General features: G+C 34.5%; 46 protein-coding genes and 1 pseudogene (1 of these 47 running past the window's edge). 28 read left to right on the forward strand and 19 right to left on the reverse strand.

The genetic code is table 11. The annotated features are described in order from the left end of the window. The 6 genes and pseudogenes from F6K18_RS25545 to F6K18_RS25570 all read left to right on the forward strand — a co-directional run. Positions 1-281 (forward strand): annotated as a pseudogene (locus F6K18_RS25545) (photosystem II D2 protein (photosystem q(a) protein)); the annotation flags it as partial. 828 nt (positions 282-1,109) lie between these two features. Beyond that, the gene (locus F6K18_RS25550) at positions 1,110-1,391 is read left to right on the forward strand and encodes a 4a-hydroxytetrahydrobiopterin dehydratase (protein WP_287525112.1); all 282 of its coding nucleotides are present in this window, start codon (positions 1,110-1,112) and stop codon (positions 1,389-1,391) included. Positions 1,392-1,747: 356 nt separating this feature from the next. Continuing rightward, complete coding sequence (locus F6K18_RS25555) at positions 1,748-3,382, forward strand: HD domain-containing phosphohydrolase (protein WP_287525113.1); 1,635 nt, start codon at positions 1,748-1,750, stop codon at positions 3,380-3,382. An 808-nt stretch (positions 3,383-4,190) separates the two neighbouring features. Beyond that, on the forward strand, positions 4,191-6,086 hold the full coding sequence (locus F6K18_RS25560; protein ID WP_287525114.1) for an iron uptake porin: 1,896 nt from the start codon (positions 4,191-4,193) through the stop codon (positions 6,084-6,086). A 1,445-nt stretch (positions 6,087-7,531) separates the two neighbouring features. Further along, entirely contained in the window at positions 7,532-8,494 is a 963-nt protein-coding gene (gene cysK, locus F6K18_RS25565; protein ID WP_287525115.1) for a cysteine synthase A, read from the forward strand. A gap of 615 nt (positions 8,495-9,109) precedes the next feature. Then, complete coding sequence (locus tag F6K18_RS25570; RefSeq protein ID WP_287525116.1) at positions 9,110-9,784, forward strand: J domain-containing protein; 675 nt, start codon at positions 9,110-9,112, stop codon at positions 9,782-9,784. A gap of 792 nt (positions 9,785-10,576) precedes the next feature. On the opposite strand, the gene F6K18_RS25575 is transcribed toward F6K18_RS25570, so the two are convergent. The 4 genes from F6K18_RS25575 to F6K18_RS37375 all read right to left on the reverse strand — a co-directional run bounded on the left by F6K18_RS25575 (position 10,577) and on the right by F6K18_RS37375 (position 15,241). Next, the gene (locus F6K18_RS25575; RefSeq protein ID WP_287525117.1) at positions 10,577-12,073 is read right to left on the reverse strand and encodes a cyclic nucleotide-binding domain-containing protein; all 1,497 of its coding nucleotides are present in this window, start codon (positions 12,071-12,073) and stop codon (positions 10,577-10,579) included. Positions 12,074-12,711: 638 nt separating this feature from the next. Further along, a complete protein-coding gene (locus tag F6K18_RS25580; RefSeq protein ID WP_287279491.1) occupies positions 12,712-13,950 on the reverse strand; it encodes a VWA domain-containing protein in 1,239 nt (412 codons plus the stop codon). Between the two features lie 166 nt (positions 13,951-14,116). Next, positions 14,117-14,644: an RNA-guided endonuclease InsQ/TnpB family protein gene (locus tag F6K18_RS37370; protein ID WP_375341350.1), complete on the reverse strand. Its 528-nt coding sequence runs from the start codon at positions 14,642-14,644 to the stop codon at positions 14,117-14,119. Between the two features lie 240 nt (positions 14,645-14,884). Continuing rightward, positions 14,885-15,241 carry a helix-turn-helix domain-containing protein gene (locus F6K18_RS37375; protein WP_287525118.1) on the reverse strand — a complete coding sequence of 119 codons (357 nt, stop codon included), beginning with the start codon at positions 15,239-15,241 and terminating at the stop codon, positions 14,885-14,887. Between the two features lie 446 nt (positions 15,242-15,687). Between F6K18_RS37375 and F6K18_RS25595 the strand changes: the two genes are divergently transcribed. From F6K18_RS25595 to F6K18_RS25615, 5 genes are all read left to right on the forward strand, one after another. Further along, complete coding sequence (locus tag F6K18_RS25595; RefSeq protein ID WP_202218960.1) at positions 15,688-16,377, forward strand: ATP-dependent Clp protease proteolytic subunit; 690 nt, start codon at positions 15,688-15,690, stop codon at positions 16,375-16,377. Positions 16,378-16,415: 38 nt separating this feature from the next. After that, positions 16,416-17,012, forward strand: a complete 597-nt coding sequence (locus F6K18_RS25600) for an ATP-dependent Clp protease proteolytic subunit (RefSeq protein ID WP_287525119.1) — start codon at positions 16,416-16,418, stop codon at positions 17,010-17,012. A gap of 526 nt (positions 17,013-17,538) precedes the next feature. After that, positions 17,539-18,174 carry a DnaJ domain-containing protein gene (locus tag F6K18_RS25605; RefSeq protein ID WP_287525154.1) on the forward strand — a complete coding sequence of 212 codons (636 nt, stop codon included), beginning with the start codon at positions 17,539-17,541 and terminating at the stop codon, positions 18,172-18,174. Positions 18,175-18,953: 779 nt separating this feature from the next. Continuing rightward, the gene (locus F6K18_RS25610) at positions 18,954-20,201 is read left to right on the forward strand and encodes an FkbM family methyltransferase (RefSeq protein ID WP_287525120.1); all 1,248 of its coding nucleotides are present in this window, start codon (positions 18,954-18,956) and stop codon (positions 20,199-20,201) included. 58 nt (positions 20,202-20,259) lie between these two features. Further along, positions 20,260-21,210 carry a calcium/sodium antiporter gene (locus tag F6K18_RS25615; RefSeq protein WP_287525121.1) on the forward strand — a complete coding sequence of 317 codons (951 nt, stop codon included), beginning with the start codon at positions 20,260-20,262 and terminating at the stop codon, positions 21,208-21,210. Between the two features lie 1,434 nt (positions 21,211-22,644). Here the strand turns inward: F6K18_RS25615 and F6K18_RS25620 are convergent. Continuing rightward, positions 22,645-23,751 (reverse strand): glycosyltransferase family 4 protein, encoded by a 1,107-nt coding sequence (locus F6K18_RS25620; protein ID WP_287525122.1) that lies wholly within the window; start codon positions 23,749-23,751, stop codon positions 22,645-22,647. A gap of 234 nt (positions 23,752-23,985) precedes the next feature. Here F6K18_RS25620 and F6K18_RS25625 point away from each other — a divergent pair, with 234 nt between their 5' ends. From F6K18_RS25625 to F6K18_RS25635, 3 genes are all read left to right on the forward strand, one after another. After that, positions 23,986-24,183: a hypothetical protein gene (locus tag F6K18_RS25625; protein ID WP_287525123.1), complete on the forward strand. Its 198-nt coding sequence runs from the start codon at positions 23,986-23,988 to the stop codon at positions 24,181-24,183. Positions 24,184-24,278: 95 nt separating this feature from the next. Beyond that, positions 24,279-24,458, forward strand: a complete 180-nt coding sequence (locus F6K18_RS25630; protein ID WP_287525124.1) for a hypothetical protein — start codon at positions 24,279-24,281, stop codon at positions 24,456-24,458. 441 nt (positions 24,459-24,899) lie between these two features. Next, positions 24,900-25,103 carry a hypothetical protein gene (locus tag F6K18_RS25635; RefSeq protein WP_287525125.1) on the forward strand — a complete coding sequence of 68 codons (204 nt, stop codon included), beginning with the start codon at positions 24,900-24,902 and terminating at the stop codon, positions 25,101-25,103. 147 nt (positions 25,104-25,250) lie between these two features. On the opposite strand, the gene adhE is transcribed toward F6K18_RS25635, so the two are convergent. The 3 genes from adhE to F6K18_RS25650 form a co-directional block, all read right to left on the reverse strand. Continuing rightward, the gene (gene adhE, locus F6K18_RS25640; protein WP_287525126.1) at positions 25,251-27,914 is read right to left on the reverse strand and encodes a bifunctional acetaldehyde-CoA/alcohol dehydrogenase; all 2,664 of its coding nucleotides are present in this window, start codon (positions 27,912-27,914) and stop codon (positions 25,251-25,253) included. 1,393 nt (positions 27,915-29,307) lie between these two features. Beyond that, positions 29,308-30,162, reverse strand: a complete 855-nt coding sequence (locus F6K18_RS25645) for a mechanosensitive ion channel family protein (RefSeq protein ID WP_287525127.1) — start codon at positions 30,160-30,162, stop codon at positions 29,308-29,310. A 421-nt stretch (positions 30,163-30,583) separates the two neighbouring features. After that, positions 30,584-31,714: a hypothetical protein gene (locus F6K18_RS25650; protein ID WP_287525128.1), complete on the reverse strand. Its 1,131-nt coding sequence runs from the start codon at positions 31,712-31,714 to the stop codon at positions 30,584-30,586. 1,558 nt (positions 31,715-33,272) lie between these two features. Between F6K18_RS25650 and F6K18_RS25655 the strand changes: the two genes are divergently transcribed. After that, the gene (locus F6K18_RS25655; RefSeq protein WP_287525129.1) at positions 33,273-34,175 is read left to right on the forward strand and encodes a bestrophin family protein; all 903 of its coding nucleotides are present in this window, start codon (positions 33,273-33,275) and stop codon (positions 34,173-34,175) included. A 1,716-nt stretch (positions 34,176-35,891) separates the two neighbouring features. Next, complete coding sequence (gene malQ / locus F6K18_RS25660) at positions 35,892-37,406, forward strand: 4-alpha-glucanotransferase (RefSeq protein ID WP_287525130.1); 1,515 nt, start codon at positions 35,892-35,894, stop codon at positions 37,404-37,406. Positions 37,407-37,409: 3 nt separating this feature from the next. Here the strand turns inward: malQ and F6K18_RS25665 are convergent, their stop codons facing one another. Both F6K18_RS25665 and F6K18_RS25670 read right to left on the reverse strand, forming a co-directional pair. Beyond that, positions 37,410-38,309 (reverse strand): RodZ domain-containing protein, encoded by a 900-nt coding sequence (locus F6K18_RS25665; RefSeq protein WP_287525131.1) that lies wholly within the window; start codon positions 38,307-38,309, stop codon positions 37,410-37,412. 298 nt (positions 38,310-38,607) lie between these two features. Beyond that, a complete protein-coding gene (locus F6K18_RS25670) occupies positions 38,608-39,366 on the reverse strand; it encodes a pseudouridine synthase (RefSeq protein WP_287525132.1) in 759 nt (252 codons plus the stop codon). Between the two features lie 849 nt (positions 39,367-40,215). On the opposite strand from F6K18_RS25670, the gene F6K18_RS25675 reads away from it, so the two are divergent. Together F6K18_RS25675 and F6K18_RS25680 are read left to right on the forward strand one after the other, a co-directional pair. Then, on the forward strand, positions 40,216-40,509 hold the full coding sequence (locus tag F6K18_RS25675; RefSeq protein WP_287525133.1) for a hypothetical protein: 294 nt from the start codon (positions 40,216-40,218) through the stop codon (positions 40,507-40,509). Positions 40,510-40,989: 480 nt separating this feature from the next. Further along, positions 40,990-41,838: a DUF2993 domain-containing protein gene (locus tag F6K18_RS25680; RefSeq protein ID WP_287525134.1), complete on the forward strand. Its 849-nt coding sequence runs from the start codon at positions 40,990-40,992 to the stop codon at positions 41,836-41,838. A 303-nt stretch (positions 41,839-42,141) separates the two neighbouring features. Here the strand turns inward: F6K18_RS25680 and F6K18_RS25685 are convergent, their stop codons facing one another. The 9 genes from F6K18_RS25685 to F6K18_RS25715 all read right to left on the reverse strand — a co-directional run bounded on the left by F6K18_RS25685 (position 42,142) and on the right by F6K18_RS25715 (position 50,713). Next, entirely contained in the window at positions 42,142-43,020 is an 879-nt protein-coding gene (locus tag F6K18_RS25685) for a phosphatidate cytidylyltransferase (protein WP_287525135.1), read from the reverse strand. Positions 43,021-43,274: 254 nt separating this feature from the next. Next, positions 43,275-43,505: a transposase gene (locus F6K18_RS36860; protein ID WP_353735169.1), complete on the reverse strand. Its 231-nt coding sequence runs from the start codon at positions 43,503-43,505 to the stop codon at positions 43,275-43,277. 9 nt (positions 43,506-43,514) lie between these two features. Continuing rightward, positions 43,515-43,841, reverse strand: coding sequence for a transposase (locus F6K18_RS36865; protein ID WP_353735166.1), 327 nt, complete (start codon positions 43,839-43,841; stop codon positions 43,515-43,517). Positions 43,842-44,306: 465 nt separating this feature from the next. Beyond that, entirely contained in the window at positions 44,307-44,468 is a 162-nt protein-coding gene (locus F6K18_RS36870; RefSeq protein ID WP_353735167.1) for a helix-turn-helix domain-containing protein, read from the reverse strand. A 673-nt stretch (positions 44,469-45,141) separates the two neighbouring features. Continuing rightward, positions 45,142-45,744 (reverse strand): precorrin-6Y C5,15-methyltransferase subunit CbiT, encoded by a 603-nt coding sequence (gene cbiT / locus F6K18_RS25695; RefSeq protein WP_287525136.1) that lies wholly within the window; start codon positions 45,742-45,744, stop codon positions 45,142-45,144. 323 nt (positions 45,745-46,067) lie between these two features. Then, complete coding sequence (locus tag F6K18_RS25700) at positions 46,068-47,636, reverse strand: aminotransferase class I/II-fold pyridoxal phosphate-dependent enzyme (RefSeq protein ID WP_287525137.1); 1,569 nt, start codon at positions 47,634-47,636, stop codon at positions 46,068-46,070. Positions 47,637-47,760: 124 nt separating this feature from the next. After that, on the reverse strand, positions 47,761-48,543 hold the full coding sequence (locus tag F6K18_RS25705) for a Rho termination factor (RefSeq protein WP_287525138.1): 783 nt from the start codon (positions 48,541-48,543) through the stop codon (positions 47,761-47,763). Positions 48,544-48,796: 253 nt separating this feature from the next. Continuing rightward, entirely contained in the window at positions 48,797-50,131 is a 1,335-nt protein-coding gene (locus tag F6K18_RS25710) for an AAA family ATPase (RefSeq protein WP_287525139.1), read from the reverse strand. 87 nt (positions 50,132-50,218) lie between these two features. Further along, a complete protein-coding gene (locus F6K18_RS25715; protein ID WP_287525140.1) occupies positions 50,219-50,713 on the reverse strand; it encodes a hypothetical protein in 495 nt (164 codons plus the stop codon). A 400-nt stretch (positions 50,714-51,113) separates the two neighbouring features. On the opposite strand from F6K18_RS25715, the gene ychF reads away from it, so the two are divergent. From ychF to F6K18_RS25765, 10 genes are all read left to right on the forward strand, one after another. Further along, entirely contained in the window at positions 51,114-52,205 is a 1,092-nt protein-coding gene (gene ychF / locus F6K18_RS25720) for a redox-regulated ATPase YchF (protein ID WP_287525141.1), read from the forward strand. A gap of 25 nt (positions 52,206-52,230) precedes the next feature. Then, positions 52,231-52,602: a phage holin family protein gene (locus F6K18_RS25725; protein WP_287525142.1), complete on the forward strand. Its 372-nt coding sequence runs from the start codon at positions 52,231-52,233 to the stop codon at positions 52,600-52,602. 445 nt (positions 52,603-53,047) lie between these two features. Then, positions 53,048-53,314, forward strand: a complete 267-nt coding sequence (locus F6K18_RS25730; protein ID WP_353735168.1) for an adenylate/guanylate cyclase domain-containing protein — start codon at positions 53,048-53,050, stop codon at positions 53,312-53,314. Positions 53,315-53,361: 47 nt separating this feature from the next. Beyond that, positions 53,362-53,565, forward strand: a complete 204-nt coding sequence (locus F6K18_RS25735; RefSeq protein ID WP_124146267.1) for a hypothetical protein — start codon at positions 53,362-53,364, stop codon at positions 53,563-53,565. Positions 53,566-54,347: 782 nt separating this feature from the next. Then, positions 54,348-55,184: a mechanosensitive ion channel family protein gene (locus F6K18_RS25740; protein ID WP_287525143.1), complete on the forward strand. Its 837-nt coding sequence runs from the start codon at positions 54,348-54,350 to the stop codon at positions 55,182-55,184. 135 nt (positions 55,185-55,319) lie between these two features. Further along, a complete protein-coding gene (locus F6K18_RS25745) occupies positions 55,320-55,454 on the forward strand; it encodes a hypothetical protein (RefSeq protein WP_287525144.1) in 135 nt (44 codons plus the stop codon). A gap of 54 nt (positions 55,455-55,508) precedes the next feature. After that, positions 55,509-56,192: a mechanosensitive ion channel family protein gene (locus F6K18_RS25750; RefSeq protein ID WP_287525145.1), complete on the forward strand. Its 684-nt coding sequence runs from the start codon at positions 55,509-55,511 to the stop codon at positions 56,190-56,192. Positions 56,193-56,256: 64 nt separating this feature from the next. Then, on the forward strand, positions 56,257-56,583 hold the full coding sequence (locus tag F6K18_RS25755) for a hypothetical protein (protein ID WP_287525146.1): 327 nt from the start codon (positions 56,257-56,259) through the stop codon (positions 56,581-56,583). A 43-nt stretch (positions 56,584-56,626) separates the two neighbouring features. After that, a complete protein-coding gene (locus F6K18_RS25760; protein ID WP_287525147.1) occupies positions 56,627-57,127 on the forward strand; it encodes a 6-carboxytetrahydropterin synthase in 501 nt (166 codons plus the stop codon). Next, on the forward strand, positions 57,124-57,671 hold the 5' portion of the coding sequence (locus tag F6K18_RS25765; RefSeq protein WP_287525148.1) for an SDR family oxidoreductase. 160 nt of this gene lie beyond the right edge of the window; 548 of the gene's 708 nt are visible here — the first part of the coding sequence; it begins with the start codon at positions 57,124-57,126; its stop codon lies beyond the right edge, outside the window. The genes F6K18_RS25760 and F6K18_RS25765 overlap by 4 nt, the downstream gene beginning before the upstream one ends.

The raw sequence follows: 57,671 nt of genomic DNA on the forward strand, positions 1-57,671 counted from the left end.
CATTTTCCAACAAACGTTGGCTTCACTTCTTCATGTTATTTGTACCAGTAACAGGATTGTGGATGAGTTCCATCGGTATAGTAGGTTTAGGATTAAACCTACGAGCTTATGACTTCGTATCCCAAGAATTACGGGCAGCAGAAGACCCAGAGTTTGAAACATTTTATACCAAAAACATTTTGTTGAACGAGGGTATCCGAGCATGGATGGCACCTCAAGATCAACCACATCAAAACTTTATATTCCCTGAAGAAGTATTACCTCGTGGTAACGCTCTGTAATAATTTATGAAGGGATAAATTTTAAATCCTTTCATGGCTCCTACATTGTTAGTTTGTAGGAGCCATTATTTTTGGAAGATTAGGCACTTTTTTCAATCCAGCGTATATACAGAACTTTTCAAGTTATAGCAATGAGCGCTGGTATATTTACAAATTGCAGGAGGGGCCAAATAGCTAAAATTCTTATATTATCAGCAATTTATTCCCCCTTCCGGAGCTGTTGCCTGTTGCGTGTTGCCTGCGCACAGCGCTATAAGTGATGAACAGTAGCGGAATAATAATATTCACTCATTAAATGATTGGATAGTCTCTACCTGATAAACCAGCAATGTACTTTATATTTTTGTTTTTTTTAACTAGCATATTTGTTATTTTAATAGAGATAATCTCTTAACCTTTTTTTGGTTATTACTCTGTATCTAAAACTCTTAATTTTTGCTTATTAAGTTATTGAAGTCCTGAACTGAGAAAAAAAAAATTAACAAGACAATTGCATTCTCAAATTTTTGTGCTACTATTATTAATAGTAAAGATTATTAAAAACCGCTTAGGGATATAAGGAGGTGATGCCCATGCAAGATAGTAGTAAACGCTTGGGTCACCAGATTGGAAAATACCAGCTGTGTGCTGGGGCTTGACTCTAGTAGCTAGCTTGTTTCCCCTTCTAGGGGAGTTAAAATTTATTTTAACTAAGCTGATCTGGGGTTTCTCTCAGCAGTTAGGTTTCAATCAAGGTGACCCGCTAGACCGCTCTTATAATAAAGTAGTACTAAAGCATTTGCTAACATACTACTTTATTATAAGAGCGGATAGTTTTTGGAGAATTTTATGAGTAAATTGCTGAGTGCAGAAGAAATTAGTCAACGTATTAGTCAATTATCAGACTGGAAGCTAGAAGGAAATAAACTTCAGTGCGTAAAAATATTTAAAAATTTTGTCGAAGCAATTAGTTTTGTTAATCAATTAGTAGATCCAGCCGAGGCATCACAGCATCATCCTGATATAGAGATATCTTATAATAAAGTAATAATTAATTTAACGACCCATGATGTAGGCAGTTTAACAGAAAAAGATTTTAGCATGGCTAAACAAATATCTGCTTTAGACTAAGCTAGTTTTCATAGTTCGATATAAATTTAAGGTAACAGCTCAATAATCCGGGGTGAATCGGTAAAAGATAAACCTCAAATTACGTAAAATATTTTCTCAACTGGTAGTCTACCCCCATTTATTGAGCGGATACAATTTAAGTTAGTCTAGTACGGATTAGCTGACCAAGTATTTATAATAGAGTTATTAGTTAATAAATTTTCTCATTAAAACTGAAATTAAGCAAGCAAAAACTAGAATTTTGATGCCTTTAAATTCAAAATAATTTTCTTTAACTATATTACTACCCGAAAGTTAAGTGTATTAATTAGTAATTAAGTTTGCTCAGGATAAAGGCTAGTTAATAGCCCTAAATTATGTTCCAACTAAATATTCTCAAGTGGATGCAAGAATCCGCTACCGAGAGCACAGAATTATTGATAGAGCAGCTACTACATATTGGTGCTGCCCTTTCAGATACTTACGATTTGGGCGATATTTTACATTTAATTTTATCCAAAAGTCGGGAGATAACTTGTAGTGATGCAGGTAGCGTCTATCTAGTAGAAAAAAAAGGAAATCAACCTACTAGGTTATTGTTCAAGGTAGCCCAAAACGATTCCTTGCCAGACTTTTCTTTCCACGAACTGGCCATCAATATGACACCGAAAAGCTTGGCTGGATATGTTGCTCTTACAGGTGAAAGTTTAAACTTATCAGATGCCTATAATTTACCTTTAAGTGTACCTTATAAATTTGACAAAAGCTTCGACAAAAATACTGGTTATCGTACCTGTTCTGTGTTAGTTTTACCTATGCAAAATAGGTCTCAGGAAATAATTGGAGTGCTCCAGTTAATTAATCGCAAGATTAACTCAAATGCAGTATTAACAGCGAAGAATTTTCAAGAATTAATTCAGCCGTACTCACAATGGGAAGAACGAATAGTAAGTTCTCTTGCTTCTCAAGCAGCTATATCAATAGAAAGAAATCATTTACAAGAAAATATTGAAAATCTATTTGAGGGCCTTGTCAAAGCATCAGTACAAGCAATAGAAGCTAGAGATCAATGTACATCAGGTCATTCAGAACGAGTAGCAAAATTAACAGTAAGCTTGTGTGAAGAGGTTAATACTATTACTAGCGGGCCTTTATGGGCAGTGTCCTTTAACGAGCAGCAAATTAAAGAAGTTCGGTATGCTGCTTTGCTGCATGATTTCGGTAAAATTGGAGTCCCAGAAGCAATATTAACAAAACGCAAAAAACTTTATAAAGAACAATTAGAGCTGATTCAGCAAAGGTTTTCTGTTGCTCAACGTACATTGGAGATGGAGCATACTCAAACCAAGTATAAACAGTTACTCGGACATTTATCTGACATATCTCAACAACATACTCAAGAAAATTGTCCTCTATGCCAAAAAATTGAAAATTTGGATTTAGAACTAGAAACAGCGATCACCAAGCTTAATAACTATTGGCAAATAGTATTAACCGCTAACGAGCCAACTATAACAACAGAAGAACCACTGAAACAACTGAAGCAATTATTACTTTACACTTACAAAGACATAGACGGTCAAGTTAAATCACTAATTACACCGGAGGAAATGGCTCAACTAGCAGTTCCTAGAGGTAACTTGACTTTTGAAGAAAGAAAAGCTATAGAGTCTCATGTAACTCATTCTTACGAATTTTTGAAGCGGATTCCCTGGACAAATAACTTACAGCAAATTCCAGAAATTGCTTATGGACACCATGAAAAATTGGACGGCAGTGGTTATCCCAGGGGACTAAAGCAAAAAGATATTCCTATTCAAGCCCAGATTATGGTTATTGCAGATATATATGATGCTTTAACAGCAGGAGATCGCCCCTACAAACAAGGTTTGCCTGTAGAAGTTGCTCTCAGAATTATGCGTCATGAAGCAGCACAGAATAAAATTAATAGCAACTTCTTGGAACTATTTGAACAACGAGAAGTCTTCTCCATACTAGGACACAGCAAATAAGGTACACTCAAAAAAGCAAAAATTTATACTAGAGATACAAAGATCAAAAATTAATTAGGCCATGGTTAACAGAATAAAAAAATTCTGTATAGAGGTTGTTGATAAAAAAAAATTGTGATAACCTGTCACTCAACTACCGAATCTATTTATCAAAAAATCTTGAAAGAGGACTCCCGCTATAATCGCGAGATTTAGCGGTGAGAGGGGGCGTAAAAATTGCACGGGAAACCAACGCACACAGCCCCTCATAGATTTCAAAGTTATAAATTAATTAAGTGGTGGTGAATCAATAGTAGAGGGTTAATAGCGGTGGGGCACACCGTTAAATAAAAGCGCACCGCCTGCGCTGAGGTTTCCTCAGCGTAAAGACGGAGCAAGAAAAGCTTGTGGAGACGGTCTGGCAGGGGTACAGCTCAACTTGTTTGATTTGTTATCTAGTTAAGAGTTTGTGAAGCAAGAATCCCCCGTTATAATCGAGCGATTTAACGGTGGGAGTGTCAAGTAAAAATCTTAGGGTTAAAAATTAAATTTTTAGTAAAACTCACAGAAAGCTCTGTTTGTGCTGTAGATAAAGTTGAACAAACCTCAAAATTTGTTCTAAGGTTGAAAGTATTTTTAAGATTGCTTGTAAGTCTAATCCTTCCAAGAGCTACCTAGACTCTGAAAAAAAATTAGACTATTTGCACCTTTGCAACTCCTTCTTAATAATCAAGAAGTTGCAAAGCTAAAACTATGCTAACCAATCAAAATTAACTGATAAATATAGCCAAATGGTCTCTCTGCGATCGGTGTGAGGATGAGAGGGAAAATGTCAAAAAAATTCTGGAATTGTCTACTATTTAGTCCAGCAGTCTTGGGAGCAACCCTTGTTGCATCCTCAGCCGCTGTAGCGACTGAAAGTAAATCAGCAAATCTGGTTGTTCAGTCCCAAGATACAAGCATAGAAACACAGGAAACTGAACTATTAGCTCAAGTCCCTGGAACAAATTCAGCTAATTCCGTTGCTAATGCACCAGCAACGACCATAAGACAAATAAACCGCTACGGAAGAGAAGGTCGTAACCTTCGTCAACCAAGTCTTCGTAATCTTAACAGAGGAAATAGAAGAAAAACAAAAGGTCAAGTTACTTCTGTATCTCAACTTTCTGATGTTCAACCTACAGACTGGGCCTTTCAAGCACTACAATCCTTAGTTGAGCGTTATGGATGTATTGTTGGATATCCGGATGGTACTTATAGAGGTAACCGTGCTTTAACCCGTTTTGAATTTGCGGCTGGTGTTAATGCTTGCTTAGATAGAATTACAGAACTATTACAAGCTGCTATAGCAGATACAGTAACTAGAGAAGACCTGGCAATTCTACAAAGATTACAAGAAGAATTTTCTGCTGAATTAGCTATTTTGCGGGGTCGTGTTGATGCTCTAGAAGCTCGTGCTGCTGAATTAGAGGCCAATCAATTTTCGACAACTACCAAACTTAGAGGTGAGGTAATTTTTGCCTTTGTTGATAACTTTGAAGACCAAGGGCGATACGGAACCTTCAACGATAATACACAAGACGAAGACCAAACAGTATTTCAATACAGGGTACGTTTGAATTTCAACACTAGCTTTTCTGGTGAGGACTTATTATTTACAAGGTTACAAGCAGGTAATGCTCAAGCATTTAACCAGAAGATAGCTGAGGCTGAGGGACAGCAAACTTTTAATGTTCTTAACCTCACAGATGATACGGTTGAGCTAGATAAACTTTTCTATAAGTTCCCTGTCAGGGATAACATTAGAGTAACTATTGCTGCTAATAAAGTAAGTTGGTACGATTTTGTTCCTACTCTCAACCCTTACATGGAAGATTATGATGGAGGAAGTGGTTCTTTAAGTGCTTTTGGTCAAAGGAGTCCGATCTATCGTTTAGGGGGAGGTAAAGGACTTGGCGTTGAGTATGATTTTGGTTGCAAAGACCAATATGCTTGTGTCTATAGTCCATTTTCTGTATCTTTTGGTTACTTAGCAGCGGAAGGTGAAGATCCTCGGGAAGGAAGAGGTTTATTTAATGGAGATTATGCTGCATTAGCACAACTAACTTTTACTCCAATCAAAAATTTCCAAATTGGACTTACCTACAACAAAGGCTATTTTGGACCAGGAAATTTTGGATATGATGATGGTGCAGCTACAGGTCTAGGGGATAATGGCAGTTTAAACAGTGGCTTTGTGGGGACTGGTGTTGCCAATACTATCTTTGGTTTAAATGCAGAACTTAATGACCGCCGACCAGGTTCAGTTAATATTGCTCAACCAGTTTCGACTAATGCTTATGGTGTACAAATGTCCTGGCGAGCAGCTGATTGGGTAACGATTAATGGCTTTGGTATGTATCTTGATGGGAAACTAATTGGCTTAGGTGATTTTGAACAATGGAGTTATGGAGCAAATATAGCTTTCCCCGATCTGTTTAAGGAAGGTAGTTTAGGTGGTATTGTTGTAGGCCGGGAACCCTATATGAATGAATTACAACTTCCTAATGGGTTGGCATCGGGATTACGACAAGATATGTCATGGCACATAGAAGCATTTTACAAATATCAAGTTACAGATAATATCTCGATTACTCCTGGTGTAACTGTAATTACAAATGCTAACCAAGATGATGATAATGATGAATTAATTATCGGTACTATCAGGACTACATTCCAGTTCTAGTGATTAGCTGAAGTTATTAGGGTGGAATTCCACCCTATACACCTTAAAAGTTTTAAAAGTTTATTTATTGCAATTTATCTAGGATTACTCAAACTACATACATATAATTCTGAGAGTTAAAAATTCTATACTTGAATTATCAAATTATCCTGATAGATATAGCAGAAAAAAGAAGCAAGGAGGAAAAAGTTAGTTATCTAGGAGAGAAGGCGTTTAGTTATTTAGGCGATTAGTTATCTAGAAGAAAAAAATCTTGTGTTGCCTGAATTTTAATCTTTTGATATGTCCACCCTCTTGGCTTCGACTGCTATAATAATTAATGACTTATTTGAAAACAGATTCCTCTACATTTCTGTTCCCTGTTTCTTATTTTGGTAATTAACATCAGTAAACTAAATTTATTTTTAACTATTTTTATTGACAGATATTAAATGAGATTTGATGTTGGCTTGAATTCAAAATTTATAAATATATAAATTAGCAAGTAGTTATATACTATCTTCTTAAGGGCTACTCAAAAAGGGGCATTGCACAGTGACGAATGATTTGAGATTTTTGATGAACAAGATTTTGGATTAATCAATTGCTATAATTAATAATTAATATTAGGTTTTTTTTAGTCAAAGTCTAAACTATTTTTTGGCAATATAATTCCATAATGTGCAACCCCCAAAAAGGTTGTATAATTAGAATTTTTGTCTTGAAAATTTGGTAAATTATTTAAATAAGTATATGTGAAAACTAATTTATAGCAGTCGCCAAGGTGCTTAGGACATAAAGGAGAAATATAGGGTTGGTGGAGCCTAGCGGCAGCTATATCGCCTCTATGAAATGGTCTAATAACTTTGATTCTTCTCTGTCCTAATCGCCCTGGCAGTTACTATAACTTATGTTTCGAGGTAAATAAAAGTTAACAAAAGCGTATCTGCCTTGAACACAGTTCCAAAGGATTGAGAGAGAATGGAGAAACTTAGCCATATCCGTATATCCAATTGACTAAGAAAGAGAATAGAAAATATATTTGATTGAAAATAAACTTATTATTTAGTAGTAAGTATACAAACTTATAAATTAGTTTTAAGGTTTTTTAAGATAGAAGATTAACTCAATAATTTTGATTAAACAATATGCTCAGAAGAACATAAAGAAAAAGAAAAAATATATAAATCTGTAAGATTCAGTACATAAGATATATATAAACCCAAGCAATCATAGCTAATATTGGGTATACTTATCAAAATAAAATAGAAAATAACTTAATATAAATTTATTTTAGACTTTTGGTAATAATGTGAAGTCCTGAAAAAGTAGAAAGTATTTTTACAGAAATCAACGACACTTTACTTTAGCTGCAAATCAACTTAAAGTTTAGCATAATAAACAATTATTTTCTATCAAATTATAGGTAGACCTTACTATACCATACCATTTAGGATAAATATATCATGCGTATTGCTCATAATATTACTGAATTAGTAGGTCGTACACCTCTAGTACAATTGAATCGTATTCCTCAAGCAGAAGGTTGTGTCGCCAGAATAGTAGTAAAGCTAGAAGGAATGAACCCTGCCGCCTCTGTCAAAGACCGCATCGGTGTGAATATGATAAATGCAGCAGAGCGTGAGGGTTTAATTACACCCGGTCAAACAGTATTAGTTGAACCAACATCTGGAAATACGGGTATTGCTCTAGCAATGGTAGCTGCAGCTAGGGGTTACAAGTTAATTTTAACAATGCCAGAAACAATGAGTTTAGAGCGTCGCTCTATGTTACGTGCCTACGGAGCAGAATTGGTTTTGACCCCAGGTAGTGAAGGTATGAAGGGTTGTATCACAAAAGCGCAGGAGATAGTAGAGTCAACGCCTAACGCATATATGTTACAACAATTCGATAACCCGGCTAATCCACAAATTCATCGCCAGACTACAGCATTAGAAATATGGGAAGATACGGATGGCCAAATAGATATTTTAGTGGCAGGTATTGGTACTGGTGGAACTATTACAGGTATTGCAGAAACTATTAAGCAACGAAAGTCTGATTTTCAAGCGATCGCTGTGGAGCCTTCAAATAGTCCAGTATTATCCGGTGGACAACCTGGACCCCATAAAATTCAGGGAATAGGAGCAGGTTTTGTCCCATCTGTACTTAATGTCAATATTATAGATGAAGTAGTTCAGGTTCCTGATAGTGAAGCAATTAGTTATGGTCGTCGTATAGCTAAAGAGGAAGGTATCTTGTCTGGTATTTCTACAGGAGCAGTTCTTTGTGCAGCAATAAAAGTAGGTCAGCGACCAGAAAATCAAGGTAAATTGATAGTAATGATTCAGCCTAGTTTTGGGGAGCGTTATTTAAGTACTCCACTGTTTCAGGAACCAGAACAAACTCTAGCTACGGCAGTCAGCTAGATATATTTCAGTGTGGGACTTACACATTCAGGCAATACTAGTGCAGGATGGCGGAAATAACTGACCAGTTACAAAATCGCGGGAACAATTACAAATCAAAAATGATTGACTTTTGACTTTCGCGTAGCGACACTACATTTTTGGCAAATTTAGGTCATCAGGAAAAAGTAACAGGAATACTTAGTTTCTGCATATTAGTTGATTTGAATTTCAGTTTGACAAAATGCCTCAATATACGTGCTCAAAACTATAGTGCTATATATTTGCGTAGTAGTGTTTGATGAGAATTGTAAGTACCTGACTAATTTGGGATTATTTAAAGCTCTGCAAAGACTAAGTATTGTGATGAGAAAATATAATTAGTCTTCTACCTAACGGAAAGTCAAATTTAATCCCAGTTCAAAATTTAGCAGAATTCATATTTACGGGAAATTCAAATACCTTATATAATTTTCTACTCACTATTGCTATCTAGAATCTAAAATATTTAATCTACCATTATCAATTTAAAAGTTTGTTTATTTCATTGGTAAATTATTGATAACAATGAATAAAATAAGTAATGGAAATGTAAAAACTTAGATTCTATTGTAAATATTGAGTAGAAATAATTTTATGGTCACTAGTGATTATTACAAAACTTTGAATGTTAATCCCACAGCAACTCAGGGACAAATTAAACAAGCTTATCGTCGTTTAGTGAAGTTATTTCACCCAGATGCTAATACAGAAATAGCAGACCATAAACGTATTATTAGCATTAATGAAGCTTATGAAGTATTAGGCGATCCCCAACGAAGAAAATCTTATGACCTAAAATTTAATCAACACGATTGGAATTATACAAATACAAAGAAAAATTACCAGAAGCAAAATCAAAGAAGTAAAAATGCAGATGAACATCTACAAAAATGGTTAAATCAGGTTTATAAACCCGTTAATAAAATTATAATTCAAATATTAAAACCTCTAAAAAAGGAAATTGATTATTTAGCAGCCGATCCGTTTGATGACCAACTAATGGAATCATTCCAAAATTATTTAGAAACTTGTCGGCGCTTGCTCAAAAAAGCTCATAATTTATTTAGTTCTCAGCCAAATCCATCTAATTTTGCAGGAGTAGCAGCTCATTTATATTATTGCTTAAATCAAGTTAGTGACGGAATAGAAGATTTAGAATTGTTTACTCTAAATTATGATGATTATTATTTACATACAGGTCAAGAACTATTTAGAATTGCTTCTAGATTACGCCAGGAAGCACAGGCAGGAATAGATGGTATTTTATAATTTTATTTATTCTTGAGGATAGAGTGGAAAAGTCATACCAATTTGATAAATATTTATCACACATCATAAAACATTGATTCTAACTACTTGCTCTTGATAGAAGCTGCTATAAATCTTAGGTTTCAATATCACTTTTCTTTAGTTAAGCGTTCCCTAACTCTCAGATATTTTTGACACAACTACGTTGAGGATTACTATATTCTTTTATCCAATAGTATTAGATATTATATTAGCTCATTACGAAAATTTATCTCTAATTTTTGCCATTTTTTTTATAGACTAAAAGTTAGTTTCTGGAAATGTATACTTTTTCCATTTAACATGAAATCCGGTTATACAATTGTCCTACTCTATACTTTATATTAATGTAGACTTAATGTAGACATAAAATTCCAGAATATCCCTAGATAATTCTCACTCTCATCCTTCCTTTCTCTTTTCTCTTTTCTCCTTTCTTCTGACTACTAACTACTGAATTATACGATAATATCATGTCCGGATAATTAGTGATAAAAAACTTTCTCCTTCTCCTCTTATACCAATTACCAAAAGTAATGCTGTACTTAGGTAAAACTTCAGTTATTAAGTAATTAAACTATCCTAATAAATTTTTTGCTAATTTGAACAGATTTAATATGAATTATTATTATTTTTACTTCTCCCCCACTCCCCCACTCCCCTACTCCCCTACTCCCCTACTCCCCTACTCAAGAAAATGTAGAAAAGTTTTTGAGAAATGGTATTATTTCTTCCTTCCTGACGACTGACTCCTGACGACTGACTCCTCTTTATTTAAATACCAAAAAGAGTTTGAATCCGATTTCTAATCCTGGTAAAAGGAGTATTTTCTGAAGAACTACGATCAAGTAATCCTAATTCTTGTAATGCCTGTCGGCGTTCACAAAGCTTTCGAGAAATATCAGTAGCCAAACTAGGAGATTCTTCTAATAATCTTTGCAAATCATGTTGTTCTATTACAAATAAAATTGAATCTTCAATAGTTTTTACTGTAGCTGTACGAGGAGAACCCAATAACAAAGACATTTCACCAAAAAATTCTCCTTCGTGAAGAGTTGCAATATATTTACCAGTTTTTTCATAAATCACCTCAATAGCACCAGAAAGAATAATGTAAAAAGAATCTCCAACATCATTTTCTCTAAATATAATTTGCCCTTGAGGAAATAACTGTCTATAACCATATTCTATTAATTTTCTGAGTTTTAAATCAGTAAGACTTTCAAAATAAGTGACTCTTCTGAGTAGGTCTCGCAAAGTCCAATTATTTGGTGATTTTAATGCTGATTTTTTAGTTTGTTGAAAACTACTCTGTTTTTGCTCAGAAAAAACACCATTTTGAGAAAAAACTTTACTTTCGCTATTATTTGTAAAAATACCACTGTTAAATAAGGTACTCAAATCTTGTGGATTTTTTAACCATAAATCTCTCTGAGGAAAGGGAATAACTATATCCTGCTGAGTCAATTCATGCTCAATTAAAAAATTCAAAGAACTTTGAATTATATCGCTATCTTGAGGATGGTCAATCCAAACTAATAACTCAAAATCTAAAGAACTATCACCAAAACCTTTAAACCATACTTTAGGAGAAGGACGGTTTAATACACTCGTTTCTGCCCGAGCAGCAGCTAATAATGCTTCCGTTACTAACAGTGGATCGCTACCATAAGCAACTCCAACTGGCATACGAAGACGACTTTTAGGATCTTTATAACTCCAGTTAATAATATTATTTTCTACAAATTTTATATTAGGTACAATTACAAATATACCGTCAAGAGTACGCACAATTGTAGACCTAATAGAAATATTTTCTACTGTTCCTAATAAATTGTCTACTTCAATAAAATCTCCTACCTTAATAGGTTGTTCAAATAAAAGTGTTAAACCACTAATAAAGTTACTAGCAAGATTTTGTAATCCAAAGCCAAGTCCAATACCTAAAACCCCTGCTAAAACTGTAATAGTTCTCAAATCTATACCAGCTCTTTGTAAAACAATTAAAATTCCTAAAATGGCGATTATATAGATAATAACTGAGGCGATCGCTTCTCGATTACCCCGGTCTAAACCCATACGAGTTAGTAGTAATCTCTTGATTCCTTCTCCAATAGCACGAGCAATAATTAAGACTGCTACACCTAATAGAATTAGTCTGACAATAGCACTTATAGAAAGATGATTATCTCCAATATAAAAAAGTGGAGTTGTTAATGCTCTAGATAAGTTTTGAAACCATTCTTTCCCTTGTAAAAAAATCCAATTCATACTTGTTGTAAAACTATTTTTACTTCCAGATCAAAAACTTACAGCCTTTTGCACGACTCATTGGTACAGTAATAGCATTGAGTAAATAATAAGGTTTCATTTTTATCTTTGCTTATTGCTTTGGGCATTGTACCTAATTGTTCTGCAAAGTGCTGTATAGTAGTTGGCGACTTTATTGAGTACATATAGGTTTTAGAGAATAAGACACTGAAAAGTTTGCATTTCAATTGTTACTATTTCATCTAAAATAAGTTAACGCTAAATTTTTGAAATGAATTTAAATTTTTAATTATTATTTTAGTGGGTTGATGAAGATTCACCAAATAATAGTTATTTATATATAGTAATCAGGAATCATATGTGAGAAACTGATAGAGAAGTTATGGAACTTATAGATGGAAGAACTAGATGTTTTGATTGAGTCTAATTGAAAACAAGAGGATTGGCGAAAAGGAAAAATTTATCTTGTTTATACTTGTAGAGTTACAGCCAGTGGCACAGCTATACAGAGGCTTTAAAGCTTAATTTTCAATATTATATTCGGATAATTTCTGATAAATAAAATTCTAGTTATCTAGATAAAATTTAATTATTTACCAGGGAATTTTTCCCTGGCTAAACTAATCAAAAAGTATCCTTTACTTTAAAATTGTTTTGGAGACAATCCTAGTTTTTTTCCGGTCTGATTCAGAAAGTTCCTCTCCATCTTGTAAACGAGTCGCACTGGTTTGTAAAACAGTTGCTGCTCCTGTATCTCCCATTTGTAATGCTGTTTTAGCAGCAGTTTGTAACATTGTAGCAGCACCAGCTCGATCGCCTTGTTGCAATTTTGTTTCAGCTATTTGAGTTTGCCTATATTTTGCTAAAGCTAAAATATGATTTTGTACTTCCGAATTAATTTGAGGCTGATATTTTTCCGTAACATTAGCTTCAACTAATATAGGTTCAGAAAGTAAATCTTCCTTACTTTGAGCAGGGTCATCATAACGAACTTGTAATTGAACGATCGCTTGTTTTCCTTCAGGTAATTGCCCAATATAAAGATTAACTAGAACTACCCTTTCTACATCTTTCATTAAATCTCCCAGTCTGACCATAAAACGGTCGTTCTCTTTTTGTACGGGCAATTCAATAGTATCTGGTGCTACTTGTGCAATAGGCTTAAGTTCTGCTAATCTAACTCTAGGCATCAAAGATAATCGTAAATAAGAATTAGTAAGTCCCACAGATTGAATCCGATTAAACAGTCTGCCAAATTCCTCTATTGCCTGTTCTGGACGTTGAATATAAGCAAGAGTCCCCCCACCTGCATCAGCTATTTTTTCCAGAACATCTTGATTCCAATCATCACCAAACCCCAGGGAATTTAGAGTCATACTATAATCAGTAGCCAACTTTGCTAACTTAAGACAACGGTCGTTATCCCCATGTTCATTTTCCCCATCAGTTAATATAAAAGCCTGGGAAATAGAATCTTTTTGGCCTTTATCTAACTCTTCTATTCCTAACTTCAAACCCTCATCAATAGCTGTACCACCAGAGGATCTTAATCTGTTAATCTCGCGCTTAATACTACCAGGGTCATTAATAATTTGATTAGAAACAATCACCTTAGCTCTATGGTCAAAAGCCACAACTGAAAGGCGATCGCCCTCCTTCAATTTATCTACAAGTTGTCCTGCTGCTTGTTTGACAGTTTCCAGCGGTCTTCCTTCCATAGAACCACTATGGTCTAAAATCAAACATAGGTTTAGTGGTACAGTTCTTTCTAGCTCATCAGCCAGAGCCGAAATAGATATGGCCAGTTGACGTTGAGATGAAGATTTAGTGGCATCAATATTGGTATCGTTAAGAACTGAATGTAGATTAACTTTCATAAATATACTAGAAATTTTACTACTACTTATTTCAGGATATATCCACAAATTTGACATCCTCTCCCATTAAATCAAAGATTATAACAGGAGATTCCCAAACCTCGCGATTTAGGTTTACTGCTTGAGTGGCACTTATCTAGACTGTTGCCAGTCCCCGACAGTACGCCTAGACAGTCAATTTCCTCCACGATCTGCACTCGGCCGCAGTAACACCTCGATGACAAATCACTTTTGCTGCTGCTACATCACGGTTGATTGAGTAGTTACATTCAGGAGATTTATGTTCCCGCTCAGACAGGTCTTTTTTACCTGTATGCGCTCCACAATTTGGACAAATTTGACTGGTATATCTGTAGTCTACCTTGTCAAAATATACCCCTAGTTTCCTGCATACCCAAGCCAAGATATTAAAAAACTGACCGAACCCTGCATCTAAAGTATGTTTACCTAACATTCCTTTGGCCCAGGTTCTCAAGTCTAGGTCTTCCACAAATATCATTCCTGCTTGGTCGCATAAATGATGAGCTAGTTTAAAGTGAAAGTCTTTTCGGGTGTCTGAGATTTTTTGATGAAGTCTGGCTATCTTTTGGTTAAGTTTATGTCGATTTGCTGACCCCTTAGATTTTAACTTTAATGTACGTTCCAGTAATTTCAACTTGCTGTGTAGTTTTGTTAAAAACTTTGGACGTTCCATCAATTCACAATTCAGTTGTTGCTAAAAATTTATCAACTCCAATATCAATTCCTAGGGGATGTCCTGAAGCAGGGGTATCCTTCAGCAATTAACAATTAACAATTAACAATTAACAATTAACAATTAACAATTAATAATTACCTCTTCCTCAAAGGGAGAGGATTGAAGCTCAAGGAAAAATTTCATTTTTTCCCATTTCAAGGGGAAGCAAATATTGCTGAATTCTTTAATTATTAATTATTAATTTTTCATTATTTGATCGCCCTGCTGTTTCATGTTGCTAAATGCCTTTTCCAAATTCTTGAGAACTTGCGGTAAGACTTGGGCATTTGTTCTTTTGAGTTCTGAGTTAGCTTTCTTAGCTTTTGTTAAGTTGGCCGCTTGTATATTGTAGTTAGGGTAAGGTGCATCCCCTGGGATTGTGTATTCTTGATGCAATGAACAACAGTTAACTGCACATTTCCTACTGTTAATCCAGTCTTTGCGCTCTCTCAAGGCATAATTACACACCTTTCTGATGACCGCCAGCATATCTTCTATGATGGCAATCTGTTGCTGAGAGGGGATTAACTTAAATTCGTAGGTTAGTGTTATCATGTCCCAATTTGATCATCATTCTATCTCAATCTATCTCAATGGAGTGCTTATTGTTTGCTTTGTCGCGATTCATATCCCGGTAAATTGGAGATTGTACCGGGAGTCCTCACTCGCTCCATTTTTGATAGGGAAAAATTTCGATTTGAATACATAAAAACTAGGTTTCTCAAAAAGTTAATGACAATCGAGTCTGTATCTCAACAAGAAACCCAATCTCTGCTAACTATATTACTCAATTAATATAATTAATGGTAAATACGCCATTTTTGCCAAATAATTATGGTAAAATCCACACCTAGACAAAAAAAATTGTTTTTGGTAGCAATATTTCAGAATATTATCACTAAATTTAAGACCATGACTAATATCAATCATACCCGCTACAATAACCCTACAGCACGCTAACATAATTTAAAGATAGTACAATTATTGCTAGGAATTATCTAATGAACTCACAAATAAAAGCAGTTCAAGCAGGGAGTTACTACGGAGACACCTCTTTTCGGACACCACCCCCTGATTTAGAATCTTTAATGTTAAAAGAACGAATCGTTTATTTAGGATTACCACTATTTTCATCAGATGAAGTAAAAAGAAATGTAGGTATTGATGTTACCCAATTAATTATTGCTCAACTACTTTATCTACAGTTTGATAATCCAGAAAAACCAATTTATTTTTATATCAATTCTACTGGTACTTCTTGGTACACAGGAGACGCAATTGGTTTTGAAACAGAAGCATTTGCTATTTGTGACACCATGAGTTACGTTAAACCACCAATTCATACAATATGTATTGGTCAAGCTATGGGTACAGCAGCAATGATTTTGTCGGCAGGAACAAAAGGATATAGGGCAAGTTTACCTCATGCTACCATAGTTCTTAATCAAGCTAAAACAGGAGCTAGAGGTCAAGCAACAGATATTTCAATTAGGGCAAAAGAGGTTTTAGCTAATAAGACAACTTTTTTAAATATTCTTTCTAAAAATACGGGTCAATCAATAGAAAAGATTGCTAAAGATACAGATAGAATGCTCTATATGACACCCGAAATAGCTAAAGAATATGGTCTTATAGACCAAGTTTTAGCAAGTAGAAAAGAACTGCCAAAACCACTACCCGCTGCTGTTTAAGTTCTCAATAAAATCAAAAAATCAAAGGTCAAAAAATTATGCCTATAGGTGTTCCTAGTGTTCCTTATCGTCTTCCTGGCAGTCAGTATGAGAGATGGATAGATATCTACACCCGTCTTGGTCAGGAAAGAATTATCTTTCTCGGTCAAGAAGTTACAGATGGACTAGCTAATAGAATTGTAGCCTATATGTTGTATCTAGATTCTGATGACCCAAATAAGCCCATTTATCTTTATATCAACTCTCCTGGTGGTTCTGTAACTGCAGGTTTGGCCATATACGATACTATGCAGTACATCAAATCAGATGTAATTACTATCTGCTTAGGTTTAGCTGCTTCTATGGGTTCTTTTTTATTAGCTGCTGGTACGAAAGGTAAAAGACTAGCTTTGCCCAACTCTAGAATTATGATTCACCAACCAATGGGCGGTACTCGTGGCCAGGCAACAGATATTGAAATAGAAGCTAAGGAAATTTTGCGTGTTAGATCGCAGTTAAATAATATGCTCGTAGAATGTACGGGTCAATCTTTAGAAAAGATAGAAAAAGATACCGATCGAGACTATTTTATGTCTGCTGAAGAAGCAAAAGAATATGGTCTAATTGACCAAGTAATTGACGAACGTCAAAACTAAAAATGTAAGCATTCAGCCTTCAGCCTTCAACACTTCAGCTATTGCTTTTAGTTGACGATTTATTAATTGTCTTACTACAAAAGTTGGTTCTCTTGACCTTAAAGTAGTTGTTAATTTAAACACTGTTCTTAAAGAGAAAGTCTTGTTGCTGTTTGCGCAGCATTCCGCAGGAAAAGCTGATAGCTAATAGCTGTTTGCGCAGCATTCCGCAGAAAATGTTTACCTAAAAACTATAGCTAAAAGTTAGTAGTTAGTAGTGGCATGACATACTTAAAATGTTGCATCGGGTAGGGGAGAGTTCCATGTTAAATTAATGAGTTTTAACCAATTAGATGGACCCACCCCACCCCAATAATCTAAAGCACAAAATTTAGGTATGTCATTCCAGTAGGGTGAATTAAGTAGGTAGGCAAAATAGATTGAACAAAAATTTGTCTAAATTCTTGAGAATGCCTAAAATTAATGTGTAATTGATTTGACACAACTACTTAATATTCACCCTACTTTAATTATCTGTAAAAAAGGTATGGATATAGCAGATTATTATCGACAATTAGAGTTAAATATAGGAGCTAGTTTAGGAGAAGTTAAGGCTTCTTATCGACGATTAGCACGGCTATATCATCCAGATGTTAACCCCGATCGGCAAGCTAAAGATAAATTTATTGCAGTTACAGAAGCTTACAAAATTTTGCTGAAAATTGCTCCTACTCAAACAGAATCACCATACAATTATACTGTCAAATCAACAAAAAATAATTCAAAACCAGAAACTAAATCTCCACAAACTTCGCCCTCAAAGCAAACAAAAGTTAAAGTAACTCGTAAACAGAATAAACATAAAAGTCAATCACACTTATCAGAAGCAGAAAAACAACTTAAACAAAATTATTATTTACATTTACAGCAACTATTAAAATATAAAAGATATCCTCGAGCGATCGCTGTAGTAGAAGGTTTGGCTCAAAGAATGCCTCAAGATTGGGAAGTACGACAATGGCAAGCGATCGCCTATCAACGTTGGGCACGTCACCTCATTGGAGAAAGGCAACTGGATAAAGCTAGAAACTATCTTAAGAAAGCACTCAAAACAGACCCTCATAACCGTGCTCTTTGGTCTGAAGTAGAGCGTGATTTTCGTCAATTGGAAAAAATTTATTAATTATTTGCATATTCGACTAATAGTTGTATAATGTACCAAGTTTTTTTATTGGATATATATACGAATATTTATTTATAGTCATTCCAGTTAAGATTGAGACAAAGGTTTCTTACCTTGAAAGAGTTTCAGCTAAAAAAGTGTTCTAGTCTTATTCAGAATGACTATAGTTTTTGGTTAAGATAACTATCCTAGTTTGGATTGTATAGCAGGCAACAGGGAGAAAAACATTTCCTTGTATAAGACTTATAATCAGCGAACCTATCCCACTATTTTTAACAGGGTTATTTGATTAAGTAAAATTTGTTTGAAAACCTTGATTTTTCGTTTTTAACTCTCAAAATCTTTAGGGTTTTTAGCAAAAATCTTATTACTGGGATAGACTCGCATAAGTCAAACACCAACTCAATATTTGTTATATGAAAAATATTTGAGAAAAAGGGAGCAGAAAATAGGTTTAAAGTAAAGGTTTCAAGTTTTTTCTCTAATATAATTGTGCCTAAATTTTATCCAAGTAACTTAGTATTGGTATACACATCAAAACTAATAATAAATTAAGAAAAAAGGGGCAGAGAATAGGCTTAAAGGTTTCAAATTTTTTCTCTAATATCCGTGCCTAAATTTTCTACAAGTGACTTAGGATTACTATACACATCAAAACAAATAATCAATATTAATTAATAGGTTCATATTCCTTGATTTTGGCAATATTAGGAGGAAACAAGAAAAAATCTTTAACCTATTCTGTTTGAAAATCAAAAAAATTATCAAAAAAACTAACAATGACAGACATAAATCAAGCTTTCCAAAAAGCTATAAATCTACAAAAAGAAGGAAAACTAAAAGAAGCAGAGTCAATATATATTGACATACTCAAGTCTGATAGTAATCATGTACCCACCCTAATTAACTTAGGTTTAATAGAGCAAAACCAGGGCAAACTAGATGAAGCAAGTCAATTCTATAAATATGCTTTTTCCATAGAGCCAAATAATATATCTCTACTTTATCTCTTAGCCAAAATTACACAAGAGTTAAATCAATTAGACGAAGCTATTATTTATTGGCAAAAATTAGCAGAACTCAAACCAGATTCTGCCCTAGAATTTTATGGAAATATTGGTAATAGTCTAGTTCAACAAGGCAAATTTGATCAAGCACTAAATTACTTTCATCGTGCCTTAGAAATATCGCCAAAAAGTTTTCAAGCTCATCAAGCGATCGGTAATTTACTAATTAGACAAGATAAACTTTTGGAAGCTAAATCAGAATTCAGTCAAGCATTAGAAATTAATCCTAATTATCAAGTAGCTAAAGTTTGGTTAACTTTAGTTGATAAGTTACTCAAAAGAGACAATCTAGTTTCATTCAATTATCAAAACACCCCCATAAAATTTGAAATAACAGGAAAAAATCTAGCAGTAGAAATTGCTCATGTTGGTGGTAATTTTTATGAATTAGCCCAGCTAGAGTCGATCAGACAAAACTTAAAATCATCAAATCCAGTTATAGTTGATATTGGAGCAAATACAGGGAATCATTTAGTATACTTTGCCAAATTTATTCAGGCAGCAAAAATCATTCCCATAGAATTTCATCCAGAAATTATTGCAGCTTTGAAGAGGCATATCTCAATTAACCAAGTCGGCAATATTGACTTATCTAAATTAGGCTACGCTATTGGTAAAAATCGTGGTAAATCTTTCATAAAAGAACATCCTGCTAAAGATTTATTTTTAACAGAAATTGACAATAAAATTATCAATGGTCAAGAATTAGTAGTTGTTCCTTTAGATGAAATAATTACTGAAAAAGTAGACTTCATCAAAATTGATGTACAGGGCAAAGAAATAGATGTGTTGGAAGGAGCAAAAAATTTGATATCTAGCTATCGACCTGATATGTTAGTTGAAGTTGCCAAAAATAATATCAAGGATTTTAGGAAATTTTTAGCAGCAGTCAACTATCAAACAGTTAAAGCATTCGATCATGGAAGATATGTCAACTTCTATATTAAATATACTCACTAAAACTTCAATTTAGATTGGCGACAAATATATAATATATGTAAATGGAAATAAGAAACTAATGCCAAACTTAATTGTCTGGATCGTAATATTTATAGTCAGCTTATTCGTTCTGATTAAAGCTTCTGACTTCTTTACAGATGCAGCAGAAAAAATAGGTATATCTTTAGGAATTTCTCCTTTTTTAGTAGGGGTAACAATAGTATCAGTAGGAACCTCTCTACCAGAGTTAGTATCATCTATTATCGCTGTATACCAAAACTCCTCTGAAATTGTTTTTGGTAATGTGGTTGGTTCCAATATTGCTAATATTTTCTTGATTATTGGTACTGCATCATTGATCAGCAGTCCTTTAAGGATACAATATGAACTAATTAATGTAGATTTACCACTATTTGTTGGTTCAGCTTTTTTATTAGGTTTAACAGTTTTAGATAATAATTTTTCTAAAAATGAAGCTATTATTTGTATTTTGGGATATGTTGTCTATGTTTTATACACTATTAGTAGTGGTAAGGAAGAACAAGAGTTAGAAAAAGATGGAAATAGAAACTCAAAGAAAATTTTACCAACCAAACAAATAGCCATTTTGGTTATTAGTTCATTATTTGTATTTTTGGGTGCAACTTATACAATTGAATCAGTTACTAAAATCTCTGAGATACTCAAGATTGCTAAGGAATTAATTGCTTTAAGTGCAGTTGCTCTTGGTACTTCATTGCCAGAGTTAATAGTTACTATTTCTGCTGCTAAAAAAGGTCACCCAGAAATTGCCGTAGGAAATGTTTTAGGTTCTAACATTTTCAACTCATTGATGGTAGTAGGAATACCAGGACTAATCGGCAATTTAGAAATTCCTGAAGATCTTATTGGTGGTGGGTTATTGGTTTTATTAGCAGGAACAATTATGTTCTTTTTTGTCACTCAAGATAAACAAGTAACTCGTTGGGAAGGATTAATATTTTTCCTATTCTACGGGTGGTTTATTGGCAATATATTTGGGTTAGTTTGACATCCTCCGAACTTCAATAGAGTTGTCGCTAAATAGATAGAAAAAATCGCTCAAATTAAGACACAGTAGTAATTCCATACGTTTTGCACTGGAAATTGCTAAAATCCTTACATGATAAGGGTTTAGCAGTTTTTTATAGTTATAAAGCGACAAGTCTAATACTTGAATTTGTAATTCCTGGAACAATAGCGAGTAATATTATGTTCGGATGAACAGTTATAAATAATTACGGAGGAGTCTGGAGTCTGGAGTCTGGAGGGAGAAAGAAGGTATTTAGGAGAAGAATTTTTTTTATCAATAATTAAGTGGATATGGTATAATAAAAAGTTTAGTTATACACTAATCGCAAAATTATTTTCTCTTAATACAGATGTTCTATTGGGACTTTACACAAAATAGAAGTAGAAAATAGGCTCAAATATAGACAGGAAAAGGCTTTTACGTCTTTGTATGAAGTTTTGAAAATTTATCGGTGGAGAATGGGCATCGAAGCCATGTTTAAAGACTTTGACATCCTCTCTGGCCTAAAGGCACAGGGATTCCTATCGAACCTTAGTTCCTCGGGAGGTTGACGCTTTGGTGGCGCATAGCTCCGCTAACACAGGGTGCTGCTTCCTTGGCGGTAGTCTGAACCTTCCCTCTACCTCCGTTTAGAGTTTCCGAGTGCCCCCCGGCAACTAATAACACTCTAGCATATATTCAATTCACTTACAAATAAAATAAAAAGTTGCCCTACAAGGGCGAGGCGCCTACCCCAATTTTTCGGTAAAACAGGTGGATATAATCTAGAGGGAAGTCTAGCTAATGTACAAGGTTTGACTAATTTAATTTCACTGCTTGCTATTGCTGATACTGGTTGATTTTATCAAGGTAAATTTATCAAAAAATCCGGTGTTCAAAATTACATTTGTAGATGAACAGAAGCTCAAAGAAAAGATAGAAGACATAACAATTTTTGGGTAGGTATATATGGTGAACTGTGGGGGATTGCTGGGGATTATTTAGTTGATATTGTTCAACAGATAATTAACCTGAATCATCAAAAAAAGTCTGATGAGCACAGGGGATTAAAAGCTCTGTCAATGTTAGATAATATTTAACCATCGTGATATTGTTATACCAGTTTGAAAAAAGAATGCTACAAGAAGGTGCGTCTCGATCAGAGAGGGTTGAAAAGCAATGCAGTTCAGTTAAGGATTTTTTTTGCAGTTCTGTAAGCTCAAGAGCTACTCTAATGGTTCCATACCTTATGAGTTTTAGTATTATCTGAACTTTATTGGCTTAAAAAGAGCTACTCCAATTAATTTTAGACAGCTATCTCTATCATTCTTCTATTTTTCTTCAATATTTCTTCCTTCTTCCCTCTGACCTACAGACGTTGCATGCAACGTCCCTACCATTTACAACAAATATTTATCACCCTTGGTATAACTCCTAACTCCTCAGCGAATAGCTAGTCTGAGCCAGAATATCGTAGAACCAATTTTCCATACGATTTCCATAAACTTGAATAGAATATTCAGCTTCCGCTTGTTGCCGACAAGCTAAACGATCAAGTTTGTCAAGATTGTTAATTGCTTTTACCAATTCCACTAGATTACCAGACTCAACTAGCCAACCTGTTTGGCCGTGACGCACAATTTCAGCAGGGCCTCCCTTATTATAGGTAATTATAGGCACACCACAAGCTAATGATTGAATGGCAGTCATGCCAAATGCTTCACTCCATCGATGGGTCATCAAGTACCCTCGACTGCGTCGCAGCACTAACTGCATTTCCTTAATTGGTAGAAACCCTAAATATTCTATTGGCGCATCAGGATAATTTTGCTGCATACTCTCCCAGTAAGACTTATCCTGAAGCAAACCCATTATTTTCAAAGGAATACCAGTATTTTTTGCAGCTTCCACAGCATCTTCCAATCCTTTTTCAGGAGAAATGCGCGCCACCCAAACCAAGTAATTATTTGGTCGATCACAATATTGATAGTTTTTTATGTCAATACCATTTCCCACAACTCGACATCTACTAGGAAATGAGAAAGTTTCTGCCTGAGCTTTTGTGTGAACAGCAATAGTACCAGGAAAACTAATACTGGTTTTTTCTATAATCTCATCCATTGCCTTTGACAGAGAACCCATACTTACCAGATGGGCAATAGGGACATTCAAAAATAGAGATAAATAAAAGGGTAGCCAGTCATAAGCAAAGTTAACAATCAAATCGTAATTATTTTGCTCTTTTCCTATAAACTCCCACATTCTGGTAAGCACAGATTTAGGGATTATTGAAATGGGAGTATCACGATTTAATTGCTGAATACTAACTTGCAGTTCTCCGGTAATTTCAATAATGGGACAATCTACTTTAGTTATAGAACCCTGTGGCGCAACTATATCTACCTTGTGTCCTCTGAGAATCATTTCTTGGGCAAGATTTTGTAATGTGAATTCGACTCCACCTCCAGTACCTGAACCAATAGCTCCCACAGGTGTAGAAGCAAATAATAATCGTAAGAGGTTAGCTTGAGCAGTTGCCATTTTTTTTGCCTAAATTATCAAAGGGAACATGGAACAGACAAGAACATCATTGAGCAACATTAGGGTCTGAGTCAAATTAGAACAAATCCAGGTTGTATGAAGCTCTCAAGATCTTAAATTATCCCTATTCTTTCAGATATTAAGGAATATTTGGTAGTGCCTGTGCGAAAGTGTGGGAATGGTAATATAATCATTGTCCTCAAACACTTTCTATGATCATGGAATGTCCTCTGTGTGGCCATCATCAAACTCGGGTATCATGGAAAGATAAGTATTGGAAGTCAAGGATATGATTGTCCTGAATGCCGACAAACTTTTCCTGCGGAATACTGGGCAAACACCGATACTTTTGACACTCTCTACCATCGTAGAAAAATTCAACCTGAACAGATGCCCATGGTTCTACTCGCTGACGTTGAGGGCAGTAGTTGAAGAGGGATGAGTCGAAAGGGTGAATTGAGCTGATCATACGGTAGTTAGCTTAGTAACAGCTGCTTCTCAAAAAGGACAAATGATTGATCTAGCTGATGTCGAGAATATCAATAGCTCACAAATCAGCAGTGACGAGTTTTGGTCATTCGTCCAAAAAAAGCGAGTGGGTAATTCTGGGGTCTCCCCAGAATGTCAGACGCACTCAAGACACAAAAAAACCTCATGGGGTGACAAGCAACTCAAAACCATTGTTGGATCAAGGTTTCTTGGATTAAAGCTCTGTAGAAAATATGGATTTTTGTCAATGATAATAATAATTATTCTGAGAGAAGGGGTGGGTGAGCGATCGCTCACCCACCCCTTCTCCCCCAATCTGAGTTGATTTTTATGTTAACCAAAGCCCTATGGCCATCAGTCACATTTTATCCTCAAAAAAGTCAGTCCACTTACAGATATAGACTGACCAAAATGCAATTTTTATCATTGTATGAGTCATATTTTAAACAATCTTTGACCAATACTCAAGTTCAAACTTTAAAAATTTTAGGCAAGGCTAATTACTGTCCAGAAAACTGTAAAAAGAGAAAGATTAGCTGCCTGTTTTCCTTTACCGATTAAATATGAGAGTCGCCGGAAACAGATACAAAGATTTTTAACATTATTTTCTTTGAGCCTTCCTTTGTTTTGGTTTCCGATGATAATGATGATTATTAACAATGATGATTATTAACAGGGATTTTTCTGATGGTAGTCAATTAATTTTAACTAGAGATAGAACACAATGGAAAAATCATAATATCTTTGTTATTGCTGTTATCTATAAAAAACGAGCATTACCGATTTACTGGCAAATTTTGCCGAAAAAAGGCTCGACTAATTTAAGCGAACAAAAAGCACTTATTAAACCAGTTTTAGGTTGATATAAAAAATATAAACTGGTAGTTATTGGAGACCGAGAATTCCATGGTGTAGAGTGATATCACTGGCTAAAAATTCAGGCGGACATGATATGACTCCTTAGCAATAGGTGCGTTACGCTATCGCTAACACCACCCTACTGACTTTCTTCAACCTTGTCCTACTACAGCAGGTGTACTTGGAGAAATAATCACAGCACCATTACCATTCAACTCTCCGGAAGTAACCAAGTCACCATGATAAGCATTGGTCAACAACTGCTTAATATCACTAATCAAAGGATACCGAGGGTTTGAACCCGTACATTGGTCATCAAAAGCTTGGTCTGCCAAATCTTCCAGCTTAGCAAAAAATTCAGCTTCACTCACAGAGACCACATCTTTAATTGCCTTGGGAATACCCACCTGACTTTTCAGCTCTTCAATAGCAGCAATTAACAAATCTACTTTTTCATCCTCAGTTTCTCCACCCAATAGCAAATAATCAGCAATTTGAGAATAACGCCATTTAGCATTAGGATATTTATACTGGGAGAATGTTGTTTGTTTGAACGGCGCATTGGTAGAGTTGTAACGAATAATATGAGAAATCATCAACGCATTTGCCAAACCGTGGGGAATATGAAAAATAGCTCCTAACTGGTGAGCGATAGAATGGCAAATTCCCAAAAAACTGTTAGCAAAAGCCATACCTGCAATTGTTGCAGCATAATGCATTTTTTCTCGTGCTTTGGGGTCATTAGCACCATTGTTATAAGCAGAAGGGAGATATCTAAAAATTAATCCAATAGCTTTCAATGCCAGACCATTAGTATATTCAGAAGCTAAAACAGAAATATAAGCTTCCAACGCATGAGTCAAAGCATCTATTCCACCAAAAGCAGTCAGACTTTTCGGCATATTTAATACCAACTCTGGATCAACTATTGCCATACTGGGAGTCAAAGCATAATCTGCCAGAGGATACTTAATATTATTTCGGCGGTCAGTCACCACGGCAAAAGGTGTAACTTCCGAACCTGTACCGGAAGTTGTAGGTACTGCTACCAAAATAGCTTTTTCTCCCAAAGGTGGTAAATCATAAACCCGTTTGCGGATATCCATAAACCGCATTGCCAAACCTTCAAACTCTATTTCTGGATGCTCGTACATCAACCACATAATTTTTGCAGCATCCATGGGGGAACCACCACCGATAGCAATAATCACATCAGGATTAAATTTCCGCATCATATCCAAACCCCGGTTCACAGTGTCCAGAGAAGGGTCAGGTTCTACATCATAAAAAATGTCATATTTAACTCCAACTTCATCCAGCACATTTTCTAAACCGCGAGTCATCCCGAGTTCATATATGGGTTTGTCAGTGACAATGAATGCTCGTTGTTTACCTGCCAATTCTCGCATGGCAGTAGGTAAGGCACCATATTTAAAGTAAATTTTTGGTGGAACGCGAAACCACAACATATTTTCTCGACGTTCTGCCACTGTCTTTATATTTAATAGGTGGTGGGGTTCAACGTTTTCGCTAACAGAGTTACCACCCCATGTTCCACAACCTAGAGTTAAGGAAGGGTCAAGGCGGAAATTATAGATGTCGCCGATCGCTCCTTGGGAAGAAGGAGTATTAATTAGAACCCTGGCTGTTTCGACTGTATCTTCAAATCGTTTAATATGGTCGGCATTGGCAGGAGAAGTATATAAAGCTGCTGTATGTCCACGTCCACCAAATTCGACTAAACTTTCGGCTTTGTCTACAGCTTCTTCAAAGGTATTTGCCCGATACATTGCCAAGATAGGGGAAAGTTTTTCGTGGGCAAATGGTTCTTCTTGATTAATATTTTCTACTTCACCAATAATTACTCTGGTATTTTCTGGAATGGAGAAACCTGCCATTTCGGCAATTTTTTGCACGGGTTGGCCGACAATTTCCGCATTCAACCGTCCGTTGACTATAATTTTGCTCCTCAGTTTGTCTTTTTCTTCTGGAGTTAAGAAATGAGCGCCTCGGTCGATAAATTCTTGTCTGACTGTATCGTAAACACTATCAACTACAACCACTGATTGTTCGCTGGCACAAATCATCCCATTATCAAAAGTTTTACTGAGGATAATTGAAGAGACTGCCATTTTGATTTCGGCAGTTTCGTCAATCAAAGCTGGAGTATTACCAGCACCAACTCCCAAGGATGGATTACCCGAGGAGTAGGCAGCTTTAACCATTCCCGGTCCACCAGTAGCTAGAATTAGCTTAATATCTGGATGTTGCATCAGTTGTTGAGATAGGGGAACTGTTGGTTCATCTATCCAACCGATTATTTGTTCTGGTGCCCCTGCTGCAACAGCTGCTTCGAGAACTACCCTAGCTGCTTGGCAGGTACATTTTTTGGCTCTGGGGTGAGGAGAAAATATAATTGCGTTACGAGTTTTGAGACTTATTAATGATTTAAAAATTGCTGTTGATGTGGGATTAGTTGTGGGAACTATCCCGGCAAGAATTCCTACTGGTTCGGCGATTTTTTGAAAGCCAAAAGATTTGTCTTCTGCGATAACTCCACAGGTTTTTTCGTTTTTGTATTTGTTATATATTATTTCTGAGGCAAAGTGATTTTTGATTACTTTGTCTTCTACTAATCCCATGCCTGTTTCTGTGGCTGCCATTTTGGCTAGGGGAATTCTAGCTGCGTTGGCTGCTAGGGCGGCTTTTTTGAATATGTAGTCTACCTGTTCTTGAGTATAAGTGGCGTATTTTTCTTGAGCTTGTTTTACTTTTTTGATCAGCTCTTCAAGTTCTTGTTCGTTTGTTACTTTCATATTCTTTCCTTACCCTAATTTTGGATTTTTCTGGGGCTGGTTTGATATCTGTTGATATTATAGTTCTGTTCTTTTTTTGTGGGGTTGACTTGAATTATTTTCTCTATTTTTTTGTACTTTTTTTATAATTGATTACACATTTTTCTGTTGAAGATTTAATTAAGTTTAAATTAGTATTAAGTTTCAGGTAACTATGATATTTTGATGTATTTGGAAAAAATATCTTGATCCATAAAACCAACAAAATTTTATAAAAATATTATAGATTTTCAGTTAAGAGAGTCCGAGAAAATGTGTATAAATAAAATTTGTACAAAATACAATCTCTGTTTTGAATTTTAAATATGAGCGTTCAAATTAGGTACAAATTTTGCTTTGCATTTCTACGAACTTGCGTTTTTTCAGGGATTTGGTATACTGAAAAACAATGATATACTGCCAATCTTATAACTACTTTTAAAAATACTTAAGAAATAATAGGCTGAAACCTCAGTATTTTCGTTCTTAAAATAGCTAAAAAGTAGTAATTGAGTGCTGTGCCATCGCTTCAAAATATAACTATTTATGAAAACCAATAATTTGTCTATTTTGACAGAATGAAAATTTTGTGGTACTTAAGTCTTAAAGGATGGCGAAATTTTGAGCTTCTCATAAAAGATAACCATTCAACAATTAACAATTAATAATTAATAACTAATATGGTAGTTTTTTAATTGCAGTTTAATACCAGGTATGTACTTCTGAGATTTTCGGCTATTTGCTCTGTCTAATTGTTTTTCAGACTTTGCTATTAGGTTGCTATAGATTTTCAAATTAATCAGAAATCAAATGTTAATCATCAGTATTTTTTTATTATTTTGAAGTGCAGAATGTGGATTTATAGATTTTATTAGACTTGTCGCTTTATAACTTAAAAATCCCCCAAAAACCTTGTTATGTAAGGATTGTAGCTATTGGATGGCAAAAATGCTGGGAATTATTGCTCTGTCTAGGTTAGAGTGATTCTTTCCCTTTATTTAGCGACAACTCTATTATATTGATGCAGCAAATTCCAAGTATATGAAGTACAGATATTAACAATTAAATATTTGTAGTGCGAGCATCTTGCTAGCTATGAATGTATTTCACAAAGGTGGAATCTGCTGTATCTTCATGATTTATTTTTTGTCAATTATTCAGGGAAAATCTGCCCAGGAACTACTCTACTGTTTCCGGATAAGATCGAGTCTTTTCCACACAGTATTGAAGCAAACATAACTGTTAATTATCCTTGGACACTAATTCCTCCTTCGATGCGATAATCAGTTAATAACTAATAGCTGATAACGCAGTTCCTCTGTAAGAGGCTAGCTGACCGCTGAATGCTTACTTGAATTTCTCCCCTACTCTATATTTACTCTTGACTGAAATTACTTTTAGGGTAATTAAAATTATGTTTAGCAAAAGCTTGTTTAACTCGCCTCACTAAATCAGTTTTGTAAACATATTCATCCCTAGCATCTATAGGATAAGACTTTAAATGATATTGAGTTCCCCAAGGTTTTTCCTCAACTAATACACTAACTGGAAGTTTTAATTGAGTGTACTTACTGGTATAAGCAGCCAGATGTAAAATTTTAATAACCAGTTCAGAATCGACTCCATGAGCTAAATAAAAATCAGTTGTGACTTGAGCTTCTAAAGCACCATTATTAGCATTAGATATCGGCTCATTCCAAATTTTGTTATGGGGAATAAATATCAGATTATCCTCAACAGTTTGTAAACGTATTCCCCGCAAATCATAAGTAATAATTTCGCCATAATTTTCTCCAATTTGAACTCTATCTCCTACTCGATAAGGAATTTCAAATAGAGCTACTACTCCAGCAATTAGAGAACTAACATAATCTTTAAAAGCAAAACCTAAAGCTACAGCAACTGTTCCTGTTATAGCTAATAAATTTTCGGTCGAAAGTTGCAAGAACAAACTCAATATATATATTGTGGAAGTTAATAGAATTAAGGCTTGTAGAAAAGGCTCTGATTGTTTAGCTACTGCTCGAAATCTTAAAGGAACTCTTTCTGATAACCACTTACTCAAAAATTTAACACTAATAAGAAAACCATAAGCAAGAGCTAAAGCAATTACTGTTTTTAGAATAGTCTGAAGATTTATATCTTTGATACCTATTCCATCTAATCCTGGCGCTACTGTAAGTAAATTAAAATGAAAAAATAATGTTAATCCTAGATAATTTAAAATCATTATACCTCTTGCAAAAAATTTAATTAAATCAATTCAAGATATGAAATAAGCAACTTAATTTCCCTATTTCCTATTCCTAAGCATTCCGTAGGAAATACTTACCGAAAAACTGTGGTTTAAAGACTCCCCTTTTAAGGGGATAATAAAGAAAAATTTTCCTTTTAGTCAATCCTCTTTTTTTAAAGGAGAGGTAATAATTAACTAGACAGTGCAAAGTTCTGGGAATAACTATTGCTAGTCAAGGGTTTCATGGACTCAAGGTTAAAAATTCTCCATTCACAGAGCGTAGGTGCTGTAAACCTTTCCCAGTAACACTTTCAATCTTGAGAGCCAACTGTTTTTTAGCAGAACTTTGTACTCTCCAGTAATTAATAATTAATTATTAATTGTTGAACCCTATTCCCTGACTTCTGCAAGAAGTCTATTCTATTAAATCAGTAATAAAGTTATATTTTTTTAAATGCTTACGCAGCTTTGGATAATATGCAGGATGAATACTAAAAAGATTATTCAAACGTTGAATTACCTCCATGCGTAATAATTGTTGAATTTGGAATTGAATTCTACTTTCAGATTCTCCCAAACTCAAGGCAAGGTTAGATAAATTAATTTCTTTGTGCAAAAGCATAGAAAATAAAAGATAGCGATCGCTACTGCTTAATTCTGGTAAATCTAATGATTTAATTTGATGATACTCTACTAAAATATTCTCTTTTTCTGTTTCTTGAGAATCAATATTTTCCATATTTGCCATACTCAAAGATTTTAGCCATAATTGAGAAGCTGCTGAACTTAAACCTTGAGAAATATGTGATAAATAATCAAAATGTTCTTGCATTTTAGCAAATTGTTTTTCTTCATCTAGATCATTTTTATTGAACTCCATTTTAGTAATTACAGGCATCAGCCATTCCATAATTTCTTCTCCTGTCATAGTCGGTAATAATAGAGTTTTTTCAAAGTAAGAATTAATATTATAAATATAGTCAAGATACTGCCATGTTAAAGAATTACAACCAATTAACCAAAATCGAGAATTATCTTGAAATATTCTATTTCTTAAAAACTCAATTCCATCCAAACCATGTATGTGTCGTAGAAAGCAAAATTCCAAACAAGGAATAACTATTAATTCCTGAAATTTGCCAGAATTACCATCAACATCTAACCTTGCAGACAGACCTAAATAATTTTGTAATTTGGAGACAATTTTCAGGAAATCTTTAGGTCTATTTGACCAGGATAATAATTTTATATCTCTGATATTTTCATGACTCCAATTAACTAAAGCTGTCTGGATAATTTGAGATAAAGGTTCTATAGAACTGCTGAGAATTACCAGTTCATTAGCTTCTGGATTTTCTTGCCATTGGCATAATGCTTCTTCTAAAGTAGATTGCAAAATTTTGACATATTTAGGATGACAAGGCAAAGCCTGAATTTGTTGATTTAAACCAGAAATAACATTTTTTGGGAGTTCATTAAATTCATTCTCAATTTCCTGGAATGGAACTTTTATAAACAGAGATTTTAATTGATAGAAAGTTTGCATAATTTTATTAGTATTCACATCGGAGTTGTTATAGCAGGGAACAGGGAACAGTAGGAAAAACATTTCTCTGTCTAAAGAGCATTGTCAGTCTGTGTCTGTACTCTATCTGTCTATTGCTATATACTATGTCCATTTAATAGCTATCAAGAAATAATATCTTAGAAAGTAATGCCTTTGAAGGTCAGATGAATAGTGAATATAATTTTAGCTTGCACTCGATCAATTAAGTTGAATAGCTAGAAAAAGAAACAGTATTAAGTAAATGGGCATCAATAAACGTTTTCTACAGAATGCTGCGCAAAAAAAACTAAGAATCTGAAAATGAAGCCAGAATGCAGTTTTCAACCTGATTTTCAAAGTTTTGAATTTACATCGCTATTCTACGGATAATTAAACACACTTACTTAGCAATGGATAATGCTTGGATTTGCCAGAATAAAAAACTATGTAATCAGCAAAAAAAAATAGAGGGGAAAAGGATAAATAATATTCTTTTTGCCCACTTACTCACCACAATTAAATCAAATATAAACATTGTGAATATTTATCAAATATAAATGATTAGAACCTTCAGCTTATGAAAGTTATACCAATTTTCTCAAGTCAGACTACACATAACTTGACACCTTAGTTTTCAAGGCGTTGCTGAAGCACGTGTATGGTATTAATTTTAATTCTTTAGGAGTCAGTCCTCAGTCCTCAGTCCTCAGGAAGGAAGAAAGAATAAGAAACCCCGAGTAAAAGGAGAAAGTTTTTTGCTCGCCCTCTTATCCGGACAAGATATCATACCTCAAATCAGCAACGCCGTTTTCAAGATTGATATAGCGTTTCTCAGGTTAGTGCAGGATGGCGGAAATAACTGACCAGTTACAAAATCCTAAAACAATTCAAATCAAAAATGATTGACTTTTAACTTCCGCGTAGCAGCACTAGTGAGGTACACTCTTGTATTAACTTGACTATTGCCTGTTGCCTATTGCCTGTTGCCTAAAGCTTAAAGTTTTGTACCTCACGCTTTTTGGGAATTGCTATAGATACTTTTACAAGTGTTGTTTCAGTTTATGAAATTGGTATTATTTAAACTTAGCAAAAAAAGTTTTGATTAATTTGGATTCAAAATATACAATTAATTTTATGTAGGTACTTACCTCAGTAAATGTTATTATGAAGATTTTTTGAGCTTTTGTCAGAGATATTCTACCCGAAGAGCACAACCAAAGTGCAGTGAGGTTTATATGGGTATTTTTAATTTCTTTATTATTGCTTCAGATTTTTGTTTCTCTTGGTTATGGAGAATTTTTTATACGGCGATCGTTGATCCGCTGTTGTTTGTTGTGGCATCTCTATGATTATTGCTGGTAGCTTAACTTCAAGAGTAGAAGCAACTACAACTGAGGAAGAAATACCAGAGTCTCAGCTTTCATCTCAACCGAATTAATCTGTAGTTGCTTTGACAAAAAGCTTATAAACTTCTACTCTTTTACCGAACTATCAAGCCTAGTTAACTTTTTCTATGGTAATTTGAATTTATATACCACTAACGACTTGTTAAGTAAATATGGCTTTTCGTAACAGAAACTGGATAGAATTAATATTTACATTAAAAGGCTCAGTAATACCCAGAGTTTGGCAACGAGTAGTAGTTGCAATGACTTTTTCTTTAATAGTTACCATTATTTATCAGAGTGGTCTTATTTGGATTCATCAACCAATTTTAGCTAGTTTAATCCCCGGTGTTGTTTTAGGTTTGTTATTAGTTTTTAGAACAAATACATCTTATGATAAATTCTGGGAAGGGCGAAAACTGATTGGGGGAATAATAATTTCAGGTCGGTCTTTATCAAGACAAATGTGGGTAAATATTCCTGAAAAAACTCCAGAAGATACAGAGGAGAAGAAGGCAGCAGTTTTACTTTTAGCTGGTTTTCTGATGGCAACAAAATTACATTTAAGAAATGAAAGTATCGATGGGCAACTTCAGTCAATTATTAGCAATAATCAATATTTAGAACTGAAAGAAGTTAATCATATACCTCTGAGAATTGCTAAATGGATTGGAGATTATTTCCGAAAAATCTACGACCTTAATTACATAGACAGTATTCAGCTATCTACTTATAATCAAATTTTAGATTTAATGGTAAAAGATAAAACTGGCTGCGAAAGAATTTTAAATACGCCTATTCCTTTAGCTTATGCAACTCACTTAAAACATTTATTATTTTTGTATTGTTTTGCTCTACCTTTTCAATTAGTAGCTGATTTATCTTGGATAACTATTCCTGCTACAGGAGTAATTAGCTTTGCTCTATTAGGAATTGAAGCAATTGGATTAGAGATAGAAAATCCTTTTGGTTACGATCCGAATGACTTACCTTTAGATAATATGTGTAATCGACTTTTGTGGGATATTGAGGAGTTAATGAGTTCTGATTCTCGAAAAGAATATTTAGTTGAGTAAATATAGAGAATACTTTCTCGTATTGAAAGCTGTGAACAGAAAATTGAATGCTTGATAAAACGAGGAAATTTGTAACTGGTAGTGCCAGATAATTAAGAGAATTTTTAGTCTAAAAAAAATTATATGGGCGATTTTAAAACTAATATGCTAACCCTATAATTTCCTCAAATTATCAAATCATTAAAAGTCACAGATGAAGTTTGTAGAAAATGATTATCTTATTAATTAAGAGAATTTTTAGCCTCAAAAAATTATATGAAAGCTTTTAAAACTAATATGCACACCCTATACTTTCCTAAAAGTATAAAACACTCAAAGTCACAGATAAACTTTGTAGAAAATGATTATCTTAGTCATATAAAAGCCATTTGGAATATTAGCTAATGTTGGGATTTTTGGCCTAAAAGTTAGGATATTTATATTTAATTAGGCGTTGCTGATTCTGGGTATGATTTGATAATTTTGTATTTGGGATTTTTTATTTTGGATGGTTTGAACTACTTGTTAATATTAACTTTTTCCTGTTCCCTGTTCCCTGTTCCCTGTTCCCTGTTCCCTGTTCCCTATAAACCTACTTTCATACCTTAATTCAGCAATGCCTTTAATTACATAATTAATATAAATATCCAACAATCAAAAATAAAATCAATTATTGTACTCTTATTCATCAATTATTTCCTCCTACTCTCTACTCCCTACTCCCTATGGGTGGAGGAGATGCTTCATATATCCCAAATTGGTTCTATAAATTGAACCCCAATGAATATCAAAATTTTAGGAAAGTAACTAAAAACAGTTAGCTAAGTATGTAGGCATGAAAAGAATTAAGTATTTAACAAAAAGTAAAGTAGTTCCTAAGCCTTTCCCCTTCTGCTTTCTGCCTTCCTCTAATGATAAATTTTAACACCTACCTACTTATTAGGATGTGGAAATAATTTTTATAACATCAAGTATAAAAACTCTAATTAATACCACAATTTATTATCTCCTATAAAAATTTGGCGTTGCTGAAATGTAATGGTAAGTAGCTGAAGGTAAAATTGAAAAACTTATGTTTTACGTTGATACTTAATCTAAAAATCATTACCATTCAGCAACGCCAAAAATTTAATATTTTACAGCAAATTAAAGCATAAAACTTTGTACCTTATCAACTCAAAAACATAAAAACTGACGGGAGAAAAGTTCCCGGAAGATTTATCCCCTGGTTGAATAACAACACGCGGGCAATAAAGCGGAGTAAAAGTATGCTACACAAGGAATACTCGCTAAAAACAAGGTTTGTCGCCATGACCCCTAGCTAGTGCGGTGAAATTCCGGCGGACAGGAGGCGGGGACGATGCTTCCTACGACGGCTGTTTGCGCAGCATTCCGCAGGAAAAGCAAGCAACGCAGCTAGAGCAGCGATTTATAGCTCCAATATCTTGAGTAAAACCACTCGTGAAAGCTACAAAAAAAAAGGTAAGCTCACAGCTAGATTTAGGTCTATGCCGAGGAGTATAGAAGTCTGTCCTTCAGGCTTTAAGCAAATGTGGATTTATGAGGGGCTGTGTGCGGAAGTAAATTCCGCACTTTAAACACCCCGTCCCATTTGCGGTGAATTTGCCACAGAATCCAGGGTATTTCAACCCCTGGAGATGTCAATACTGTAAAATAAATTTTAAGCTGGTATTTCATGCCAGCAATTTTTTTGATTAATATTTTCTAGGTTTAGCTATGCCACTTTCAAGAGCTAGCGGTATTCTACTGCACCCTACTTCCCTCCCAAGTCCCTTTGGAATTGGCGACTTAGGTAACGAAGCATACAATTTTGTCAACTTTTTAAGAGACAGTGGACAGCAAATTTGGCAAATTCTACCACTAGGACCAACAGGTTTTGGTAATTCTCCCTATCTAGCTTATTCAGCAATGGCAGGAAATCCTCTGCTAATTAGCCCAGAGAAATTACTAGACCAGGAATTACTCAGTGAAGAAGACTTATCTAATTTGCCAGAATTTCCAAATGACCGAGTAGATTTTGATTTAGTCACAGAATTCAAGCGCTCTTTACTACAAAAAGCCTACGATAATTTTAAAATAAAACAATCTGAGGAAAAACAAGCATTCTATGATTTGTGTGCCAGTAAAGCTTTTTGGTTAGATGATTATGCTTTTTATATGGCCCTAAAAGAAGCCCACCAAGGAGCTAGTTGGCATACCTGGGATCAAGAAATTGCCCGTCGTCAACCAGCAGCATTAAAAGAATGGCAGCAACGTTTGGCCGATGAAATTCAGTACCATAAATTCGTTCAATTTGAGTTTTTCCAACAATGGGATGAGCTGAAAAATTATGCCAATGAGCAAGGAATAAAAATCTTTGGCGATATTCCTATATATGTTGCCCATGATAGTGCTGATGTTTGGGCACATCCAGAAATATTCTGTCTAGATGCAGAAACAGGTGAAGCATCTTTGATGGCAGGTGTCCCCCCAGATTATTTTAGTGAGACTGGTCAACTATGGGGCAATCCAGTTTATCAATGGGATAGATTAGAACAGGAAGATTTTTTGTGGTGGGTCCAACGTATTCAATCAATGCTTAATAAGGTGGATTTGATTAGAATTGACCACTTTCGTGGTTTGAAAGCTTATTGGGCAGTGCCACAAGGTGAAACTACAGCCATAAATGGTGAATGGGTCGAGGCACCAGGTGAAGCTTTTTTTGAAACTATTAATAAAAAGTTAGGGTCTCTGCCAATCATTGCTGAGGACTTAGGTTTGATTACTCCTGATGTCGAAGAATTGCGCGATCAGTTTGAACTTCCTGGTATGAAGATTCTGCATTTTGCTTTTGACTCAGGCCATGAAAATCCCTATTTACCCTATAACTATGTTTCTCCTAATTGGATTGTTTATACTGGCACTCACGATAATAATACTACTGTGGGCTGGTTCAATAACCGTTCTCCTGAAGAACAAAAACGAGTTACTCGTTTTCTTGGTTGTACTTGTGGTAATGGAATTCATTGGGATTTAATTCGTTTGGCTATGTCTTCGGTGGCTTCTATAGCAATTTTTCCCCTACAAGATATTTTCGGATTTGGAGAAGAAACTATGATGAATCAACCTGGAGTTGCTGAAGGAAATTGGAGCTGGCGCTATCAACCGGAAATATTAACTTCAGAGGTAAGCGATCGCCTTAGAGAAGTCACAGAAATTTATGGTCGTGAGCCACAAAATGAAGATTCATAGTTTTTAATTTTTAGTATTGCTGGACTGGGAAATTTTAGTATCAGTAGGAGTAAAAACAACTTCTTTTACTTCTCCTGTTTTTCCCAGTCGCATAGTTTGTCCGTTATTAATAGGTATTAATATTCCTCCAGCGTTTCCTGCAAAGAAAACTAATTGTTCTTGAGCTTCCCAGGTCTTTTGAGTGCCCTGCACTAAAGTGCCTTCAAATGCTATTTTTCCATCTATTTCTATTGATACCCAGGAGTCTTCTTTGACAATTACACTCACTGCTAAAGATTGTTTTTTATTTTGTTTTTCTAACTTTGCTGTTGTTATTTGATCTGTAGATTTTTCCTCAATTTTAATATTACCTGAAGATGCCTGAGCTAAATCACTTTGATTTTTTTCTTTTCTATAATTATTAATTTCAGATTTTTTCCCTAGTATATAATAGCTACTCATTAGACGAGGCAACAAACTAACTGACAATAAAACAATAGATACATATAAGAAGTAGAGATGATGTGGTCGTAGCTGAGGTATTGATAGATTGAGGAGAGATTTTTTGCTAGTTTCTTGAGTTTTTTCAGTCGGAAACAGATTTGCTAATTGCTCTCCATTTAATCCCATAGCATCTGCATATCGCTTGATTAAACCTTGGATATAAACAGGCTCAGGTAGTTTTTCTAGATTACCTTCTTCTATAGCTTCTAGCAAATTAATTCTAATCATTGTTACTATTGCCACTCTTTCTAAACAAATAGAATGTTTCTCTCGAAATCTTTTTAATTTATATCCTATATCTACTAATGTTTGGTTTTGTTTTTCTTCAAAAGACAGTTCCTTTTCTTGATGAAAGTGTTTGTTAAATGGTAATAAAAATAAACTGTTTTTTATATTTTTTATTGCTGTAAAATTTACCATTGATTTATTTTATAAAAACTATTACTTTTGTCATGATGAGAGTGATAATGATAGGATAATAATTAATTTATTGATATCAATAATATTCTTGATTTTCTGTCATCATTTTAATCACTAATTTTAATTTTATAACTCCTAAATATATTGCTCATACTATTGTTTCAAAACCTTGATACTAGATGTATTGCGATAAAATCAGCAAGATTTATCTAGAAAAAATTATGAAATTCTATGTGGATGTTTTGCTTATTATACCCACTTAACTCAAACTCTTAAAACTCTCTAAGTTTTAGCTTAATTAAGAACTTTTATTGATTTGGTCATGCAAAAAGTTAATTTCAAAATCTTTTAGAGGTCGGTAATGACCACTAGGCAAAACAGACTCTCCAGGTACCTGCAACTGGATTTGGCCAATTGCAGTACGGTGTAGTTTCACAACAGGATGTCCTAATTTTTCTGCTACTCTACGAATTTGCCGATTTCTACCTTCAGAGATAACCACTTCTAAAAGAGTTTGAGAATTATTACTTTCTTCTAGGACTTTAACTCGAGCAGGTAAAGTTTTTTTACCAGATAAGATAATACCCTGACGCCACAACTTTAATGTCAATTCTTGAGGACGACCTTCTACCCATACTTGATAAGTTTTGGGAAGACAATGTTTGGGATGGGTCAAACAATATGTGACTCGACCATCATTTGTGAGGAGTAATGCTCCTGTAGAATCTGCATCTAAGCGTCCTACTGGATGAATCCCCTTTCCGTTTCTCAGTTCTGAACTTAGAATATCTAGAACCTTACTACGTCTACTAGGTTCCGAACAAGTGGAAATTACTCCTATCGGTTTATTGAGCAATAAATATATAGATTTAGGACGGTTTTCTGGTCGGAGGGGCAAACCATCAACTTCAATGCTGTCCAATTCCGGATTGGCTTTTTCACCTAATGGGATAATTATACCGTTCACCCTTACTCGTCCAGCTATAATCATTTGTTCGGCTTGACGTCGAGAGGCTATTCCCCACTGAGATAATATTTTTTGTACTCTTTCAACCATACTTTTCAGTTCATTACTTTTGTCGATTCAGATTATTAGTCAATATATAGTAATCCTATTTGATTCGTAAATTTTTGGTGTAGGTAGGTTGTAGATATTAGGTGGAAGGTAGAAGAAAAAATCATGGAAATTTTTTACAACTTCGACAGGGAGTGTTATATTGTTCTGAATTTATCATAAAAACAATATATAGTTTTTAGCATTTTAATTTGAGATATAAACATAAAATCAGATATTTGAAGGAGCGACTGAACAGCAAATATACCAGTTAAAGTTTGACAGAGTTCATAGTTTCTAGCAATAAAAAAAATGACAGTTGCTTAAGCCAATTCCCTCAACAGAGAAATACAGGTAAATGTATAATGTTGAATGATAAAGAGTTTTCTATCCCTCAATTAATCAAACTATTTGGAGTCAGCAAAATAACTTTTGACAATTGGTTAACCCCATGGGGAAATAGCTAGTTTTTCTGGCCATATAATTGAAAATGAAGAGGCATAAAAGCTCAGTTAAGTCAGTGGCAAAAAGAGCCAGTAAAACAGTGGATTAAATAATATCCAAAAACTCTCAAAAAAGTGGGGAGTTAATGTGAGCAAAGAAACGATCAAAACCATTCCAAAAAAGTTCAATATGATTGGGAAAATTATGCAAATGGGACTGAGCAAAAAACCTGATTTATGGGAAGAGTTCAAAATCCACAAATTGTTAGAGCTTAAATAAGCACCTAAACAAAATTATTAACCTACCCTGATTCTATATAATGCTGAGAATATCAGGAACTTAGTCTTAAAAAATGTGTAATTAGTTTTGTGTACCTGCTTCACAAGGTGAAAAAGAGAAATTTATTTAATGCTACCCATTCCCTATTATTGGCAAGAAAAAGTTTCAACATTCAAGAAGAAAGAAGGAAAAGGGAGTGGGGAAGTGGGGAAGTGGGGAAGTGGGGAAGTGGGGGAGTGGGGGAGTGGAGAAGTAGGGAAGATGGGAGCATTTTTCTACATTTTTCCCCTTTCACCTATTCTATTTCTGAATTTCCTGACTTCACTACCGACTGAGGAAGGCAGTCAAAAGCACATATCGCCTGCAAAGATACCAAATGGCTTCTATAGACTTGAGGACTTTTTTTGCCTAATTTTTGTCTAATTCCAATTAAGCTTACTGTCGTTTTCATGGATTGAGCATCAATTAATACTAGCCAAAGTTGGATAGAAAAGCTAGAAGAATAGGAACAAAAAAATTTAAGATATTTTGGCTACCTCATTACTCACCAAAGCACAAGTTAATCAAAATTTGATAGAAATTTATTAAATATGAATGGATTAAAGTTGATGCTTATGAGAGTTGGTTTTGCTTACTTAAATACCCGAAAAAATTCCTGGACAATTTAGGTCAAGAATATGTAATTAACTTTGTTTAAGTGCTTAGAATGAATGAATTGTATAATTATGTTCAGCCTCACATTAAATTTGTATCAGCTCAAATAAATATCAAAGCTTCTCTAGAAATACAGAGTTTTTCAATCCAATCCTGGTATAGCAGTTGAAGGAAAGGCTAGGACATATAAAAAGCTTAGTCAGACAACGCCAGATTTTTCCTTATTCCTTCTTACTTCTGCTATAAAATATGCTAGTTTATATATTCTCCGTCTCTGGAAATAATTACAAAACTGACTATACTAACCTAATGGTGTCTTTGATGAATAAAAATTTACCAGAAGTGAATCAAATTTCCGATTCTGATGTTGCTGTTGAAAGTCAAGATGAAATATCAACTCTAAGAAAGAGTAGGATTGTTAGTAGATTTTTATCCCCTGCATTGAAATTTTGGTTAAAATCTCAACTACAACAGGTAGAACAATTAAAAGTTCTGATTGAAGGTGGCGATCGCCAAATTCTTACAGGTAAAATTCCACAAGTTTCTGTTGCTGCTTCTAATGTGGTTTTTCGAGGATTAAATTTAACAGAGATAGATTTATCTGCAACTGGAATTAAGATTAATATTGGTCAAGTTATCAAGGGTAAACCATTACAAATATTAGAATCTTTTCCTTTATTTGGTAAGCTTAAATTACTACAATCTGACCTTAATACTAGTCTACAATCTCCTCTGTTAGCTCAAGCGGTCGTTGAATTTTTAACTCCATTATTACCGCCAGATTTTTTAGAACAGCTAGAACAACCAATTAGTTTGTATGACCAGAAAGCTGAAATTTTTACAGACAGGATAAATTTATTTGCTAATTTTTTGTCTACATCAGATGAAAAGATTTCCTTAACTTTGCATACTGATTTGAAGGTTGCTAGTAGCTCTGAACTATTGTTAGACAATCTAGAGATTCAGATTTTGCAAAAGCCTAGTTATGAATTTTCAAATAATATCAAAATTGACTTAGGCTCTGATGTTGAATTAAAAGAATTAACATTAAATCCTGGTCAACTTAGTTGTCAAGGTCGCTTAACTGTTAATCCATAACTTCAACTATACTAAATTCTAAGTATGGTTCGCTGAAAAAGTCTTTTTAAGGAGTGAGGGAGTAAAGGAGTGGGGGAGTGAGGGAGTAGTTAGGACTTTATCATTTTTATGTGTACCTCATTTACCTTCAATCTGCTGTAATTAGGAAGTAGTCAGATATATTTGTCCCTTAATTTTTCTGCAATTATTCTGGCTATGATGATAACTTTTTGAGGGTTTTGGACATGATACCAGGCACTTTTTTCAATCCCAAAAAGGCTTTAGCCAATATCAGTCAATGCTTTGAGATTAGATCGGTAAGCCCTAAGTATTCAGAAGTGGTAAAAGTAGAGTAAAAAAATAATATATGAGGGGTGCAGTAAAAACATAACTATCCGTACGGTCAAGAATCCCTCCGTGTCCAGGAATTAGTTGTCCAGAATCTTTCACACCTGCATCTCGTTTCATCATCGATTCAGTCAAATCTCCAAGTAGACTGGCAATACCTACTACTAAACCCAAAGCAGCACCCGTCCAAGGTAAACCAGGCCAACCTAAGTACCAAGAACCTACTGTCGCCACGACCATACTACCCAAAACTCCAAATACTGCACCCTCCACAGTTTTTTTGGGGCTTATTTCTGAAAGTCTAATTCGGCCAAAGAATTTTCCCACAAAATAAGCACCAATATCAGCAGCCCATATACAGCAAAAACCAAGTAGAGTAAATGTTAAACTCGGAGGCCAACTCAAAGGGTCTATCCATGAAATATCCCAGTAATTTCCTAGTGGAATTGTTTGAGGTGTCTGTAACTGAGCTTCTAGTCCAACTCTGAGTCTAATCCAATAACTCGGTAGATATCCACCATAAAATAGACCTAAAATTGATGATGCGATATCAGCGATTGTAGCTAATTTTGGCTGAAATAGTAGATAAAAACAAATTAGAGTTCCTGCTAATGTAAATATAGCATCTACTAAATCAGGAGCTACAGCAGCTACTACCAAAATAACTTGACTTAATGCTAGGGTGGTTTTGGCTGCAGGTGAAATACCTTTGGTGCGTGCTAGTTGAAAATATTCTTGTTGGCCTAAGTAAACGATCGCTCCCATGCCTACTGTAAACCACCATCCCCCGAAAATAATCATTCCCAGAGCAACAGCTATCGCCACTAATCCACTAATAATACGAGACCAAGACATAATATGTACAAATTTTAGATAATATATATGATAATATATATAATAGACACCTCCAAAAATCAAAAATAAAATCAATTATCGTACAGAAATTATCAGTTCTTTCCCCCTATTCCCTCTTTTGGAGGAGATGTCTCATGATAGGTTAAGTTTTTGCTCAAATAATACAGCGTTAAATGTTCCAGTGACATACTTCCACGCTGAATCAAAGATTACAGTGTGGGCTTCTTATCAACACCAGCTATTGCTTCGGTTACTCAATCAGCTTTACTACTAACGGGATGCCCCACGGCCAAATTTAAAATGTTTTTTGCTGCGTTCACATCTCTATCTGCTTCATATTTACAATTAGGACATGAATGCCATCTATCAGATAGTTTCTTAGGTACTTTATGCCCACAATTTGAACAATTTTGAGATGTATTTCTCGGATTTACAGCAACCGTTAACAACCAAGTATTCTCGGCTTTGGTTGATAGAATTGACAGAAATTGACCTCAACCAGCATCAAGAATTGATTTAGCCATTTTGGTTCCAGCCAATCCTTTGATATTGAGCTTTTTATGGGCTATCAAATCATGATTGTCTATCAACTTTTTGGCTATTTTGAAATGAAAATCCCTCCGGGTATCAGCTACTTTTTTGTGAGCTTTGCCTAGTTTAGCTACAGCTTTTTTTCTGTTGCTGCCACCCTTATTTTTCCTGCTGACTGATTTTTGGACTCTTCCCAATCGTTTTTGTGCTTTGCGGTAATACTGAAGAATTTCTACATCAATACCATCTGATTTAACCAAAAAAAATTTAAGTCCCATATCTATTCCCACAGGATTAGACAGTCCCTCGACTGGAATAATCTTAGGGCTAGTTTAATCTTCAAGACTTAAAGTTACATAGTACCCATCAGCTTTCTTAGTTACAGAAACTGTTTTAATCTTAAACCCTTCGGGAAGTGGTCGATGAACAATTGAATAATTAAGGTTTCAAGCCTCTCACTCGCCGTGGAGAAACAAGAAAAATTTTTCATGATTAGTCAATCAATTCCGTTTTCACTCTCGAGGTAACAATTAATAATTAATAATTAATTGTTGAAAATCACCTTTCAATTATCTAGCAAAAGCTTTTTCCACTCGCTCTGATACAGATTGAAGTACTTGACTATGAATATCCTTGTACCAAGGTCTATCTTTTTTAAGTTGAACTAAACTTTTTTCTTGAGTTGCTTTTGTCGGTTTGTCTTTTAATTCCGGTAGGTTACAAACTAGGGGACATCTATCAATAAAACATCTATTTTATTCATACCAATCAAATCTTTGAGCAAGTTGGTAGTTATATTGATGAGGCAACATATTCAGAGTGTTATCAATAATAACTCGTTGCTGTTTATTAGGCTTTAATCGGTATTGATAAGAAATTCTCATTGATAATTCTCTTGCTGTCCGACTGATAAACATACTCACTTGACATCCTCCCGACGTTGCGCATGGCGCGACAACGCGGGATTCCTCAACCTCGCGGTTCAGGACTGTATGGTTCCTCTTGACAGAGGAGCTGCGCTAACGTAGCACCTGCCTCCGAGGCCAAACCTCTTTCTGGTCTAAAGGCGCGCTCCACAGACTGAAACTGCATAGCCCAGCAGCCTAATTCTATTTAGAATAGCATACCCTTGTAAGAACCGCTCTTATTGATTGGTTTTCCCATCCCTGTGCTCCCCTTCGGGAGAGCGCGGGTCTTCAACCAACGTTGAGATAAAAGTGTAGCTATTGTGTAGGTGTTTATAAAAAACAAAGCATTAAATTTAAGAATTAGCGAAAAAAGGTTAAATAAATTGAGGCAATATGCAGCAGCCAGGGACAAGACTATGACATCCCTCGTAGAAGATTGGATTGATATCATGTCCGCTGGGGCGCGTTTGTGTAAACCCAAGGGTGAAGATCTACAGGGAATTTAAGTTTTTTTTATTGCCCTTAAGTATTCCTGCCTGTTCCCTGTTCCCTACCTTTGCTATACAATACCGATGCTACCGGACATGATATGATTCGCTGCCCCTGAAGTCCCTGCCCGCAAATCATCTCAACACCGATTCCAAGAATACGGTGTGAGACGAATTGCGGAAACAGGTAAAATTCAGTCTATTTTTTCACCACTAAGGATAAATATGGGATTAATTGCCGCAAAAGTCTGATGTATACCTCTTGTCTCTAAACGATTCAGTGCAGGTTGAACTACTTCTACGTTGCGAACCTGTAAATCAGCAAAACTTTCAGAAACAGCATAAAGACTTTCTAGATTAGCAGCAGTAGCTATGACCCTACCTTGTGGTAATAACCTTTTCCAAACTTCCTGGAGTATAGCTTTGATATGACGGCCTCCCTCTATACAGACACGACTAGGTGCCTCAGCTAAACCATCAAGACATTCAGGAGCATTACCTTCAATTACTTTCACATTCTCGACTCCAAAGCGATCGCAGTTTCTCTGAATTAAATTTGCTACATCTCGATCCCTTTCTATAGCAATAATGCGACCTTGGGGACATATCAATCCAATTTCTACTGGTATAGTGCCTGTTCCTGCCCCAATATCCCAAACAATAGAGTCTGATTGTAATCGTAAATAAGATATTAACAGTAAGCGGACTTCTCGCTTACTCATGGGAATGCCTGGTAAACGTTCAAATAGGTCATCGGAGATACCTGGAGTAACATAAGGCCAAAGTGGAGAAGACATAGGAAAATTTTTTTTAGCAGTAATTCACAAAAGCAGTTGATATTTAAGTATTTACAACAGATTCGGTCGTATATGAAGTACAGGTATTAGCGAGGGTATTTCTACAGTGTGGGCAAAATGCCCACTATGGGTGTACCTCACGCCTGATGAAATCCACTTTATCTATCCTAAACGCTACAGATATATAGCACTATAGTTTTTTTAACTATAATTTAGTTTCAGTCAATAGATAACTAAATTAGGCAAACTTTGGTTTTGAGTAGTAAGCTCTAACCATTTGCCATACCCAAATTAATGTCTAGTCTGACTTTAAAGGATCGAGGTTAAAATCTACACACTTTAATGGTTTTGAAAGTGGGGTCACTACACCCAGTTATTATTCCACCTAATGCCCGGACTTGTTCAAGTATTTTCAAATGCTGTTGCGCAATAATTTCACCAGGCATTAACACTGGAATACCTGGTGGATAGGGACAAATAAGTTCAGCACTGATAGAACCTAAAGATTTTTCTATGGGCAAATAATCTTTCTGGGCAAAGAAGGCATCTCTGGGAGATAAAGGAATTGGGGAATCAATTAAATAATCGTCAATTTCTATCTTTAAGTCAGTTAGCTGGTTAAATTTATTTCTACAATTTTGCTCTGCTAAATTTACTAGAGCGTTTATTAACTGGTCGATATCTGCTTTTGTATTTCCCAGAGAAATAATGAATGTCAGACTTTTGAAACTTGGTAACTCACAGGTAACACCTAATTTCTGATGCAAAATTTCATCAGCTTCATACCCGCTCAATCCAATATCAGAGACTTTTACTGTTAATCTGGTTTGGTCAAGAGCAACAAACCGAGAATTGATATAACTTTCATCAACTTTTCTGCCTTTTATCAAGAAAGGCAATGTTTTGCCCTCATTAGTTGATAAGTCTGAATTTCCTGGCGAGCTAGTCAAGCTTCTTCTTTCTTTATCAAATACAGAAAAATTTGGCAGTTGACTAATTCTATTTCTAGCATCTCTAGTTAATTCTAAAGTCTGACTCATTAGTTCTTGACCAAACAAAGCCATTTGTTGGCGGGCAGCATCGAGAGATGCCAAAAGTAAATAATTTGGACTACTAGACTGTAGCATTTGTAAAGCTTGGCTAAGTCGGTAGGAGTCTATGCGCTTACTGCCAAGGTGCAACATTGAAGCCTGAGTCATTGCCCCCAATACTTTATGAATGGATTGTACTGTTAAATCTGCTCCACCGACTAATGCTGGAATTGGTAACTCTGGATGAAAAGCAAAATGTGGACCGTGAGCTTCATCTACTAATAAAGGAATATTATATTTGTGGACTTCTTGGGCGATCGCTACAATATTTCCACAGACACCATGATAAGTAGGATAAATTACCATTACTGCTTTGGCGTCTGGATGTTTTGCTAAGGTTTGGGCAATAGATTCAGGGGTGACACTTAGAGTAATATCCCAATCTGAGTCATATTCTGGATGGATAAAAATAGGAATTGCTCCAGAAATAATTAGCCCTGAGACTACTGACTGATGAATATTCCGAGGCAAAATAATTTTATCCCCATTCCCACAAGTAGCAATAATTCCAGCGATAATTCCAGCAGTCGAGCCGTTGACTAGAAATCTGGTTTGTAATGCTCCAAAAGTTTCTGCGGCTAATTCTTGAGCTTCTTGAATTACACCTTCTGGAGCAAACAAGTTATCCAATTCTGGTAATTCTGGTAAGTCTGCTAGAAATACTTTATTACCTAATAAGTCATTAAGTGGTTGTGGAATGCCTTTTCCTTGTTTATGTCCTGGTGCGTAGAAAGGAGCATGAGATTTTTGGGTAAGATTTTTGAGAGTTTGAATTATTGGTGCTTTGGTTTGGTCGAGCATTTACAGCAATTTTCTAGTTGATATTGATTAGGTAGAAAATTTGGTGGTGGTGCATTTTTATTGGTGGTCTATCTTTCATCAAGCAGTGGGAAAAACATTTGCCCTTATTCGCTTCATCATCATCCTATAGATAAAATACCTCTTTTAAAGCATTAATCTTGGCTTTTCCAATTCCACATTTTAATTTTGTAATTGCTTCTAAGCTTTTCCAATTTTGACGTGGAGCTTCAGCAATACGTTCTGTTGCTTTTACTAATTCAACTTGTTTCAGTTGACTATTTGGCTTTTCGATTAAATATTTAAGTGCTACTTGAATTTCGTCTTTTGTAGCAGTGGAAAGATTTACTTTTTCAGGTTCGGGTATTGGTTGAGGAGTCAGATAAAAAACTTCTTTCAAAGCATTTACTTTAGAAGTTGTAATTCCACACTTTAATTTTGTGATAGGTTTAAAATCTTTCCAATATTGACGTGGTGCTTCATCAATACGATTTGTGGCTACTGCTAGTTTCACTCCTTTAAGTTGACTGTCTGGTTTTTCAATTAAGTATTGAAGTGCTGTTTTAATTTCGTCTCTTGTGGCGGTAGAAAGATTTATTTGTGGCGTTTTTTCCCCAGACAAAATTTTGCTAATTTTTTCAGTCGTCTCACTTTCATCAGCAATAACACACCAAACTTTTTCTAAACCAGCAGCTTCAGCTACGGCAAAAATAAAAGAATTGCCAATTACTTCATATTTATCTTCTCCCACTTCCTTAACAATGATAGGTATCCAGTTTCTTCCACCAGTTTCATTGAGAACTTTTGCCGTTGCTGAAATTAGAAATTCTGAAGTATCTATTCCATCTCCCAGTTCAATTTCATCCATATATAGATATATTAATTTACCAACTTTACTCAAATTGCTCATTGTTAAAAATACTCCTTCACCAAATCGATATAATAATAATATTTATTTGCGAAAATCAAATAATCAATCACTTTATATCGATTTTCTCCTACTTATTTAAAAATAAAAATAACAAGTACTTAGTTTCTTTCACCAGTTTCATTGAGAAATTTTGCCGTTGATGAAATTAAAAATTATGGAGCATTTTTTCCATATCTCAGTTAAATTTCATCTATATACAAATGTATCAACTTATCAATTTTACTTAAATTGCTCATTGTATAAAATACTCCTTAACTAGACTCTTATAATATTCACGAGCTAACTTATATCTATAAACAGCAGGTTTACCATCAAAAGTAGAACTTGCTATAGGTGCATAATCACGCAACTCAAATATTTCCATGTTTTTTCCTGCTGCATAGCGGGGATAAAAATAGGGTAAAAGCTCAAATTTATTATTAGGATTCTTTTTAGCATCTAGAATCAATTTTTTAATATAGATTTGAACACTTTTCTTTTGAGCTTCACTCATTCGTCCATTATTGAAGAAAATTGGTAAAGCCACAGGCCCAAAATCTTGATTATTTCTTCTTGTTTGTTGAACTTGTGGTATGTATTCCTTGATAGTTGTAGCTGCATTTTCTAGGGAGGCTGAACATAGATTTTTTACTGGAATTAAAACTACATCTGCTGCATAAACAGCACTCTGACTAAAGATTTGCCAGTTAGTAGGAGAATCAATAAAGATATAGTCATATTTATTTTTTAGTGGCTCTAATTTTTTGCTTAATCGATCAAAAGTAATTTGTTGTCCAATCTCATTCCAATTACTATCTTCATGCACAGGTATTACATCAAAACCGTATCTTTTATATTCGTAAGGATCAATTATATCTTTAACATTAATATTCTTATCTATTAAGCAATCATAAAAGGTAGGTACACTTGTTGGAATTGCTAGATATTTTGTTAGGTCTCCTTGAGGATCAAAATCAACAATCAAAACTTTTTTACCATACAGTGATAGAGTTGCTGCCGTATTAACTGTAGTTGTAGTTTTTCCTACTCCGCCTTTATAATTATAAACTGCTACTGTTAATGCTTTTTGTCGTCGATCAATTTTTTCTTTAATTAATGTAGCGATATTGATAATATTTTCTGAATTAATTTCCAGACAAACTGTCGCCGGATGAATAACTTTTTCATGCTTTCTGAATAATTGGATGTGTTTAGCATTGGTAATTATTCCCCACTTCGCCGATCTACAATTTTCTGCTAATAAATACCGTTTTATTTGTTTATCAATCTCTTTATATCCTTTTGAATCAACAGTTAAATTAATATTCCGAGCTTTCAATTCTACAAGCACATCTGGATTAGTTTTGGTTTGATTAAATATGTCATTTTCTCTATTATGACGTAGAGCATTATCGACCGCTTGAGTACCAGTTCCTGTAGAAAATTGAGGTACTCTTTCATTTTCTTCAAAACCTAAAAAATTAAATAATTTAGATGCAAAAATATCACTAACTTGCGCTTCATTTGCGTTCTCCGGCAGATTAGCCAAAGCATCTACAAGGGCTTGATTTTTCACAGCACTATCCATCTGTCGTTAATTTTTGTGAATTTAACTATCAGCTTATCACGACAGATATTGCAAAAAATCTAAATTTTATCTACTTACTTAACTTACCTATATGTATTTATAAGCTCGCCTAGCACTGACCGGATTAAAATTCATATCTACAAATTGCACAGGACTAAAAGTGTCAATCCACAAATGAGCGCCACAGCTAGCTGGGTCGTGGGGTCGATAAACAATTCGACAAGGACCTTTAATTTCCAATTGATAACCATAGTTATTTCGGTTAGTCTGCTTCAAAGAAACTACTGGTTTTATATCTTTTAGTGGGTTATTTGCATTGTGCTGAATTATGTGCTGATTAACATGAATCATTGTCGGTTTAGTACGCCTCCGCTTACACCAAATACCTTTCGGTCCTCTGGTACCAGGAATAATTACTGGCATTTCATGATCTTCAGGCCCATAAATGGGAATTTTCCAAAAGCCCTTTTCTTTGTAAGCACCTTTTACCCTACCTTGAGCCAATAATATCCGCAAACGTTGAGCTGAAATACCTAGTAAATATGATGCTTCTGTAGTTCCGATTATTCTTTCTTTAACCATTGCACAATAGTTTTTATGCTTGTTAATTCTAATTCTCAAAATTTTAAGCACTACTTAGCAATAAAATTTTGATTTACATACTTCTAGAAGTAAATCATATTCAAAAACTCTTATGAACTATTCTTCACATTTCTTAAAATTAAGTTCTGAGCCAATTTTTTCAAAGACCAGCAAAATGTATTGATTTTATTGTTATCAAATCTAGCACCTATAATTGCTTGTGGAATTACCTGAATAAGAAAGTCTATTTTTTGATTTTTAATTTTTATTAGGACTTAGCTAAGAAATCAAGATTCTTCTTTCGTTCTGCTATCCTAATCTAAATAGGCAGTTATACAGTAACCCTACCTGTAATTTCTTTAATTTTTAACTTTTTACTTTTAATTTTTGACTTAAATTTATGCTCAGAGCTGGAATTGTCGGACTACCCAACGTCGGAAAATCTACCTTATTTAACGCTTTGGTTGCTAATGCTAAAGCGGAAGCTGCTAACTTTCCATTTTGCACAATTGAACCCAATGTTGGTGTGGTGTCGGTGCCAGATGAGCGGTTAAATGTGCTGACTAAAATTTCTAATTCTGCTCAAACTATTCCTACTAGAATTGAGTTTGTTGATATTGCTGGTTTAGTAAAAGGTGCTAGTAAAGGAGAAGGCTTAGGTAATCAATTTTTATCTAATATTCGAGAGGTTGATGCTATTGTTCAGGTAGTCCGTTGTTTTGATAGTGAGGATATTATTCATGTTTCTGGTTCTGTCGATCCAGTGCGAGATATTGAGGTAATTAATTTAGAATTGGCTTTGTCCGATTTAGCTCAAGTTGAACGCCGAATTGAACGAACTAAAAAACAAGCTCGTACCAGTAAAGATGCTCAGGCAGAGTTAGAAGTTTTGACAAAATTAGAGGGGATTTTAAATGAAGGTAAGTCGGTGAGAATGGCTGACTTAAATGAAGAAGAATTTCTGTTGATTAAACCTTTAAATTTGTTAACTTCTAAGCCAATAATTTATGCTGCTAATGTGTCTGAGGATGATTTAGCTAGTGGAAATGATTGGGTTGAACAAGTCCGCAATATTGCTGCTGTGGAAAATGCTCAAGTTGTGATAATTTCAGCTCAGGTAGAATCAGAATTAATTGAGTTACCGGAGGAGGAAAGAGCTGATTATTTAGAATCTTTGGGAGTAGAAGAAGGTGGATTAAAATCTCTGATTAAGGCGACTTATGAATTATTGGGATTACGTACTTATTTTACTACTGGAGAAAAAGAAACCAAAGCTTGGACGATTAAGGCTGGAATGTTAGCTCCTCAAGCTGCTGGTGTAATTCATACTGATTTTGAGCGGGGTTTTATTCGAGCAGAAACAATTGCCTATAATGATTTAGTAGCTACTGGTTCGATGACTGCTGCTAAAGAAAAGGGTTTGATGAGGAGTGAAGGCAAAGATTATGTTGTGAAGGAAGGAGATGTTTTGCTCTTCCGATTTAATGTTTAGATTTGTATTAATTAAGGAGAAAAAAATGGCTAGTGAAGAGATTGTTAGACTGATTGTTATGTGGTTGATTACTGCGGTTAGTTTGTTTATTATTTCTAAGTTGCCTACTGGGGTAGAAATTGATGATTTTAATATTGCGTTGATTTCTTCGGCGATCTTTGGGCTTTTGAATGTATTTGTACGTCCAGTTTTGAATACTTTAGCTCTGCCAGCTAACATACTTGTTCCTGGTTTAGTTACTCTAGTTGTTAATCTTGTTATCTTTGGTTTAGCAGCTTGGCTAGTAAGTGGATTTAGACTACGTTGGGGATTTTGGAGTGCATTAATTGGTTCTTTAGGACTAACTTTTATTAACTCTTTTCTTTATGAGTTACTTAGCAAAGGATTAGTCAGTTAGGCAGCAGTTAAATTATCAAAAATTGTGGGTAATTTTAGGTTTCTTGAAAATTGATATCTAATAAATTATCCACTTTTGATGTAGAGAAGTAGGGAGTAGTGAATTACTAATTATAGTCATTCTGAATAAGACTGGAACACTTTTTTAGCTGAAACTCTTTCAAGGCAAGAAACCCTTGTCTCAATCTTAACTGGAATGACTATATATCTACCTCCTCTACCATTAGTTTCATATCTAAGCCTTACCTACAGTGCATCAATTAGACAGAGTTTTAATTCCTCTACCAGGATTATCAATTCCATTATTCTGAGTATTAGTTTTATTTCTGAGCGTTTGAACGAGTTTGATTTTATAGTAAAAACCTAATTATATTAAGCCCAGCTTCTCAAAGTAGAGTTATAATTTTTCTCTGTTATCCATTTCTTCACTTCTGTTGTTAAATATTTTGCTTAAACCTATTGCAGAAAAATTAAAGGAAGAACAGGAAAATATTGCTGAAAGTTTTGCCGAAGTAACTATTTTGTTTGCTGACTTAGTAGGTTTTACTCAGTTATCAGAAAATATTCTTCCTACGCAGTTAGTTAATTTACTTAATGAAATATTTTCTTGTTTTGATGAGTTGACTGATAAATATTATTTGGAAAAAATTAAAACTAATAGAGATTATGATAATATTGAAAGTCAAATGATGACTGCTGAAGTGGATAACTAGAAAAAGTTATCTGCTATAAAATAACTAAACTACCAGAGGAAAATAGGATGGAAAACACTGTAAATTGTGCAGAAGCTTGTGTTAATGGATGTGTTTTAGGTGACAAATGCCCGAATCAGGAATATGTAAAAGAAACATCAAAGTTTATTGATGATACTCCCTTAGATAAAATGTTGGAAATAGCTGAAGAAGCAGTTATGAAGAAAAGAATGGCTCCTCCTAAATGGGTAATTCCTGAGTTTCCTGAGTAAAAATAAGATGAAATTAAAAGCGATAGTGTTCAGCACCTCTAACACGATCGCCAACTTTTTAATTAATTTAATTAATTAATTAATAGACATCTGGTGGAAAATAAATAAATCTTTTAATTAGATCAGCTAAGGAAAGAAAAATTTACCCTAAAAAATCCTTTTTAGTGCCTTCGCGCGTCAAAATATCTTACCTGTTGCCTGTTGCCAGATGAGCTTTTGCCTACTCCTGCAAAAAATCTATATCTTTTTCACGCCTAGGTCTAATCAATAATATAATTTAGGTGATCGCTATTTTTTCAGACTAAATCCTCTTTCCTCGTAAATTACTTGAATCAAGTCTTTTCAAGCTATACATAAAAAAGATATAAACGGGTTAAAATCAGTGGATCATTCACTGATTTTAACCTCGATAAAACTTAAATTTAAACAGACAATAATTTTAGTTGTTCAAGTAAACTGGGTGATACATTCGAGTTTACTGAGACTATGTTCAAAGAAATTAAATTCTTTGATTAAAGAAGATTTGGCGATTATTTATATAAGTAGCTGATCATAACCGAATTTAGCATAAATCAAAATTTTTAAAATTTTACTGAGACTATGTTCAAAGAAATTAAATTCTTTGATTAAAGAGAATTTGGCGATTATTTATATAAGTAGCTGATCATAACCGAATTTAGCATAAATCAAAATTTTTAAAATTTTAGAGTATAATAAAAAAATCAACTAAGAGATAAAAATTAAATCAAATTCATAAAATTATTTTCAAATAAAGATTGTTTATGACCGAAACTATTCAAATTCCTGAACAAATAGTAATAGATATTAGTAAAATCCTGCAAATATTTGCCATCGCAGTCATAGGAATAGTCGTAGTTATCGGAATTCGCAAACTGCCTGAATTAATAGAGAGGATTATATCTACAGAAATTTCCGAAGCATATAAAATTATTATATCTCCAAATAAATCACTAATTGGAGTAGTAATTGCCATAGCCATATCTGAGATAACTCTTCTGGCTGTTACACCATATTCTCAGGTATATATTATAGAAATTACTCTGAGTTTAATCTTAACTATTGCTACTACTTGGCTAGGTTTTCAATTTGCTAAACAATTTTTTGATGTTTATTTAATAGAAGCAGCATTTAGAAGCGATCAAAAAGCTAATAGTGACTTATTTGTAGTAGGTAAATTTATTGCTAACTTTATCATTCTTGTATTAGCTATTATCATTTTTGCTCAGACCTATCAAGTTAATGTATTTGGTATTATTGCCAGTTTAGGAGTAGGAGGTGTAGCAGTTGCTTTTGCTACTCAAAATACTTTAAGTCAATTACTTGGTGGTATCGTACTTTATGTAGATAGACCTTTTGTAGTAGATGATTATATTGGTCTCCCAGATGGTACTTTTGGTAGGGTAGAATCAATTGGTTTACGCTCTACTAAAATCCGTTCTTCTGGTAAAGGTACATTAATTATTATTCCTAATAATTCTCTGACACAGGTAAATATTGAAAACTTTACCGCAGCCAAGAAAGTTATGTCGATTCTATACTTAACTTTTTATCGTCAGGTAGATATTGAAGAACAAGCATTAATACGTCTAGTTATCTGAGCAAGTACAAGTGATGTATTTGGCATAGAGCCTCGTAATACTGATATTACCTTTAAAAATTCACAGAATTCTAACTTACAAGATATAACTCAAGCCCAGATTACATTTTTTATTTTAGGTTCTGGTAAAGTATCTATGGATTTGCGTCGTCAAATGTTGGATAATGCTAGCCAAAGAATTACTTTGAAACTTAAGGAATATGGTATTGCTTTTGATATAGAGCAACCTAGTATCCCTAGTATCTATGTTGATTCACCAATTACAGTTTAATTTTCTATGTTTTTCTCAAATATAATTAACGAGGTAAATCAGCTATATATTTTTTTGGAAGGTTCTAGCATTCCTCACTATCTAATTTTTTTGATATTTGCCTTGGGAGCTGTATTGATAGGAAAATATACCCCAGGAATAGTGCAATTAATTATTAATAAGTTTTTGCCCTATTCAAGTAAAGAAATTACTAATAACTTTATTCGTCCACTGACAAAACCTTTCCAAGTTGCAGGAACATTTATATTAATTTCTCTATCCTCAGTTTGGCTGGAAGAGTACAAAGCATTATACAATTTCTTTAATCCTTTAATCATTCTGGCTGTAGTTATTAGCATTGCCTGGTTAGCTTCCCGTTTATTTCAGCAGTTACTCATGATATATGGCATTGAAATTATTCGTAAATCTGGCTTAGAAGCTGATGAGTTACTCTTAGTATTTGAGACGATAGTAAATGTAGCGATTGGATTTATTGCAGCAATAGGTTATGCTCAAAGTCAAAGATTTCCATTGACAGGTTTGTTAGCTGGAGTATCTATTGGTGGTGTAGCTATTAGTTTTGCTGCTTCCAAAACTTTGGAGCAATTATTTGGTACTGTTGTATTGTATTTAGACCGTCCTTTTATTCCTGGAGATTATATTCGTTGCTCATTAGGAGAAGGTCAGATGTATGGCAGAGTAGAATCTATTGGTTTGCGCTCTACAAAAATCAGGAAAGCTGCCACGGGTACACTATAATATTGTTCCTAATAACCAATTAGCCAATGCAGGAATTGAGAATATTACCCGTGGTAAAAAAGTGATGGTCTTATTATATTTAGACTTTACTAAAAAACTGATAGAACGAGAAAAAGCTCTAGTTCAGCAAGTAGTTAAAAATAGTACAGATTCAGTATTTGGTATTGACCCAGGTAGCACAAAAATAGCAGTATTTGACCATGATACTATGGATCAAAGTCGCGCTAGGGTGACATTCTTTATTTTAGGTTCAAGTGAAAATTCTATTCAGCTAAGAAAGAGACTTTTGGAAGTTGTAAATCAGAGTATTTCTAAGGAATTGAAAAATTTGGGCATAGAATTTTATCTGCAAGAACCAAATATTTATGTTGATTCCCCAATGACTATGTAATCTGGCTAAATTAAACTTAGTGTAATTTGCTATTAAATTTTGTATGAACAATCAACTGACTAAAATTGAACTATTCAAACAAGCAATGAACTTTTCAGCAGGTCACTTCACTATATTTTCAGATAGTGAAAGAGAAAATCTGCACGGTCATAGTTTTTCTGTATATGTCATGTTCGAGGCTGAAGTGACAAACAATGGCATGACCTTTGACTATGGTATTTACAAAGAAATTATCCTTAATATTTGTCAATTTCTTGATGAAGTGTTTCTACTGCCATTAAAAAATCCTTATCTCAAAATAGAAGAATTCGATGAATATATCTATGCTTTGTTCAATGGTGGTAAAGAGAAAATACCATTTCTTAAACGAGATGTAAAGTTGCTTCCGGTGCGAAATATTACTGTAGAGGAGCTTTCTCATTGGTTTTTGCAACAATTACTTGTTAATGTACAAGAAAATCAAGAGCATCTTATTCACACAATAGAAGTTAAAATATTCTCTGGTCCTGGTCAGTCAGGTAGCAGTTTTTGGAGTAAAAAATGAGCAAAAAATATTTGGTTATAACTGGTGGAAGTCGTGGCATAGGATTGGCAACAGCTAAACTATTTCTGGAACAGGAATTTCAGGTTATTAACCTTTCTAGAAATTTATGTCCGTTGACAGATGTAGTTAATATTCAGGTAGATTTAGCTGCAAAAGGTTTTGAGGAAAATTTGAAACAAGAGTTACTACCTAAATTAGAAAATTCTGAAAGGGTGATTTTAGTTCACAATGCTGCCCGGTTAGATAAGGATAATGTAGAAAATATTCAAGCCAATAATTTACGAGATATCTTGGAAATTAATATGGTTGCTCCAACTATATTGAATCAGATAGTCATGCCAAAAATGTCAAAGGGGTCTGCTATTATTTATGTGGGTTCCACTCTCTCAGAAAAGGCGGTGCCTGGTGCCTTTAGTTATGTCACTTCTAAACACGCAGCAGTGGGGTTAATGCGAGCCACTTGTCAGGATTTAATAGATCGAGGTATTCATACAGCTTGTGTTTGTCCTGGTTTTACCGATACCCCAATGTTACGAAATCATCT

Origin of the sequence: Okeania sp. SIO2C2, assembly GCF_010692625.1 — a bacterium.
In the GTDB taxonomy this organism is placed as follows: domain Bacteria; phylum Cyanobacteriota; class Cyanobacteriia; order Cyanobacteriales; family Microcoleaceae; genus Okeania; species Okeania hirsuta.

What these genes read in the sequence shown, in the direction of transcription:
- F6K18_RS36870 (WP_353735167.1), bottom strand. Translation starts at nt 44,468, where the DNA reads ATGTTTATCAGTCGGACAGCAAGAGAATTATCAATGAGAATTTCTTAT.
- F6K18_RS25675 (WP_287525133.1), top strand. Translation starts at nt 40,216, where the DNA reads ATGCTACCCATTCCCTATTATTGGCAAGAAAAAGTTTCAACATTCAAG.
- F6K18_RS25550 (WP_287525112.1), top strand. Translation starts at nt 1,110, where the DNA reads ATGAGTAAATTGCTGAGTGCAGAAGAAATTAGTCAACGTATTAGTCAA.
- F6K18_RS25595 (WP_202218960.1), top strand. Translation starts at nt 15,688, where the DNA reads ATGAACTCACAAATAAAAGCAGTTCAAGCAGGGAGTTACTACGGAGAC.
- F6K18_RS25755 (WP_287525146.1), top strand. Translation starts at nt 56,257, where the DNA reads ATGGTCTTATTATATTTAGACTTTACTAAAAAACTGATAGAACGAGAA.
- adhE (WP_287525126.1), bottom strand. Translation starts at nt 27,914, where the DNA reads ATGAAAGTAACAAACGAACAAGAACTTGAAGAGCTGATCAAAAAAGTA.
- F6K18_RS25715 (WP_287525140.1), bottom strand. Translation starts at nt 50,713, where the DNA reads ATGGTTAAAGAAAGAATAATCGGAACTACAGAAGCATCATATTTACTA.
- F6K18_RS37370 (WP_375341350.1), bottom strand. Translation starts at nt 14,644, where the DNA reads ATGGAACGTCCAAAGTTTTTAACAAAACTACACAGCAAGTTGAAATTA.
- F6K18_RS25680 (WP_287525134.1), top strand. Translation starts at nt 40,990, where the DNA reads ATGCTAGTTTATATATTCTCCGTCTCTGGAAATAATTACAAAACTGAC.
- malQ (WP_287525130.1), top strand. Translation starts at nt 35,892, where the DNA reads ATGCCACTTTCAAGAGCTAGCGGTATTCTACTGCACCCTACTTCCCTC.
- F6K18_RS25685 (WP_287525135.1), bottom strand. Translation starts at nt 43,020, where the DNA reads ATGTCTTGGTCTCGTATTATTAGTGGATTAGTGGCGATAGCTGTTGCT.
- F6K18_RS37375 (WP_287525118.1), bottom strand. Translation starts at nt 15,241, where the DNA reads ATGATAACACTAACCTACGAATTTAAGTTAATCCCCTCTCAGCAACAG.
- cbiT (WP_287525136.1), bottom strand. Translation starts at nt 45,744, where the DNA reads ATGTCTTCTCCACTTTGGCCTTATGTTACTCCAGGTATCTCCGATGAC.
- F6K18_RS25570 (WP_287525116.1), top strand. Translation starts at nt 9,110, where the DNA reads ATGGTCACTAGTGATTATTACAAAACTTTGAATGTTAATCCCACAGCA.
- F6K18_RS25735 (WP_124146267.1), top strand. Translation starts at nt 53,362, where the DNA reads ATGGAAAACACTGTAAATTGTGCAGAAGCTTGTGTTAATGGATGTGTT.
- F6K18_RS25555 (WP_287525113.1), top strand. Translation starts at nt 1,748, where the DNA reads ATGTTCCAACTAAATATTCTCAAGTGGATGCAAGAATCCGCTACCGAG.
- F6K18_RS25620 (WP_287525122.1), bottom strand. Translation starts at nt 23,751, where the DNA reads ATGGCAACTGCTCAAGCTAACCTCTTACGATTATTATTTGCTTCTACA.
- cysK (WP_287525115.1), top strand. Translation starts at nt 7,532, where the DNA reads ATGCGTATTGCTCATAATATTACTGAATTAGTAGGTCGTACACCTCTA.
- F6K18_RS25705 (WP_287525138.1), bottom strand. Translation starts at nt 48,543, where the DNA reads ATGAGCAATTTGAGTAAAGTTGGTAAATTAATATATCTATATATGGAT.
- F6K18_RS25665 (WP_287525131.1), bottom strand. Translation starts at nt 38,309, where the DNA reads ATGGTAAATTTTACAGCAATAAAAAATATAAAAAACAGTTTATTTTTA.
- F6K18_RS25700 (WP_287525137.1), bottom strand. Translation starts at nt 47,636, where the DNA reads ATGCTCGACCAAACCAAAGCACCAATAATTCAAACTCTCAAAAATCTT.
- F6K18_RS25615 (WP_287525121.1), top strand. Translation starts at nt 20,260, where the DNA reads ATGCCAAACTTAATTGTCTGGATCGTAATATTTATAGTCAGCTTATTC.
- F6K18_RS25650 (WP_287525128.1), bottom strand. Translation starts at nt 31,714, where the DNA reads ATGCAAACTTTCTATCAATTAAAATCTCTGTTTATAAAAGTTCCATTC.
- F6K18_RS25760 (WP_287525147.1), top strand. Translation starts at nt 56,627, where the DNA reads ATGAACAATCAACTGACTAAAATTGAACTATTCAAACAAGCAATGAAC.
- F6K18_RS25575 (WP_287525117.1), bottom strand. Translation starts at nt 12,073, where the DNA reads ATGAATTGGATTTTTTTACAAGGGAAAGAATGGTTTCAAAACTTATCT.
- F6K18_RS25740 (WP_287525143.1), top strand. Translation starts at nt 54,348, where the DNA reads ATGACCGAAACTATTCAAATTCCTGAACAAATAGTAATAGATATTAGT.
- F6K18_RS25670 (WP_287525132.1), bottom strand. Translation starts at nt 39,366, where the DNA reads ATGGTTGAAAGAGTACAAAAAATATTATCTCAGTGGGGAATAGCCTCT.
- ychF (WP_287525141.1), top strand. Translation starts at nt 51,114, where the DNA reads ATGCTCAGAGCTGGAATTGTCGGACTACCCAACGTCGGAAAATCTACC.
- F6K18_RS25580 (WP_287279491.1), bottom strand. Translation starts at nt 13,950, where the DNA reads ATGAAAGTTAATCTACATTCAGTTCTTAACGATACCAATATTGATGCC.
- F6K18_RS25745 (WP_287525144.1), top strand. Translation starts at nt 55,320, where the DNA reads ATGGATTTGCGTCGTCAAATGTTGGATAATGCTAGCCAAAGAATTACT.
- F6K18_RS25725 (WP_287525142.1), top strand. Translation starts at nt 52,231, where the DNA reads ATGGCTAGTGAAGAGATTGTTAGACTGATTGTTATGTGGTTGATTACT.
- F6K18_RS25605 (WP_287525154.1), top strand. Translation starts at nt 17,539, where the DNA reads ATGGATATAGCAGATTATTATCGACAATTAGAGTTAAATATAGGAGCT.
- F6K18_RS25645 (WP_287525127.1), bottom strand. Translation starts at nt 30,162, where the DNA reads ATGATTTTAAATTATCTAGGATTAACATTATTTTTTCATTTTAATTTA.
- F6K18_RS25560 (WP_287525114.1), top strand. Translation starts at nt 4,191, where the DNA reads ATGTCAAAAAAATTCTGGAATTGTCTACTATTTAGTCCAGCAGTCTTG.
- F6K18_RS25600 (WP_287525119.1), top strand. Translation starts at nt 16,416, where the DNA reads ATGCCTATAGGTGTTCCTAGTGTTCCTTATCGTCTTCCTGGCAGTCAG.
- F6K18_RS25655 (WP_287525129.1), top strand. Translation starts at nt 33,273, where the DNA reads ATGGCTTTTCGTAACAGAAACTGGATAGAATTAATATTTACATTAAAA.
- F6K18_RS25635 (WP_287525125.1), top strand. Translation starts at nt 24,900, where the DNA reads ATGATGATTATTAACAGGGATTTTTCTGATGGTAGTCAATTAATTTTA.
- F6K18_RS25630 (WP_287525124.1), top strand. Translation starts at nt 24,279, where the DNA reads ATGTCGAGAATATCAATAGCTCACAAATCAGCAGTGACGAGTTTTGGT.
- F6K18_RS25610 (WP_287525120.1), top strand. Translation starts at nt 18,954, where the DNA reads ATGACAGACATAAATCAAGCTTTCCAAAAAGCTATAAATCTACAAAAA.
- F6K18_RS25710 (WP_287525139.1), bottom strand. Translation starts at nt 50,131, where the DNA reads ATGGATAGTGCTGTGAAAAATCAAGCCCTTGTAGATGCTTTGGCTAAT.